45 protein-coding genes and 2 tRNA genes (1 of these 47 running past the window's edge) are annotated in these 57,671 nt (G+C 47.9%); 32 read left to right on the top strand and 15 right to left on the bottom strand.

Annotation, left to right across the window (positions count from 1 at the left end; translation table 11 throughout):
- From C234_RS0107305 to C234_RS16090, 3 genes are all read left to right on the top strand, one after another.
- Positions 1 to 38, top strand: the end of a protein-coding gene (locus C234_RS0107305; RefSeq protein ID WP_027325216.1) for a lamin tail domain-containing protein. The gene continues 1,231 nt to the left of window position 1, outside the view; the window shows 38 of its 1,269 coding nt (coding positions 1,232-1,269); the start codon falls outside the window, past its left edge; the stop codon is at positions 36 to 38.
- A gap of 318 nt (positions 39 to 356) precedes the next feature.
- Positions 357 to 2,837, top strand: coding sequence for a DUF4922 domain-containing protein (locus C234_RS0107300; RefSeq protein WP_027325215.1), 2,481 nt, complete (start codon positions 357 to 359; stop codon positions 2,835 to 2,837).
- A gap of 760 nt (positions 2,838 to 3,597) precedes the next feature.
- A complete protein-coding gene (locus C234_RS16090; protein WP_034537179.1) occupies positions 3,598 to 4,464 on the top strand; it encodes a M48 family metallopeptidase in 867 nt (288 codons plus the stop codon).
- A 170-nt stretch (positions 4,465 to 4,634) separates the two neighbouring features.
- On the opposite strand, the gene bamJ is transcribed toward C234_RS16090, so the two are convergent.
- The 3 genes from bamJ to C234_RS0107280 all read right to left on the bottom strand — a co-directional run bounded on the left by bamJ (position 4,635) and on the right by C234_RS0107280 (position 7,090).
- Positions 4,635 to 5,219, bottom strand: a complete 585-nt coding sequence (gene bamJ / locus C234_RS0107290; protein WP_027325214.1) for a BamJ family beta-barrel-assembly machinery protein — start codon at positions 5,217 to 5,219, stop codon at positions 4,635 to 4,637.
- 12 nt (positions 5,220 to 5,231) lie between these two features.
- Complete coding sequence (locus C234_RS0107285) at positions 5,232 to 6,773, bottom strand: glycine--tRNA ligase (RefSeq protein ID WP_027325213.1); 1,542 nt, start codon at positions 6,771 to 6,773, stop codon at positions 5,232 to 5,234.
- A gap of 98 nt (positions 6,774 to 6,871) precedes the next feature.
- Positions 6,872 to 7,090: a hypothetical protein gene (locus tag C234_RS0107280; protein WP_027325212.1), complete on the bottom strand. Its 219-nt coding sequence runs from the start codon at positions 7,088 to 7,090 to the stop codon at positions 6,872 to 6,874.
- A gap of 65 nt (positions 7,091 to 7,155) precedes the next feature.
- Between C234_RS0107280 and C234_RS0107275 the strand changes: the two genes are divergently transcribed.
- The 10 genes from C234_RS0107275 to C234_RS0107230 all read left to right on the top strand — a co-directional run bounded on the left by C234_RS0107275 (position 7,156) and on the right by C234_RS0107230 (position 22,317).
- Positions 7,156 to 9,801: a DNA gyrase/topoisomerase IV subunit A gene (locus tag C234_RS0107275; protein WP_027325211.1), complete on the top strand. Its 2,646-nt coding sequence runs from the start codon at positions 7,156 to 7,158 to the stop codon at positions 9,799 to 9,801.
- Positions 9,802 to 9,877: 76 nt separating this feature from the next.
- On the top strand, positions 9,878 to 10,768 hold the full coding sequence (locus tag C234_RS0107270) for a DUF3316 domain-containing protein (protein ID WP_027325210.1): 891 nt from the start codon (positions 9,878 to 9,880) through the stop codon (positions 10,766 to 10,768).
- Between the two features lie 47 nt (positions 10,769 to 10,815).
- Positions 10,816 to 12,036, top strand: a complete 1,221-nt coding sequence (locus tag C234_RS0107265) for a S41 family peptidase (protein WP_428829120.1) — start codon at positions 10,816 to 10,818, stop codon at positions 12,034 to 12,036.
- A 416-nt stretch (positions 12,037 to 12,452) separates the two neighbouring features.
- Positions 12,453 to 12,534 (top strand) — tRNA-Leu (locus C234_RS0107260).
- Between the two features lie 132 nt (positions 12,535 to 12,666).
- The gene (locus C234_RS0107255; RefSeq protein ID WP_027325208.1) at positions 12,667 to 13,563 is read left to right on the top strand and encodes a carbohydrate kinase family protein; all 897 of its coding nucleotides are present in this window, start codon (positions 12,667 to 12,669) and stop codon (positions 13,561 to 13,563) included.
- Positions 13,564 to 13,943: 380 nt separating this feature from the next.
- Entirely contained in the window at positions 13,944 to 17,291 is a 3,348-nt protein-coding gene (locus C234_RS0107250; protein ID WP_027325207.1) for a SusC/RagA family TonB-linked outer membrane protein, read from the top strand.
- A gap of 25 nt (positions 17,292 to 17,316) precedes the next feature.
- Positions 17,317 to 18,870 carry a RagB/SusD family nutrient uptake outer membrane protein gene (locus C234_RS0107245; protein WP_027325206.1) on the top strand — a complete coding sequence of 518 codons (1,554 nt, stop codon included), beginning with the start codon at positions 17,317 to 17,319 and terminating at the stop codon, positions 18,868 to 18,870.
- A gap of 36 nt (positions 18,871 to 18,906) precedes the next feature.
- On the top strand, positions 18,907 to 19,962 hold the full coding sequence (locus C234_RS16085) for a zinc-binding metallopeptidase (RefSeq protein WP_051290193.1): 1,056 nt from the start codon (positions 18,907 to 18,909) through the stop codon (positions 19,960 to 19,962).
- 7 nt (positions 19,963 to 19,969) lie between these two features.
- Positions 19,970 to 21,247 carry a DUF4302 domain-containing protein gene (locus C234_RS16780; protein WP_027325205.1) on the top strand — a complete coding sequence of 426 codons (1,278 nt, stop codon included), beginning with the start codon at positions 19,970 to 19,972 and terminating at the stop codon, positions 21,245 to 21,247.
- An 11-nt stretch (positions 21,248 to 21,258) separates the two neighbouring features.
- Positions 21,259 to 22,317: a BACON domain-containing protein gene (locus tag C234_RS0107230; RefSeq protein WP_027325204.1), complete on the top strand. Its 1,059-nt coding sequence runs from the start codon at positions 21,259 to 21,261 to the stop codon at positions 22,315 to 22,317.
- 196 nt (positions 22,318 to 22,513) lie between these two features.
- Here C234_RS0107230 and C234_RS0107225 read toward each other — a convergent pair whose 3' ends face one another.
- The 5 genes from C234_RS0107225 to rpoN all read right to left on the bottom strand — a co-directional run bounded on the left by C234_RS0107225 (position 22,514) and on the right by rpoN (position 27,868).
- Positions 22,514 to 24,349, bottom strand: a complete 1,836-nt coding sequence (locus C234_RS0107225) for a 4-hydroxy-3-methylbut-2-en-1-yl diphosphate synthase (protein ID WP_027325203.1) — start codon at positions 24,347 to 24,349, stop codon at positions 22,514 to 22,516.
- A 208-nt stretch (positions 24,350 to 24,557) separates the two neighbouring features.
- Positions 24,558 to 25,067, bottom strand: coding sequence for a 5-(carboxyamino)imidazole ribonucleotide mutase (gene purE / locus C234_RS0107220; protein ID WP_027325202.1), 510 nt, complete (start codon positions 25,065 to 25,067; stop codon positions 24,558 to 24,560).
- 182 nt (positions 25,068 to 25,249) lie between these two features.
- Complete coding sequence (gene gcvH / locus C234_RS0107215) at positions 25,250 to 25,630, bottom strand: glycine cleavage system protein GcvH (RefSeq protein ID WP_027325201.1); 381 nt, start codon at positions 25,628 to 25,630, stop codon at positions 25,250 to 25,252.
- A gap of 36 nt (positions 25,631 to 25,666) precedes the next feature.
- Positions 25,667 to 26,338: a phosphatase PAP2 family protein gene (locus tag C234_RS0107210; RefSeq protein WP_027325200.1), complete on the bottom strand. Its 672-nt coding sequence runs from the start codon at positions 26,336 to 26,338 to the stop codon at positions 25,667 to 25,669.
- Between the two features lie 48 nt (positions 26,339 to 26,386).
- Positions 26,387 to 27,868: an RNA polymerase factor sigma-54 gene (rpoN, locus tag C234_RS0107205; protein WP_027325199.1), complete on the bottom strand. Its 1,482-nt coding sequence runs from the start codon at positions 27,866 to 27,868 to the stop codon at positions 26,387 to 26,389.
- Between the two features lie 141 nt (positions 27,869 to 28,009).
- Between rpoN and C234_RS0107200 the strand changes: the two genes are divergently transcribed.
- The gene (locus tag C234_RS0107200) at positions 28,010 to 29,383 is read left to right on the top strand and encodes an aminopeptidase P family protein (RefSeq protein ID WP_027325198.1); all 1,374 of its coding nucleotides are present in this window, start codon (positions 28,010 to 28,012) and stop codon (positions 29,381 to 29,383) included.
- A gap of 728 nt (positions 29,384 to 30,111) precedes the next feature.
- On the opposite strand, the gene C234_RS0107195 is transcribed toward C234_RS0107200, so the two are convergent.
- On the bottom strand, positions 30,112 to 31,785 hold the full coding sequence (locus C234_RS0107195) for a nucleoside kinase (RefSeq protein ID WP_027325197.1): 1,674 nt from the start codon (positions 31,783 to 31,785) through the stop codon (positions 30,112 to 30,114).
- 85 nt (positions 31,786 to 31,870) lie between these two features.
- Between C234_RS0107195 and C234_RS0107190 the strand changes: the two genes are divergently transcribed.
- A complete protein-coding gene (locus C234_RS0107190; RefSeq protein WP_027325196.1) occupies positions 31,871 to 33,574 on the top strand; it encodes a Na/Pi cotransporter family protein in 1,704 nt (567 codons plus the stop codon).
- A gap of 272 nt (positions 33,575 to 33,846) precedes the next feature.
- Here C234_RS0107190 and rd read toward each other — a convergent pair whose 3' ends face one another.
- The gene (rd, locus tag C234_RS0107185; protein WP_021645192.1) at positions 33,847 to 34,011 is read right to left on the bottom strand and encodes a rubredoxin; all 165 of its coding nucleotides are present in this window, start codon (positions 34,009 to 34,011) and stop codon (positions 33,847 to 33,849) included.
- Positions 34,012 to 34,386: 375 nt separating this feature from the next.
- On the opposite strand from rd, the gene C234_RS16075 reads away from it, so the two are divergent.
- The 8 genes from C234_RS16075 to C234_RS0107130 all read left to right on the top strand — a co-directional run bounded on the left by C234_RS16075 (position 34,387) and on the right by C234_RS0107130 (position 42,427).
- On the top strand, positions 34,387 to 35,601 hold the full coding sequence (locus C234_RS16075) for a sensor histidine kinase (RefSeq protein ID WP_081688135.1): 1,215 nt from the start codon (positions 34,387 to 34,389) through the stop codon (positions 35,599 to 35,601).
- 60 nt (positions 35,602 to 35,661) lie between these two features.
- Positions 35,662 to 38,373, top strand: a complete 2,712-nt coding sequence (locus C234_RS0107165; RefSeq protein ID WP_027325195.1) for a calcium-translocating P-type ATPase, PMCA-type — start codon at positions 35,662 to 35,664, stop codon at positions 38,371 to 38,373.
- The gene (locus C234_RS0107160; protein ID WP_027325194.1) at positions 38,363 to 38,995 is read left to right on the top strand and encodes an HAD family hydrolase; all 633 of its coding nucleotides are present in this window, start codon (positions 38,363 to 38,365) and stop codon (positions 38,993 to 38,995) included. The genes C234_RS0107165 and C234_RS0107160 overlap by 11 nt, the downstream gene beginning before the upstream one ends.
- A gap of 4 nt (positions 38,996 to 38,999) precedes the next feature.
- A complete protein-coding gene (gene ribF / locus C234_RS0107155) occupies positions 39,000 to 39,962 on the top strand; it encodes a riboflavin biosynthesis protein RibF (RefSeq protein WP_027325193.1) in 963 nt (320 codons plus the stop codon).
- A gap of 556 nt (positions 39,963 to 40,518) precedes the next feature.
- Positions 40,519 to 41,322, top strand: coding sequence for a CPBP family intramembrane glutamic endopeptidase (locus tag C234_RS0107145; protein WP_027325192.1), 804 nt, complete (start codon positions 40,519 to 40,521; stop codon positions 41,320 to 41,322).
- Between the two features lie 12 nt (positions 41,323 to 41,334).
- Positions 41,335 to 41,991 (top strand): DUF2975 domain-containing protein, encoded by a 657-nt coding sequence (locus C234_RS0107140; RefSeq protein WP_027325191.1) that lies wholly within the window; start codon positions 41,335 to 41,337, stop codon positions 41,989 to 41,991.
- A gap of 22 nt (positions 41,992 to 42,013) precedes the next feature.
- Entirely contained in the window at positions 42,014 to 42,160 is a 147-nt protein-coding gene (locus C234_RS17405) for a hypothetical protein (RefSeq protein WP_154656398.1), read from the top strand.
- Positions 42,161 to 42,214: 54 nt separating this feature from the next.
- Positions 42,215 to 42,427, top strand: a complete 213-nt coding sequence (locus C234_RS0107130) for a helix-turn-helix domain-containing protein (protein ID WP_021645203.1) — start codon at positions 42,215 to 42,217, stop codon at positions 42,425 to 42,427.
- 251 nt (positions 42,428 to 42,678) lie between these two features.
- On the opposite strand, the gene C234_RS0107125 is transcribed toward C234_RS0107130, so the two are convergent.
- The 3 genes from C234_RS0107125 to C234_RS16070 all read right to left on the bottom strand — a co-directional run bounded on the left by C234_RS0107125 (position 42,679) and on the right by C234_RS16070 (position 45,568).
- Positions 42,679 to 43,110, bottom strand: coding sequence for a SufE family protein (locus C234_RS0107125; RefSeq protein WP_027325190.1), 432 nt, complete (start codon positions 43,108 to 43,110; stop codon positions 42,679 to 42,681).
- Positions 43,111 to 43,158: 48 nt separating this feature from the next.
- Entirely contained in the window at positions 43,159 to 44,154 is a 996-nt protein-coding gene (locus C234_RS0107120; RefSeq protein ID WP_027325189.1) for a M20 family metallopeptidase, read from the bottom strand.
- Positions 44,155 to 44,617: 463 nt separating this feature from the next.
- Complete coding sequence (locus C234_RS16070; RefSeq protein ID WP_051290191.1) at positions 44,618 to 45,568, bottom strand: S66 peptidase family protein; 951 nt, start codon at positions 45,566 to 45,568, stop codon at positions 44,618 to 44,620.
- A gap of 187 nt (positions 45,569 to 45,755) precedes the next feature.
- Between C234_RS16070 and C234_RS0107105 the strand changes: the two genes are divergently transcribed.
- The 4 genes from C234_RS0107105 (at position 45,756) to C234_RS17400 (ending at position 49,217) form a co-directional block, all read left to right on the top strand.
- A complete protein-coding gene (locus C234_RS0107105; protein WP_027325187.1) occupies positions 45,756 to 46,688 on the top strand; it encodes a phosphate acyltransferase in 933 nt (310 codons plus the stop codon).
- A 36-nt stretch (positions 46,689 to 46,724) separates the two neighbouring features.
- Positions 46,725 to 47,786: a butyrate kinase gene (gene buk / locus C234_RS0107100; protein WP_027325186.1), complete on the top strand. Its 1,062-nt coding sequence runs from the start codon at positions 46,725 to 46,727 to the stop codon at positions 47,784 to 47,786.
- Between the two features lie 15 nt (positions 47,787 to 47,801).
- Positions 47,802 to 48,542, top strand: a complete 741-nt coding sequence (locus tag C234_RS0107095; RefSeq protein ID WP_027325185.1) for a CPBP family intramembrane glutamic endopeptidase — start codon at positions 47,802 to 47,804, stop codon at positions 48,540 to 48,542.
- A 453-nt stretch (positions 48,543 to 48,995) separates the two neighbouring features.
- Positions 48,996 to 49,217, top strand: coding sequence for a hypothetical protein (locus C234_RS17400; protein ID WP_034537157.1), 222 nt, complete (start codon positions 48,996 to 48,998; stop codon positions 49,215 to 49,217).
- Here the strand turns inward: C234_RS17400 and C234_RS0107085 are convergent.
- The gene (locus tag C234_RS0107085) at positions 49,205 to 51,817 is read right to left on the bottom strand and encodes a TonB-dependent receptor (RefSeq protein WP_027325183.1); all 2,613 of its coding nucleotides are present in this window, start codon (positions 51,815 to 51,817) and stop codon (positions 49,205 to 49,207) included. The genes C234_RS17400 and C234_RS0107085 overlap by 13 nt on opposite strands.
- Before the next feature lie 376 nt (positions 51,818 to 52,193).
- Here C234_RS0107085 and C234_RS17880 point away from each other — a divergent pair, with 376 nt between their 5' ends.
- Positions 52,194 to 52,379, top strand: a complete 186-nt coding sequence (locus tag C234_RS17880; protein WP_027325182.1) for a hypothetical protein — start codon at positions 52,194 to 52,196, stop codon at positions 52,377 to 52,379.
- Positions 52,380 to 52,630: 251 nt separating this feature from the next.
- Here the strand turns inward: C234_RS17880 and pnp are convergent, their stop codons facing one another.
- Positions 52,631 to 54,757 carry a polyribonucleotide nucleotidyltransferase gene (pnp, locus tag C234_RS0107075; RefSeq protein ID WP_027325181.1) on the bottom strand — a complete coding sequence of 709 codons (2,127 nt, stop codon included), beginning with the start codon at positions 54,755 to 54,757 and terminating at the stop codon, positions 52,631 to 52,633.
- 195 nt (positions 54,758 to 54,952) lie between these two features.
- Here pnp and C234_RS0107070 point away from each other — a divergent pair, with 195 nt between their 5' ends.
- From C234_RS0107070 to C234_RS0107055, 4 genes are all read left to right on the top strand, one after another.
- A complete protein-coding gene (locus tag C234_RS0107070) occupies positions 54,953 to 56,104 on the top strand; it encodes a DUF4369 domain-containing protein (protein ID WP_027325180.1) in 1,152 nt (383 codons plus the stop codon).
- 288 nt (positions 56,105 to 56,392) lie between these two features.
- Complete coding sequence (gene greA, locus C234_RS0107065) at positions 56,393 to 56,857, top strand: transcription elongation factor GreA (RefSeq protein ID WP_027325179.1); 465 nt, start codon at positions 56,393 to 56,395, stop codon at positions 56,855 to 56,857.
- A gap of 52 nt (positions 56,858 to 56,909) precedes the next feature.
- Entirely contained in the window at positions 56,910 to 57,302 is a 393-nt protein-coding gene (locus C234_RS0107060; RefSeq protein WP_027325178.1) for an HIT family protein, read from the top strand.
- A 131-nt stretch (positions 57,303 to 57,433) separates the two neighbouring features.
- Positions 57,434 to 57,506, top strand: a tRNA-Phe gene (locus C234_RS0107055).
- Positions 57,507 to 57,671: the final 165 nt, after the last annotated feature.

The raw sequence follows: 57,671 nt of genomic DNA, 5'->3' as shown, positions 1-57,671 counted from the left end.
GAGGTACGCCCGGAAGAAGGAACTCGGAGCCCGTGTAGCCGCTAAGTGTTGCCGGAGATCTTGCCGCACATCATACGGTTTTCACAATCAGCAGGCGCTCTGACAAGCTATATGGTTCATCGCATCTGTCGCATATTTAATATACCAAGCATCGAATCAGCGTGATTATATATTATTTTAATGGCTATAATCCTATCAGATTATGGCTATTATTATAGAAAATAACTACATTTGCATCCCAAGAAAAACATGACCGGAGTTTACTCCGCAACCATTGCTCCCGGAATTTGCACAACAACACGCAAGCCACGGGCACAAAACGGCAACGGCAGTTCTCCTAATAACAATCAGCAGACATGAAAAAAAAGATGAATTGTTTTTTGTCTTCGGGAAATGCCGAAGACATCATGCAAACCGTAAAAGAATTGCAGGCTTCAGAGCTGGTAAACAAAATCTATGTGCTCACTCCGAAGCCCGGCGGTTTGAAAATAGCCGGCTGTGAAGAGCTTCAGGCCGAATGCCTCTTCTCCGGACAAACGATGAAAACCATCGCCACGCATTCGGCAGATGCCGAATATGTATTGCTGTCGCTCAAAAGCACTCCGTTGCAGCCGGGGCTGTATGCTCTGGAAAGAATGATGCAGGTGGCGGGAAGCAACAGCAAAACGGGAATGGTATATGCCGACCGCTACCAACTGACGGACGGAGTACGCCGTCAAGTGCCGGTTATCGACTATCAGACGGGGAGCCTTCGCGATGACTTCGACTTCGGGTCGCTGCTGCTCTTCCATGCCGAAGCGTTCCGCCATGCGGCGAAAAAGGTAAAAGCAAGTTACAAAGCTGCGGGTCTGTACGCGCTTCGTCTGGCACTCTCCACCGAATACTCGCTGGTGCATATCAACGAATACCTTTATACCGAAGTGGAAACCGACAGCCGGAAAAGCGGAGAAAAGCAGTTCGACTATGTAGATCCGAAAAACCGCAGCGTACAGTTGGAAATGGAACAGGCATGCACGCAGCACCTGAAAGAGATCGGCGCTTATTTAGATCCTTACTGCCTCGACATCGACCTGAACAGCACGGAATTCGAAAACGAAGCGTCTGTCATTATTCCGGTGCGCAACCGGGTTCGTACCATCGGCGATGCCGTACGTTCGGCTCTTCAACAGCAGACGCGGTTCCGCTACAACGTCATCGTTATCGACAATCACTCCACAGACGGAACCACCGAAGCGTTGGCAGAACTGGCAAAAGACGAACGCCTCATCCACCTGATTCCCGAAAGAGACGACTTGGGCATAGGCGGTTGCTGGAACCTGGGCGTGGCTCATGAGCAATGCGGCAAGTTTGCCGTACAGCTCGACAGCGACGATGTATACGCCGACGAACATGCGCTCCAGAAAATAGTCGATACTTTCTATCGGGAAAACTGCGGCATGGTGATAGGCACTTATCAAATGACAGATTTCGATATGAACGAAATAGCGCCGGGCATCATCGACCATAAGGAGTGGACGCCGGAGAACGGACGGAACAACGCGCTGCGCATCAACGGGCTGGGAGCTCCGCGAGCTTTCTTCACGCCTCTGCTGAGGGAGATCAAACTGCCCAACACCAGCTATGGAGAAGATTATGCGGTAGGGCTGAGAATCTCGCGCGAGTACCGCATCGGACGCATCTATGATGTGCTTTACCGTTGCCGCCGATGGGAAGGGAACTCCGACGCGGCGCTCGAGCCCGAGAAGGTGAACCGCAACAATCTGTATAAAGACCGCATACGTACTTGGGAACTTCAGGCGCGGATGGAAGAATACGGAGTATCTCCCGAGCTTCAGGCGAACGTGAACGAAATGATCAAGCGGCAAAAGAACGCTTGGGAACTGGCTAAAACGAACTTCAAACTGCTGAAGGACAACCGGAAGAAGATGAAGAAGTTGCAAATGGTAGAAGACGATTTCGTAATGCAGGTGAAATACTATCCCAACCCGGCACGCTCGCGCTCCGCTTTGGCGAAGACCGACGCCGCATCCATCGCGCAAAGACCCTGCTTCCTCTGCGAAAAGAACCGCCCTGCGGAGCAGGAAGCTGTCAACTTCAAATATTACCATATATGTCTCAACCCCTACCCCATATTCGAGCGGCATCTTACCATCATCGAAAAGAACCATCGCGCGCAATCGGTTGCCGACCGCTTTGAAGACATGATCGACCTTGCCGAATGTCTGGACGAGTATTTCATCCTGTACAACGGTCCTGCCTGCGGAGCTTCCGCACCCGACCACTGCCACTTCCAGGCAGCCGGTAAAGAGGAAAGCATGGCGGGCGTGTTTTGTGAAGACTACGACTGCACGCCGATTGCCGAAGATTGGGACGGAAACTATGAAATAAATGCCGTGAAAGCTCCTTTTACGGCCATATCCATCACCACCGAAGGCAGAAAACACATGAGCAAGCTGCTGAAAACGGTGTTCAAGGAGATTCGCCGCATCTACGGCAAGGAGGAGCCGATGGTGAACATCATGCTTTGGAACAAGACCGAAGTGCTCGACGAGCTGCTCGAAGGCGAAGACACCGACCCGAAACGCTATTCTTGCGTCATCTTCCTGCGTTCCAAACATCGTCCCGACTGTTACTTCGCCGAAGGAGAAGAGCAGATGCTCATCAGTCCCGCCATTGCGGAGATGAACGGTATCTTCCCCATCGCCCGTCCGGAGGATACGGACAAGGTGACGCCGGAGAAAATAACGGGAATCTACAAAGAAGTCAGCCTGCCGAAGAAAAAGATGGACAGCCTCATCGCGCGTCTATCCGAGCTCTTGGGTGAGGACGAGGAATGACGAGGCCCACTTTTAACCGAAAGTACTCGGACACTCAATCGACTTTACTGAAAGATTGCGATTTGTAGCAAGTAATATTAGAAGAGAGAGGGGTGTCAAAGCTAATATGTATACTCCGGAAGGCATAGCGAAGTAAGAGACAACAAGGAGTATTGGAGTGCAAAGCTAATATGTGCACTCCGGAAAGTTACAGATTGTAACGAATAAATATAAAAGAGCCATATCAAACTCATTTTTGTGAGCAATAATATGGCTCTTTTCATTGCCGGCAGGAAAAGGTTTATTATTTCTTCTATTTGAACACAAGGACAACTTCGCGGTCTTTCACTTTTAAACCGCCAGTAACGGTAAAGAGCTATCCGTTTTTGGGAAGTCCTTTCAATGTTTTATAGAGTTTCTGCCACATGAAATACAGCCGGTTTACCGGAGATATAAACCCGATTCGCTGAAGATATACAGCCGGTCTGCTGAGTATATATGGCTACCGTGGTGGCTATATATACTCAGCATGGTAGCCATATATACTCAAGCTACCTGTGCATATATAGCCACCACGCTGACTATATATGTAAAGTATCCGGCATATCATTGATGAAACGCTCCGCCCCGATGACTTAGATCATTCCGGCGATTTCCTTATGAGAAAGCCGCTTCACATCGGTTATCGAAATACGGCGAATGAAAATAAAAACGCCAAATCATCTTATTTTCAGGTCTTTTTGTTACATTTGCATATCTAACCATTATAATCAACCCAATGATGAAGAAGGTAATATTAGCCATCTCCGTGCTTTTATTGGTTGCAGGATGCAGCCGGGTGGCGCTGACAGGACGCAAACAACTGCTGTTGGTATCCGACTCCGAAGTGATGAGTTTAAGCAACTCGAGCTTTAAGAACTACATGAAAACGGCTAAGCAGTCGACCAACGCCGCCAACAAAGCAATGGTGGTACGGGTGGGACAGCGCATTGCCAATGCCGTAGAAACGTACCTCCGCACAAACGGGATGGAGGATCAGGTCCGGAATTTCGCATGGGAATTCCATCTGGTGCAGGACAATACGCCCAATGCTTTCTGCATGCCCGGCGGAAAAATTGTGGTGAACGAGGGGATACTTCCTTATACCAAAACGGAAGAGGGGCTTGCCATCGTCCTTGGACATGAAGTGGGACATGCTGTGGCGAAGCACTCGGCAGAACGCATCAGCCAGCAGATGCTTGCCTCATACGGAGGACAAGTGTTGAGCGGGGTGCTCGCGGGGAAATCGGCGGAGACCCAGATATTGGCGCAGCAGGTGTACGGATTGGGCGCCCAGTATGGCGTAATGCTCCCTTATTCGCGCAGAAACGAGAGCGAAGCCGACCATCTGGGACTTGTATTCGCGGCTATGGCAGGCTATAATCCCGAAGCGGCCATTGCTTTCTGGCAGCGTATGTCGGCGGGCGGAGGGCAAAAAGTTCCGCAATTCATGAGTACGCACCCTTCCGATGAAGCACGCATCAGAAACATTAAGAAACTGTTGCCGGAGGCGATGAAGTATTACAAACCGGGACAACAGACGGCTCGTCCTGCCACCGGGAAGACGAAGAAAGGACGTTCGTTTACTTTCGAAAGAATATCCAAATAAGAAAGATATACGAATAAGAAGGATATACGGATAATAGTAAAAGCATCCCCCTGTTACAGCCAACCAACCTGTCCGACTTCTACGGCAGGTGCATCTGTAGCAGGGGGATGCTTATGCTCAAGGCGTTCTTTTTTTAACGCCCTCGCTTCTTCAGCCTATATAAACCGGACTTACAAATCCTCTTTCTTACCGGAGAAAGCAAGCAATTTCAAATCGAAGATAAGATTGGAATACGCCGGAATAAGGGTGCTTTTATCCGTGCTTCCGTAAGCATACTTCCAAGGGATGTAGATTTCCCAGCGATCGCCCACCTTCATCCGTTGAACCGCTTCAGTCCACCCCGTGATTACCTCGTTCACCCCGAACACGGTGGGAGAAGTATCGCCCGTTCCCGTATCACCTTCGCCTTCGACAGGATTTTCTCCTATAAAGTTTCCGTCATAAATCTCTCTCAAGATATTGGTACGTTTATAATATACTTTTATATAATCGGTATATTTAGGAGACTCCGTATTTCCGGCAGGCGCGCTCTCTTTCACCTTGTAGTAAATATAAGAACCCGGAGCAGAAGCCAACTCGAAACGCGACAGTCCGCCATGCTCGGGTTTCGTATCATAGACATTCGCCAAAGAATCGAGAAACGCATCGTTCCTTTTCCGCCAATCGGCATACCTGTCTTCTTCCTTGGTTTCGCTGCAAGAAGCGAACGCCAGAGCCATCAACAAGATGGAGAATAAATAGATTTTCTTGCTCATTCGTCAAAGTTTTTATTGGATGGTTTTCAGTAATGAAGTAATGCTCACCCGGTCTGCAATAATATTGTTCAGCTCGGAGATGAGCACACGCTCTTGCTGCATAGTGTCGCGGTTGCGCAACGTCACGCAGTTGTCTTCGAGCGTCTGATGGTCCACAGTCACACAGTAAGGAGTACCGATGGCATCCTGACGGCGGTAACGCTTTCCGATGCTGTCTTTCTCGTCATACTGACAATTGAAGTGGAACTTCAGATCGTTGATAATCTCACGCGCTTTTTCAGGCAGCCCGTCTTTCTTCACCAACGGCATCACAGCCAGTTTCACTGGAGCCAGAGCGGCGGGAAGCCTCAATACGACACGGCTTTCACCGTTCTCCAATTGTTCTTCGCAATAGGCGGCGCTCATGATGCTGAGGAACATGCGGTCTACGCCGATGGAAGTCTCGATGACATACGGCGTGTACGATTCGTTCAGCTCGGGGTCGAAGTACTTGATGCTCTTTCCACAATACTTCTCGTGCTGCGACAGGTCGAAGTCCGTACGCGAGTGAATACCCTCCACTTCCTTAAAGCCGAACGGCATCAGGAACTCGATGTCGGTAGCCGCATTGGCATAGTGGGCAAGCTTGTCGTGGTCGTGATAGCGGTAATGGTCGTCGCCGAAACCAAGCGCTTTATGCCATTTCAGGCGGATCTCTTTCCATTGCTTGAACCAGTCGAGCTCGGTTCCCGGTTTTACGAAGAACTGCATCTCCATCTGTTCGAACTCACGCATGCGGAAGATGAACTGACGGGCAACAATCTCGTTACGGAATGCCTTACCTATCTGGGCAATGCCGAAGGGAACTTTCATGCGTCCGGTCTTCTGCACGTTCAGATAGTTGACGAAGATGCCCTGTGCCGTTTCGGGACGGAGATACACCTTCATGGCTCCCTCAGACGTAGACCCCATCTCGGTAGAGAACATCAGGTTGAACTGACGTACCTCCGTCCAGTTCTTCGTTCCCGAAACAGGACAAACGATTTCTTCGTCGATGATGATCTGGCGGAGCTCTTCAAGATTACCGTCGTTCAACGCCCGGGCAAAGCGTTCGTGCAACGCGTCGCGTTTCGCCTGATTCTCCAGCACGCGTCCGTTGGTAGAGCGGAACTGCGCTTCGTCGAAAGCGTCTCCGAACCTCTTGGCGGCTTTCGCCACTTCCTTGTTTATTTTATCGTCGTATTTCGCCAATTGGTCTTCAATCAACACATCGGCACGATAACGTTTCTTGGAGTCTTTGTTATCTATCAAAGGGTCGTTGAAAGCATCCACGTGGCCGGAAGCCTTCCAGATAGTAGGGTGCATGAAGATGGCGGAGTCGATGCCGACAATGTTTTCGTGCAGCAACACCATGCTGTCCCACCAGTATTTTTTAATGTTGTTTTTCAATTCAACGCCCATCTGACCGTAGTCGTACACAGCGCCTAATCCGTCGTATATATCGCTCGAAGGAAACACGAAACCATACTCCTTGCAATGCGATACCAGTTTCTTAAAAACGTCTTCTTGTGCCATTTTTTATCTGTATCTAATAAATTGATTTTCTTTCATTTCAAAAAAGTGCCACAAAGATAGGTATTTATCCCGTAAATCAGACAGGCGGGGGTATTAATTTATCTTATACCTGTCTTTGAGCCGTACCCATCAGGCATATCCGGTAAAGGTGCCACACGGACGAGGTAAATCGCTTTCCTGGGTTCGCCGCACCGATCAGACATATCCCGCAAAGGCGTAACCGCCAGCTTCTTTACCCTAAGCATAATCGGGGCTACAAACGACTTCAACGGCATAAACAATGTAAAAATCCCGAACAGTTTCCAAGTTTTTTTCATCGTAATCTCTTTTATTTTTGTATTTTTGCCTGAAATACATAAGAAACACACTATAAGCAAGCTTTATGAGTGACGAGATAAACGATATAACCGAAGGACATTCAGACTATAAACCGGCAGATAACCGGAATGAAAGCATCAGACACCAACTGACGGGCATGTACCAGAACTGGTTTTTGGACTATGCGTCATACGTTATTCTGGAGCGCGCCGTTCCCCATATCAACGACGGGCTGAAGCCCGTACAACGCCGCATCCTGCATTCGATGAAGCGGTTGGACGACGGACGTTACAACAAGGTGGCGAACATCGTAGGGCATACGATGCAGTTTCACCCGCACGGCGACGCTTCCATCGGCGATGCACTGGTACAGTTGGGACAGAAAGACATGCTGATAGACTGCCAGGGAAACTGGGGAAATATCCTCACGGGCGACGGGGCAGCCGCTCCGCGTTATATCGAGGCACGCCTTTCGAAGTTCGCGCTCGACGTAGTGTTCAATCCCAAAACCACGGAGTGGAAACTGTCATACGACGGACGAAACAAAGAGCCGGTCACACTCCCGGTAAAATTCCCGCTGCTGTTGGCGCAAGGAGTGGAAGGCATTGCCGTAGGACTATCTTCGAAAATCCTTCCCCATAACTTCAACGAGCTTTGCGACGCTTCCATCAACTATCTCAAGGGAGAATCTTTCAAACTCTATCCCGACTTTCAGACGGGAGGGTCGATAGACGTATCCAAGTACAACGACGGAGAACGGGGAGGTAGCGTGAAAGTACGGGCAAAAATCAATAAGATAGACAATAAAACACTTGCCATTACCGAAATCCCTTACGGAAAAACGACTTCTTCCGTCATAGACTCTATCCTGAAAGCGGTGGACAAAGGGAAAATCAAGATAAAGAAGGTAGACGATAACACGTCCGCCAACGTAGAGATACTGGTGCATCTGGCGCCGGGCACTTCGTCGGACAAAACCATCGACGCGCTGTATGCATTTACCGATTGCGAAGTGAGCATTTCGCCCAACTGCTGCGTAATCGACGAGCGGAAGCCGCACTTCCTTACCGTAAGCTCGGTGCTGAAGAAATCGGCGGACAATACGCTCGACCTTCTGCGTCAGGAACTGGAGATACGCAGAGGAGAAATTCTGGAAGCGCTTCATTTCGCTTCGCTCGAAAAAATCTTTATCGAAGAACGCATTTATAAAGACAGGCAGTTCGAACAAGCGAAGAGCATGGACGCCGCCTGCGAACACATCGATGAGCGCCTGACCCCGTTCTATCCGCAGTTTATCCGCGAAGTGACCAAAGAGGATATTCTCAAGCTGATGGAAATCAAGATGGGACGTATCCTGAAGTTCAATTCGGACAAGGCGGACGAACTCATCGCGCGGATGAAAGAAGAGGTGGCGGAGATCGACAATCATCTGGCGCATATCGTAGACTATACGATCGAGTGGTACGAAATGTTGAAAAACAAGTACGGCAAGGCTTTCCCGCGACGGACGGAGTTGCGCAACTTCGACACAATCGAAGCGACGAAAGTGGTGGAAGCAAACGAGAAGCTGTATATCAATCGTGAGGAAGGATTCATAGGAACTTCGCTCAAAAAAGACGAATTTGTAGCCAACTGCTCGGATATAGACGACGTGATTGTTTTCTTCAGAGACGGGAAGTACATCGTCACTCCGGTGGCCGACAAGAAGTTTGTGGGGAAAAACGTCATCTATATCAACGTATTCAAGAAAAACGACAAGCGAACCATCTATAACGCCACTTATCGCGACGGGAAGGAAGGAACCACCTACATCAAGCGGTTTGCGGTGACGTCGGTGGTACGCGACCGCGAATACGATGTCACGCAAGGAACGCCCGACTCCCGCATTACATATTTCAGCGCCAACCCGAACGGAGAAGCGGAAATCATCAAAGTAACCCTGAAACCGAACCCTCGTGTACGGCGGATTATCTTTGAACGCGACTTCAGCGAAATATCCATCAAGGGCCGTCAGGCACGAGGCGTGATTCTCACCCGTCTGCCGGTGCACAAGATCACTCTCAAGCAACGCGGAGGCTCTACTCTCGGCGGACGAAAAGTGTGGTTCGACAGGGATGTGCTGCGCCTCAACTACGACGGACGGGGAGAATATCTGGGAGAATTCCAGAGCGACGATACCATATTGGTGGTGCTGAACAACGGGGAGTTCTACACAAGCAACTTCGACCTGAGCAACCATTACGAAGACAATGTAAGCATCGTAGAGAAGTTCGACGCCAACAAGGTGTGGACCGCTGCCCTGTATGATGCCGACCAGCAAAACTATCCGTATCTGAAACGCTTCTGCTTCGAAAGCTCCAACCGGAAGCAGAATTATCTGGGCGAAAACAAAAGCAACCGCCTCATCCTGCTGACCGACGAATACTATCCGCGCCTGGAAGTGGTCTTCGGAGGGCACGACAATTTCCGTGAACCTATGGAGGTGGATGCCGACGAGTTTATTGCGGTAAAAGGATTTAAGGCGAAAGGCAAACGACTGACGACCTATACGATAGATACCATCAATGAGCTGGAACCTACTCGCTTCCCGGAACCTCCGAAAGAGGAAGAAAAGCAGGATGATGAGGAGCCGGAAAATCTGGATCCGGATTGCGATAAAAGCGAAGGAGACATCATAGACGAGATTACGGGCCAGATGAAACTGTTTTAAAACAGCCGGCACCGGAGTCATAAACATAGTCACGGTCTTTTTATATAGCAAAAATAAACAAAGACGAACGAAGATGATAAAACTGAAAACTTGTCTTGCGGCAATCATACTGTCAGTGATTCCCCTTTCAGCCTCTTGGGGAGGAAACAACACGCGTGCGGAACGTGTCGACCGCAAGGCATCAGACAGCCTGCGGGCTCGCCGCTACATGATACGCTCCACCATGTACGGCGCGGGATATACCAATGTGTTCGACACTTACCTTTCGCCACAGGAATACAAAGGAGTCGAGTTTCGCATCTCGCGCGAAAGCATGCGGATGACAAGACTGTTCGACGGGAACATCTCTGCCCAGAACTTCTTTCAGGCCAATATCGGATATACCCACAACCGGGCGGACAACAACAATACTTTCTCTGCGCTGGTCAACTGGAACTACGGGCTGCATTACCAGTTCCGCCTCACAGAGAATTTCAAATTATTGGCGGGCGGTCTGTTCGACGCCAACGGAGGATTTGTCTATAATCTGCGGAACACGAACAATCCGGCATCGGCACGGGCATACGCCAACCTCGACGCTTCGGGAATGGCTATCTGGCATCTGAAGATTAAACGCTACCCCATCGTTCTTCGCTATCAAGCCAATTTCCCACTCATCGGACTTATGTTCTCACCGCGTTACGGGCAGTCTTACTACGAGATATTTTCCGTAGAGAACACTTCCGGAGTGGTGCAGTTCACCTCCCTGCACAATCAGCCTTCCCTCAGGCAGATGTTGTCGGCAGACTTTCCCGTAGGCAAAGCCAGAATGCGTGTCAGCTATCTGGCGGACTTACAGCAATCGAACGTCAACCGGATCAAGACACACACCTACTCTCATATATTTATGATAGGCTTTGTGAAAAACATATATCGCGTTTCGAACAAAGAGGAATCGGCTTTGCCGCCATCGGTCAGGGCATATTGAGCCGGAAGAAATAAAAACAACTTAACAAGACAGAAAAGAGGTATATCATGAAACAGGCAATCATACGAAATATCTGCGACAGGCATCCCGAAGCTACCCCGACACAACGCATCACAGAAAATAAAGTCGTTGCTCTCCGATGCCACAAGCAACCGGGCGTTGTTATAGCACGCTTCAGCGCAAAGGACAAAACGCTTCGGCGTCAAACCAATGGCCATCCGGGCATCGAGCCCGGATGGCGGTTCGCGAAGAACAAAATCATTCAGATACTCTGCATTATCTGTTGCTTCATCCTGCCCATCGGTTGCATCGGAGAAGACAAGTATGCGGACGACCCTATGGGCAACTTCGAACAGCTATGGAAGATAATCGACGAGCATTATTGCTTTCTCGACGAGAAAGGAATCGACTGGGATGCCGTGCATACCCAATATAGGAAGATGATTATACCTCAGATGACGCATGAAGACTTATTCACGAAACTCAGCGAAATGCTCGCCGTACTGAAAGACGGGCATGTCAACCTCAGCTCATCGAGCCGCACGTCTTTCTACGATGCTTACTATCAAGACTATCCCTGGAATTTTCGGGAGGACATTCTTTATCAGCACTATCTGGGAAAAGCCAGTAGCGACTACCGGACGGCTGCGGGACTGAAATACAAGATTTTCGACAATAACATCGGCTATATCCGCTACGGGAGCTTCAACTCTGGAGTCGGCAACGGGAATCTGGACGAAGCACTTTCTTATCTATCCGTCTGCAACGGACTCATTATCGATGTTCGCGATAATGGCGGCGGTGAACTTACCAACTCCACACGTATTGCAGCACGGTTCACCAATGAGAAAGTACTGACCGGATATATTCGCCACAAAACCGGACCGGGGCATAGCGACTTCTCCGAACCCAAGCCCATCTATCTGGAACCTTCGAACAGCATACGGTGGCAAAAGAAAGTTGTGTTGTTGACAAACAGAAGATGTTATAGCGCCACCAACGACTTCGTGAATGCAATGCGAAGCATAGAGAGCGGAAAGATCATACAGTTAGGCGACCGGACCGGTGGCGGATCGGGACTCCCTTTCAGTTCCGAACTGCCTAACGGATGGAGCATCCGTTTCTCCGCGTGCCCTCACTACGATAAGAACATGCAGTCGATTGAAGACGGGATTGCTCCGCACATTACCGTCCACATGCTCCCCGAAGATGAACTGAAAAATAAAGACACGCTGATTGAGGAGGCTTTCAAGGTGTTAAGTCAGTAGACTGCCCATCGGCAGGATCGCTGCAAGCCCTGCAAGGTAATAAATGAGATGTAACGGCTTGCGATATCGGTATGCAACGAAACCTGCAAGGTAATAAAATTATTGGTATCCGATAAAACTTTTCGAAAGCATAAAAAGGTTTGTTTAAGCCTGTAAATCGGCTCCTTTGGAGTCTTTTTCGTTTTAGTAAGCCCCCCTTTTTCTTTCACGGAGTCGGCTTGCCGACAACCCTTTTGCATCATCTCATTGTCGGCTAACTTGTTTCTCTCTGGGATTTAGCGTGGCTTGCCGACACCCCTTTTGCATCATCGTGCCCGGCAGCCCTTCATCAAGGGAAATACTCAACTTTATCCCTGTTTTATTTGCCGGATTAGAAATTATATCTATCTTTGCACCGCTAAACGAAAGCGACACATGCGGATGTGGCGTAATTGGTAGCCGCGCCAGACTTAGGATCTGGTGTCGAGAGACGTGTAGGTTCGAGTCCTATCATCCGCACAAACATTTTTGGAATACAAAATTAACGCAGATTCACGCAAAGCTATCATCTTATGTTGCGCGAATCTGCGTTAATCGCATGTTGACGACATCTCAAATTACAATTACTCGACTTTCCAATCAAACCCGCACATGAAACATCAACTCTGCTGCATCGGACACATTACTTTAGACAAAGTAGTCACTCCCGCAAGCACCGTATATATGCCTGGCGGAACAGCATTTTACTGCTCGTACGCCGTCAGTCTCTTCAAAAATATCGACTACACTTTGGTCACATCCATAGGAGATACTGAAATGAAGGTAGTGGACAAACTGCGTGAAGCCGGTATCCCGACCATTGTGCTCCCCAGCAAGAAGTCGGTCTACTTTGAGAATATATACGGAGAAAACCCTGATGACCGCACGCAGCGAGTACTGGCAAAAGCCGACCCTTTCAGCATGGACAAACTGCAAAATATCGACGCTCGGATTTACCACTTAGGGACTTTGCTCGCCGACGACTTCCCGTCGGATGTAATTAAAGAGCTTTCAAGAAAAGGTTTGGTATCCGCAGACTCTCAAGGATATCTTCGAGAGGTGCGCGACACCCATGTATATGCGGTAGACTGGGCAAACAAGCGGGAAGCTTTGCAGCATATCCATTTCTTAAAGGTGAACGAGCATGAAATGGAAGTCCTTACCGGATTCTCCGACCCGAAAAAGGCTGCACGCCAACTCTACAACTGGGGAGTGAAAGAAGTATTGGTGACCTTGGGCAGTTTCGGATCTGTCATCTTCGACGGTAACAATTTCTACCGTATTCCCGCCTATAAGCCGCGAAAGATAGTAGATGCCACCGGATGCGGCGACACTTATACCATCGGATATTTATATCAACGAGTGTCAGGAGCAGGTATTGAGGAAGCAGGACATTTTGCAGCAGCCATGTCGACCCTTAAAATCGAGAAATCCGGTCCTTTCTGCGGAACGGAAGAAGATGTGATTCGTTGCATAAACACGGCGGAAGTCACAAATAAGCTTGCATAAGCTGTAACATATTCCGACAGCTGATTTATAACGGTATTGCATTGGTAGAAAAGTTTATACACACAGAAAGCTCCCCCTAAGTTAACAATTTATTCTGAGCTATATATTTTAGCATAAATTGGCAAATGTAATTGAACAATTATAACAATAAACAGAAAGCCACAAACAATCTCTTCGAAAAAGAAACACCAATTAACTTATTTTTACTATTTATATTCAAAAAAAGGAAAAATAATATATATATTGCCAACCGTTTTATTTTTTGAAGGCAACCGAAGCAAGCATACCTTTAAAAATAAAGGTCGGCAATCAGCAATAAAGCCTATTTAAAAAGTGAGAAAAAATAACAATATTTGTTTCACATCTTTATAAAAAAGTTTATGAGAAAAAAAATCATGCTGTTAACAGCCTGTCTTCTTTGGGGAATAGGCTGGGTTGTAGCCCAAACTCATACAGTTACGGGCAATGTAGTTTCTGAAGAGGATGGACAACCGATTATTGGCGCTTCCATATTGGTAAAAGGAACAAAAATCGGTGGCATCACAGATATTGACGGAAACTTCAAATTAGTCAACGTTCCTCAAACTTCCAAAATCCTTCAAGTATCTTATGTAGGCATGAAAACACAGGAAGTCGCCATCAAGCCCAATTTGAAAATCAGGATGAAAAGTGATAGCGAGTTGCTCGAAGAGGTTGTAGTCACAGGGATGGTAGCTACAGACAAACGTCTTTTTACCGGTGCCACCGACAAACTTTCTGCCGATCAAATAAAAGTAGACGGTATGGCAGATATCAGCCGGGGCTTAGAAGGACGTTCTGCCGGCGTATCCATACAAAATATATCTGGTACGTTCGGTACAGCCCCCAAAATCCGTGTACGCGGAGCAACCTCTATTTTCGGTAACTCCAAACCTTTATGGGTAGTAGACGGTGTCATTCAAGATAATATCGTCGATGTAGGCGCAGACGCCCTCTCATCGGGTGACGCCATTACCCTCATCAGTTCCGCAATTGCCGGATTAAATCCGGACGACATCGAAAGTTTCCAAATATTGAAAGATGGATCGGCTACTTCTATATACGGCGCTAAAGCCATGGCAGGCGTAATCGTAATTACTACTAAAAAAGGAAAGCAAGGAACAAGCAGTTTCTCTTATACCGGTGAATTCACTACCCGCCTCAAGCCAACTTACAATACTTTCAATATCATGAATTCTCAAGATCAAATGAGCATTTATGATGAAATGCAAAAGAAAGGATGGCTCAATTTCGCTACAGTTTATCGCACCGCCAACAGCGGAGTATACGGGAAAATGTACCAATTGACTCACCACTATGATCCTTTGACCGGTCAATTCGGTTTGGAGAATACACAAGAAGCAAGAGATCTTTATTTGCAAAATGCCGAAAAAAGAAACACAGACTGGTTTGACTTGCTTTTCAGCAATAATATCATGATGAATCACTCAGTCAGCATGTCTACCGGTAACGAAAAGTCCTCATCGTATATTTCTCTTAGTGCCATGAACGATCCGGGATGGATGAAACAAAGTAGCGTGCAACGTTATACGGCAAATTTAAACAGTACATACAACATCACTAAAAGACTTGCATTTACTGCCATTGCCAATGCGTCATATCGTAAACAAAAAGCTCCGGGTACAGTTGGACAAAGCAATGACGCCGTTACTGGACATGTCTCCCGTTCATTTGACATTAATCCTTATTCATACGCGCTCAACACTTCACGTACACTTCATCCGTACACTTATTACATGCGCAACTTTGCAGACTTCAATATATTCAACGAACTGGAGAACAACAACATCAACCTGAACATTGCCGATATAAAGTTCCAGGGCGAGTTTAAATGGAAACATCGTAGTGGATTAAAAATCAGCTTCTTAGGAGCACTAAAATACTCTTCGGTAACACAAGACCATCAAATAAAAGATAATTCCAATCAGGCGTTGGCATACAGAGCGATGGGCGATGCGACGATTATCAATAGCAACCACTGGCTCTACAAAGATCCCGACAAACCGAACACACTGCCCAATACGATTTTACCCAAAGGAGGTTTCTACAACAAAAGTGAATATCGCATGTTGAGCTATGACTTCCGATTAGCAGCAACGTTCAACAAAGAGTTTAACGAAACGCACATTATCAACACCTATGCAGGCGCGGAATTGAATTCTCAAGATCGAACCAGCGACTGGTTTGACGGTTGGGGAATGCAATACAACAACGGTGAACTTCCTTTCTTCGATTATCTGGCATTTAAACGCATGCGTGAACAAAACAGTGACTATTTCGGTCTATCTAATACCACAAATCGCCAATTGGCATTTTTCGCCACAGGCACTTACTCTTATAAAGGAAAATATACAGCGACCGGAACTATTCGCTACGAAGGAACAAACCGTTTAGGAAAATCCCGAAGCGCACGCTGGTTGCCCACGTGGAATATAGCCACAGCTTGGAACATACATGAAGAATCATTTTTCAAAGAATGGGAACCTACTATATCGCATCTTACGTTGAAAGCCTCCTACAGTCTAACGGCCGACGCAGGTCCGGCATGGGTCACCAATTCTCGCGTAGTAATTAATAGCTATAATCCATGGCGTCCTTCAGCCAGCGTAGCAGAATCCGGTTTACGAATAGACGATTTGGAAAATTCCGACCTTACCTATGAAAAGAAACACGAACTGAATGTAGGTATAGATATGGGCTTACTTGACAATCGTATCAATATAGCCGCGGATTGGTATCGACGTAATAATTTCGACCTTATCGGATGGGCTACGACACAAGGTGCCGGAGGACAAGTAAATCGCATGGGCAACGTTGCCACAATGCGCTCACATGGTTTTGAGTTCACACTCTCTACCAAAAACATTAAGACACCTGATTTCCAATGGAACACTGATTTCATCTTCGGATATAGTAAAACCAAAGTAACCGATTTGAAAACACAATCGTTCATGTTCTCTCTTATTTCAGGGAACGGATTTACACAAGAAGGGTATCCGCACCGAGCTTTATTCTCTATTCCTTTTGCCGGGCTCGATCACTCGGGGTTTCCGACCTTTTATATTTCAGACAGAAAAGGAGAACAGATTCTCGTAAATCCATCGAATTACGGAAGCATAAACTTTCAAGAGAGAGAAAATCTGAATTTCTTAAAATATGAAGGTCCGACCGATCCTACCATAACCGGAAGCTTAGGTAACCTTTTCAGCTACAAGAACTGGAAACTAAATGTGTTCGTAACTTACTCAGCAGGGAATAAAGTGCGTTTAGACCCGGTATTTAGTTATCGATACAACGACCTTGACGCTACTCCAAAAGAGTTCAAAAACCGCTGGACAGTAAAAGGAGACGAGAAAAAGACAGACATACCGGTTATCGCTTCCACTCGGGATGATCAACAGATTTCTAATCTCAACTTGGCGTACAATGCTTACAATTATTCAAGCGCCCGTATTGCCGATGGCGGATTTGTGCGTATGAAAGAAATCTCTTTAACTTACACACTACCCAATAATATACTAAAAATTAAATCATTAAAATCAGCTTCCATTAAAGTGCAAGGCACTAACTTGTTCCTTATCTATTCGGACAAGAAGCTAAATGGACAAGACCCTGAATTTTTTCGTTCGGGCGGTGTTTCAGCTCCCGTCCCGAAGCAGTTTACTGCAACACTGCGCTTAGGATTTTAAATACGCACATTTAAAATAAACAATTATGAAAAAAATAACAAAACATATACTTATATTTGTCAGTGGCTTAATCAATTTAACCGCTTGCGACTCTTTTTTGGATGTAGTTCCTGATAAAAGAACCGAAATCGATACAAATCAAAAAGTAAGCGAGTTGTTAGTATCCGCATATCCAAATGTAGATCCTATGATGATTTATGAACATCGCACAGATAATGCGATGGACAACGGGATACAATACGGAACGGGTGACAGAATGTTAACCGAAAACTATTTTTGGAGAGATGTTAGTCCCAACGGGTGGGACGATCCCGAGCAACTTTGGATTAGTTGTTATAAAGCAATAGCAACAACCAACCAAGCCTTGGAAGGTATTCGCGAAATAGGAGAAAGCAAAGAGAATGCTCCTTTTAAAGGAGAAGCATTATTATGCAGAGCGTATGCCCACTTCTTGCTTGCCAATACTTTTTGCCAACCATACAACGCCCTTACAGCTTCAAAAGATTTAGGCATACCCTACGTAACAGAACCGGAAAAGAAAATAGGCAAAACCTACGAACGAGGAACCGTACAAACAGTGTACGAAAACATTGCTAATGACATTGAAGAAGGTTACCCGCTTATCAATGATAATGCTTATGCCATCCCGTTGTATCATTTCAACAAACGGGCAGCAGCAGCTTTTGCTACACGATTCTATTTATTCTACGGTAAATATAAAGAGGCTTTGAAATATGCCAGCCAAGCCATTCCTGAAGACCCTTCGGCTTCATTACGCAACATCAAAGAATATACGATGTTAGCACAAGCAAGCGAATGGAGAGACCGCTTTATCAGTAAGGATGAACCCGCCAACTTGCTTCTGATACCTCTGCGCTCTCTATGGGGAAGAACCTATGCAAGCCGCCGATACGGCAATTCCGACATACTGACATCCCTTGCCACTTATCGTTCAAAAGGTCCTTGGGGGGACATACTGGAAGATTTTAATTTGTTATTCGGAGCGTCAGGATACCCTGTGAAGTTCCAACCTAAATACAATGAAATATTCGAAATAACCAATCAAACCAGCCAAACAGGACAGCCTCATACTGTACAAATGGCTTTTACCGTAGACGAAACGCTGCTTTGCCGAGCGGAGATTTATACACTGTTGAAGCAATATGACAAAGCAGCGCAAGACCTCTCATATTGGTACATCAAAAAAGGTGGCAGTGGAACCGACTGGCAGACGATTGTTCAGTTCTATACTGCCAGAGAAGCGGCAGACAATGAAGCGATACAAAAGAAAGAATTACATCCCATGCTCGCATTGGTTAAGCCGTTTAACGCAGCTTTCGAAATAGAAACCGGCACACAGGAGAAAATGTTACAAGGAGTTCTGCATGCCCGTCGTATCGAAACTATGTACAGCGGTTTGCGCTGGCTCGACATTCGCAGGTATGGTATTGAAGTCATACACAATGTAGACGGAGAAGTAGAAAATCAGATAACGCTACCTGCAGGAGATTTAAGACGTGTAATACAAATACCACAGTCTGTAACAACCGCAGGAATGATGCCTAACCCTACAAAATAAAAAATGTAAATAAATAAAAAAAAAAGAAATACTGTTATGAAAACAATAAAATACATTCTTTTAAGCAGTTTCTTAGCTGTAGGTTTCTTGTCGGCTTGCAACGATGATGATATCGACAGTTCAAAAAGTATTTTTAATAGAAGCGCCACACCTAAAAACGTGTTCGACGCATGGCTATACAAGAATTACATAAAGTCTTATAATATCGACTATAAATATCGCATGGAAGATATTGAAATCGACTTTAGCAAGAATCTGGCTCCGGCAGAGCTGGAAAAAAGTATGAAATTGGCCAAAATTATAAAACATGTCTGGTTAGAAGCCTATGTAGAAGCGGCCGGTCCGGACTTCATGAAAAAACATGCGCCTGCCATCCTGCAAATCATCGGCTCGGCATCATGGAATGAAGGAGGTACCATTACGCTCGGCACAGCCGAAGGAGGACTTAAAATCACTCTATACATGACCAACTGGCTAAACCCCAAAGATATAGGTAAGATGAACGAGTATTTCTTCAAAACAATGCACCATGAGTTTACACACATCTTACAGCAAGATATCAACTATCCGCAGGAGTACAACCTCATCAGTGCCGAAGATTACCGTCCGTCGGGATGGCAGAACAGAAGCCTCAAACAAGCAAGCCAATTGGGCTTCATCACTCCTTATGCGGGAAGCATGGCAGTAGAAGATATCACAGAAATAACATGCTGCTACGTGACCTACACACAAGAAGAATGGGATACAGTGCTACAAATGGCCGGGGAGAGCGGTCGCAAAAAGCTGGAACAAAAAACTGCAATTATGAAGAAATACATGCAGGAGGTATGGAAAATAGATATGGACAACTTAAAGAAGATTGTACACCGGCGCATGAATGAAGTAATACAGATGAGCCTCATGGAACCTGAGTGGGAGGCACTGCTTTCACCCGGCATTTCAGATCCAAAAGCCGCGGCAGCTTTACAACTGCTCAAACAGCAATTGAAAGCCGACTATCCGGAAGCATTGGATAAAATGAACAAGCACAAGGATTGTTGCCAAATCCACAATGCCAATTTAATCAATCTATTAGAAGAACCCGAAAAATAAAAAAGCTATGAAGAAAAGTTTATATACAATTACGCTTTTTATATGGGCTGCATGCTTGCTTAGTTCATGTAAAAATGAAGTTGAAGACTATTTCGATAAGACAGCTTCAGAACGTATGGAGCAAGAAATAGTCAAATACAGAGAACTGTTGATAAAACCTCAACACGGATGGGTCATGGAGTACTACCCCGGCGGTATGGATCAGACCTTTGGAGGATACGCACTAACAGTGTCTTTCACAGCCAACGGTTATGCTGTCTTCCGTTCAGTTCTGGAAGATGATGTAAATAATTCGGTGTCAAGCTTCTATGCACTGAACAAAGATATGGGTGCGACTCTTAATTTTGATACTTACAATGAAATTTTCCACTATTTCTCTAATCCTGATATAGGTGATGGAGGTGGAGAAGGAAAAGGACTCCTCGGAGACTATGAATTCATCCTCGATTCGGGAACAGAAAGCGAAATTATAATGACCGGCAAAAAGCACAAATCTACCATCCGCATGCATGCATTGCAAGAACCTGCTACCGAATATCTGAGAAAAGCAAAAGCCCGAATGAATAGTTATTTGATAATTCCTGCCGTAAGCGGACTAAAGGGAACTTTTGCCGGAGAACCGGCAGAAGCCGAATTTATCACCAGCCAATCGTACATTCTGACTCAGGGAGAAGAATCTACTACATTTTCATTCATGTTCACGGATAAAGGAACAAAACTTTATGCTCCCATCGAATTGAACGGGAAAAAAATAGAAAATCTCTCTTGGGATGAACAAAAACGTGCTTTCACCACTCCTGACGGGCAAACAAACTTAGCGTTGGTATATGACCCGAAAGGTCTCAGAGAAGATCAGCTATTGGGCAACTATGTATTCCATTACGGAAATGATAAGCAGATCGATGTTTCTATCAAAAAAACAAACAGCGGAGGCATTATTATGGAAGGCTTACCTTTCACTGTAAAACTCAGCTACAACGCACGTAAAGGAGCCTTGGAACTAAACGCACAACAACTTCGTTCAAATCCTGACGTAAGACTTGCCATCTGGGCATTAAAAGACGGCGGTAGCCTTACTTGGGAAGCAGGATATGGTTTAGTGACGGAATGGAATGAGAAAGAAGGAGACGAATTTACACTGAAATGGGTAGACAATGGTTACACTTGGTTTAGAGATGGAAAAAGAATTTACGCAGACAGTTTCATCTTATGGGAAGTAGGGAAAGGTGTATATAATGGTTATGGAGATTCTCGCTTCTACGATTTATTCTTAACAAAAAAATAGGAGACAGAAATATGAATAAGAAACTCTCTTTATTCTACGTACTATTGGCGCAAGCATTGTTGTTTTGCGCATGTTCTTCCGATAGTGATTTCGAAGAAAAGCAGCCCTCGTTTCACGTAGTTAAAACGACAGCCGATATGAGCCACACCGGAGGAAAGGGAACCATCGAGCTTGATACGGAAGGGGTAAAAGCCACATCCAACGAGTCTTGGCTGAAAACTGTCGTAAACGGCAAAGCTATAGAGTTGACTTTCGAGCCCAACGACAGCTACAACTCACGTACGGCAACTGTAACCTTAAAGCATGCCGACGATGAGCAGACCGTTTCTTTCATACAGATGGGCATTATCTCCGAAGTAGATGTATATGATCATACATATCCTTATACCGGAGGAGAAAAAAGCTTTTTATGGAAAACAGACCAGCCGTTTGAAATTCAAGGGATGCAAGAATGGATATCTTACGAAGTCAAAGGCGACTCGATCGTTTTCAACATTGAGGGAATAAGCGAACTGGACAGCGGAAGAAAGTGTGAAATGCACATCACATCAGGAAAGTATTACAGCAAAACTGTCACTTTTACACAAGACGAAGCACCCTTATCCTATCAAATGTTACTCGGCAATTATACATTAGAGTATAAAAAATGGAAAGGAATAGCAGTAGAAACAATTGACGTGTCTTTCGTAGAAAAAGAGAAAGATAAGTCAATTACGATGAAAGGTCTTGACTTTGACATCACGGTTTTATACAAAGCAGACCTGCCGGGTATAGCTATTAAATCGCAACCCGTATCAAACGATATTTGGTTGGCAGCCTGGCAAGGCGGATATAACGGAGGCGGGCTTTGGCCTAATTCAAAATTCGGATTGGTAAGCCAGTGGAACAAAGACAAACGCAACATTGAACTCACAATGATACCCGATGGCGTTACAGACAGTAGTTGGACAGATAGCGAGGGAAATTTGGTTATTGTACATGCATTTATCTTATGGACTAACAGTGGCGAATACAAAGCGGAAAAAACAAGCCGCTTGGTAGATCTCAAATTTATTAAGAAAGCAGAATAACCCCAACACCTAAAAGCGGGGAATTTTGAGTTCTCGCCTTATGTAACAACAAAGTAAGGACTGTCTCCAACTTCTTGTCAGACAGCCCTTACTTTTTTCGCTATGACAGCTAAAGCTGCAAAATTTACCGGACTTTAAACGGGCATCCAATAATCACACACTTAATCATTTTTCATAGGCAGTTACAGTCCCGTAATCAGCCGCCGGCAGAGTCATTACGGATAAGTTCCAGTAACCTTTCCACCGCATGCTCTTCAGGGATATTCTTCTCCACGCACGTTTTGCCTTTATACAGGCTGATCTTTCCCCGTCCGGCTCCCACATAGCCGTAGTCGGCATCCGCCATTTCGCCGGGACCGTTGACAATGCACCCCATGATGCCGATCTTCACGCCCACCAGATGGGAAGTAGCGGCTTTGACACGCGCAATCGTTTTTTCCAGATCGTACAGCGTCCGTCCGCAACCCGGACAGGAGATATATTCCGTTTTCGAAGTACGTACACGCCCTGCCTGCAAGATTCCGAAAGCCGTAGCGTCAATCACCGCATGGCTCAGCTCTCCCTGATTAAGCAGAAAGATACCGTCGCACAAGCCGTCGAGGATGAGAGCGCCCATATCGGCAGCAGCCTTTATCTGGAGGTCTTCCGCACAGTTCTCGGCATAATGCTGGAAGAAAACCACCGGATTCTCCAGGCCTTCGGTCATGAGTTGATGCACCAGCGCACGATGTTCGCCCAAGCGGTTGGGATGGTTGCTTTGAGAAATCACCACTGCCTCGGGATGTGCCTTCAGGCAGGCTATTACTTCGTCCGTCTGCGCCATATAGGGCATAAACAGGAATTTCAGTTCGGCTTCGCACCCGCCCATCAGCGGCAGTTGCGCATGGTTGAAGGCCGGCCATGTTCCCGCTTCGCCTGTCCAGACATCCGCATCGAGAATATATTCCACTCCTGCCTCCCGGGTTTCGGGCAAAGCTCTTCCGGCATAGATGTAGTCGGGCGTGAATTGCGGATTCGTCTCCATCTTCCCGTCCAAGCGGTCGGCTATGACAACGGGAAGATGGCTTCCTCCGATATTCCGCACCGCACGGGTTTTCCTGCGCGAGGGCTCGAGGTAATTGAAGCCGGGCGCCTCTACTCCCGGAACGAAAGGGTGATTTTGTTTCAGCAGCACATAGTCTACCAACTTACGCGCCACCGGTATCTCGGCCTCGGGCGCCTCGCTCAAAGACACCCGTATCGTATCTCCCAGTCCGTCGTTCAATAACGCGCCTATTCCCAAAGCCGACTTGATACGCCCGTCTTCTCCGTCTCCTGCCTCGGTCACTCCCAGATGCAGGGGGAAAGCCATCCCCTCCTGCTCCATCACCGCAGCGAGCAAACGAACCGTACGTACCATCACCACCGTGTTCGAGGCTTTTATGGAGATAACGACGTTCAGAAACTGCTCTTCCACGCAGACACGCAGGAATTCCATGCAAGAGGCCACCATTCCTTCGGGCGTATCGCCATAGCGGGACATGATGCGATCGGAAAGCGAACCGTGGTTCACCCCGATACGGATGGCAGTATGATTCTCTTTGCATATATTCAGAAAAGGCACAAAGCGGTCGCGTATCTTTTGCACTTCGGCGGCATACTCTTCGTCGGTGTATTCCAGCTTCTTGAAGGTACGCGCCGCATCCACGTAATTACCCGGATTGATCCGCACCTTTTCGGCATATTGCGCCGCCACATCCGCCACCTTAGGATTAAAATGCACATCCGCCACCAACGGAACCATATACCCCCGGCTGCGCAAACCGATGTTGATATTCATCAGGTTCTCGGCTTCTTTCACGCCCTGAGTGGTCAGCCGCACATACTCTCCGCCCGCATCTGCGATACGTTTTGCCTGCTCCACGCAAGCCTCCGTATCTTGCGTGGATGTATTCGTCATCGACTGAATACGGATAGGGTTGGAACCACCCAAAGGCACGGCCCCCACATTCACTTCTAAGCTCTCTCTCCGAAAATAATTAAACAGATCCACTTCGTTTCGATATTTTTTCATTAGTGTGCCCGGAAACAGGGCAAAATCACATCCGCAAACCCACCTGCAAGGCTTCGTTCAAGCATTGGAGTTTTGGCATGAGTAAGAATTTATATATGCTTTATTTTGATCAACTATGTAGTTTAATGTTTTTAGTTGACCACTTTGTAAGAATTCATATATGCTTTATTTTGATCGGCCGCTTGCCTTAATTGGTCTTGTACTGATACTTCACCTCCTTCAGCTCTTCGTTGGCTTTCACTATCTTCTTCTTCAGGCCTTCTTTATAGGCCGTAAAAGCCTCAGCCAAAGAAGAATCGCTCAAGGCCAATATCTGAACGGCCAGAATAGCCGCATTCATAGCTCCGTTGATGGCAACGGTGGCCACCGGAATACCGGGAGGCATCTGGACGATAGAGTGAAGCGCGTCTACTCCGTCAAGCACCGATCCTTTCACTGGCACTCCGATGACGGGCAGCGTCGTGTTGGCGGCAATCACGCCGGGCAAAGCAGCAGCCATTCCGGCGGCGGCAATAATCACCCGGACACCTCGCGAGCGGGCATTCTTGGCAAACTCTTCCACAGCTTCTGGCGTACGGTGCGCCGAAAGAGCGTTCATTTCGAACGGAACACGCATATCGTTCAGCAGTTGCGCCGCCTTCTCCATCACCGGGAGGTCGGACGTGCTGCCCATGATAATACTTACAACAGGGGTCATTTTGGTCAATGTTTAGTTATAAATGTTTAGTTATAAATGTTCAGTTATATTGGTTACAAGCGTTATTCTCAGTCATAAAAGCAATCGTTGACCGGCAACGCTATAAGAAGCGACCGACAGTTAGCGATGACAAAAACAAGCCCATGCCGCCACATCATCGCTAACCACCGGCCGCTACGATACTAACCGTTGATTACCGCCTTGTAACCCTCGGCATCCAGCAAACCTTCCACATCTTTCAAGTCGGCGGGTTTCAGTTTAATCAGCCAGCCTTCGCCGTAAGGATCTTTGTTCACCAGTTCCGGATTTTCTTCCAGCGCTTCGTTCTGCTCGAGCACTTCGCCCGCTACGGGCAGGAAAAGATCGGATACCGTTTTCACCACCTCGATAGAGCCGAACACTTCGTTAGCTTCCAGCGTTTCTCCTACAGTCGGAATATCAACGAATACGATATCGCCCAGTTGCTCCTGCGCATAGTCCGTAATACCTACATAAGCAATGTCTCCTTCTACGCGAATCCACTCGTGTTCGCTCGTGTACTTCAAATTCTGTGGAAAATTCATAATAGTTAGTTTTTTTAGGGTTTATACTGTTAGTAATTAAAATAAGAATATACGAAAAAATACATTGTAGAGCGGATGAAGCACCAATATGGCGGAGAGCAAACCCACTACAAAGCCCGCAAGCACTTCGGCGATGGTATGATGCCCCAGTATGATGCGTGCCGAGCCCAACACTCCGGCAATCAGGATAAACAGGCAGAGCCAGATGACCGGATTGTACCCAAACAACGCGCTGAACGACACCAGCCCGCCGATGATTCCTCCCGCACCCGCCATGTGCTCGCTCAGTTTCCACCTCAGATTCGCGATGACACAGACCACAGAAACCAGCAAAGAGGCGAGAATTACCCCCGTCATATACCAGGGCAGGTTGCTCTTGCGCATAATCAACAGACAGAACACATAAGATATGATTGTCAGCATAATAGGCACATAGCGTTTTTTACGTTCACTCAACTCCTGACGGTCGAAACCGTTGATCTTGCGAAACAAAAAAATTGTAAGCATGGGAGTGAGTATCGTAAAACAATAGACAATGCCAAGCACAATCACTTTGAACTTCATCGGCATGATGCGCAAATACGAAAACAGGAACAACGCCAACAACGACAGGAACGGAATCGAAAAGGGGGTGAACACCATCGAAATCACACGTGCCGCCTTCAACATCGTTCTATCGGCTATAATATGCTCTCTTTCCACATTCATCGGTATCAAACATTACTATGATATATGGTTTTATACATTACATTCTGCTTATTTCCTCAGCCTCGCCACCGGTATATTCATCTGCTGCCTGTATTTGGCTACCGTGCGGCGGGCGATGGGATAGCCTTTTTCTTTCAGCATCTCCGCCAGTTCATCGTCTGTAAGCGGCTTTTTCTTGTCTTCGGCATCGATACACTCTTTCAACGCTTTGCGTATTTCGCGCACCGACATCTCCTCTCCGTCTTCGGTGGTATATCCGTCGCTGAAGAAAAATTTCAGAGGATAAATCCCGAAATTGGTCTGCGCGTATTTGCTGTTGCTTACGCGCGAGATAGTGGATATATCCAGATTGGTACGCTCCGCCACATCTTTCAGGATCATAGGTTTCAGCAGCGACTCGTCGCCATCCATGAAGAAAGGGCGTTGCAAATCGACAATGGCCTGCATGGTAGTCATCAGCGTGTTCTGCCTTTGCTTCACCGCGTCGATAAATCCCTGCGCCGCATCCATTTTCTGCTTCAGGAACATCATGGCCTCTTTCGACTCTTTCGATTGGTTGGCACGGTTTTTCGTATGCTCTTCCACCATTTCGGTAAAATCCCGGCTCATGCGGAGCTCCGGCACGTTGCGGTTGTTGAGGCTGATATTGATGGTTCCGTCGTCATACGCCTCCACCAGAAAGTCGGGCACGATTTGCTGGTAGTTCCGCCCGATGGTTTCGCCCAGCGAAGCTCCCGGACGCGGATTGAGCCTCGTAATTTCTGCAATCGCTTCGTTAAAAACCGCCTCATCCACGTTCAGCTTCCTGATTATCCTGTCCCAATGCTTCTTGGTGAACTCCTCGTAGCATTCGGATATGATGCGCTCTTCCAAATCAAGCAGCAGACCGGCGCTTTCTTCTTCCGCCTGCCTACGGCGGATCTGTATCAGCAGGCACTCCTGAAGCGTACGCGCTCCGAGCCCTGCGGGATCGAAATCCTGCAACACTCCCAACGCCTCCTCCAGTTCCTCTTCGGTACACTCCACACCGACGTAGATGGCCAGTTCGTCGCAGATGCTCTCCAGAGACTTGCGCAGCAACCCGTCGTCATCGAGCGAGCCGATGAGATACTCCACCAATTCGCGCTGATGCTCCGTCAGGTTGCGCTCACGCAGCTGTTCTTTCAGTATTTCGTAGAAAGAGGTGGCTTCGGAAAAAGGTATATCTTCCGCCTGCTCCCCTTTCGAGCGGTTGTTCTCCTGCAATTTATAGTCGGGTATGTCGTCCTCCCTCAGATAGTCGTCCAGAGAGTCGTACTCATTCGCCCCGTCGTCTCCGGTCTCCTCCGATTCGGCAGCGGAATACTCATCGGCAGGAGTTTCCTCCCGCCCCTCCTCAAGCGCAGGATTCTCCAAAAGCTCGGCATGGATACGGTCTTCCAGCTCCAATGCGGGAAGCTCCAGCAACTTCACCACCAGAATCTGCTGGGGCGAAAGCGTCTGTATCTGTTGTTGTGCCTGAGTTTGTATCTGACGTGAACCTTGTGCCATAACGTATTCTTGCTTTTTCTACTGTTTACCGCTACAAAAGTAGCTTTTTAACCAGAGATAAACCAGATTAGAATGAATATTTTTAATCCTATAACACAAAAATCTTTATCTTTGCCCTACGAACTTCTAAATTAAGAAATTATGTTTGCTAAAGAAACGTACGTGCAGCGCAGAGCCTTGCTGAAAAAGAAATTAGGCTCCGGAGTATTGTTATTTCTCGGAAACGACGAGTGCGGGTTGAACTACGAAGACAACACCTTCCGTTACCGTCAGGATTCTACATTCCTGTATTACTTCGGGCTTTCGGGCGCGGGGCTTTCAGCCATCATAGATATTGACGCGGATAGAGAAATCATTTTCGGCGACGAGCTTTCCATCGACGCCATCGTATGGATGGGAGCACAACCCACCCTGCACGAGAAATGCGAACGCGTCGGCATGAAAGAGGTGATGCCTTCTGCGGATATTGTAAGCTACCTGCACCAATGCGTGCAAAAGGGGAAAACGGTTCATTACCTGCCCCCCTACCGTGCGGAGCACAAGCTGAAGCTGATGGATTGGCTCGGCATCCCGCCCGCCCGTCAGGAAGGTTCGGTACCGTTCATACGCGCCATCGTGGCTCAACGGAACTATAAATCGGACGAAGAGATAGCCGAAATAGAAAAAGCCTGCAACGTGACCGCCGACATGCACATCGCCGCCACAAAATTCCTTCGCCCCGGCATGTACGAGTACGAGGTAGTGGCAGAGATGAACCGGGTGGCGCAAGCCAACAACTGCGAGCTTTCGTTCGCCACCATCGCCACCATCAACGGGCAAACGCTGCACAACCACTACCACGGCAACAAAGTGAAACCGGGCGATCTGTTCCTGATCGATGCCGGAGCGGAAGTGGAATCGGGCTATGCCGGCGACATGTCGTCTACCATTCCCGCCGACAAGAAGTTTACTGCCCGCCAACGGGAAGTGTACGAGATACAGAATGCCATGCACCTCGAATCGGTGAAGGCGTTGCGTCCGGGCATCCCCTACATGGAAGTGTACGAACTCGCCGCCCGCATTCTGGTAGACGGCATGAAAGAGCTCGGACTGATGAAAGGCAATACCGACGATGCCGTGCGCGAAGGCGCCCATGCCCTTCTCTTCCCTCACGGGCTGGGGCACATGATGGGGCTCGACGTTCACGACATGGAGAATCTCGGCGAATTGTGGGTAGGCTACAACGGGCAACCCAAGAGCACGCAGTTCGGCAGGAAGTCGCAGCGCCTTGCCATCCCGCTGGAGGATAGGTTCGTAATCACCGTAGAGCCGGGCATCTACTTCATCCCCGAGCTGATAGACCGTTGGAAAGCGGAAAAGAAATTCACCGATTTCATCAACTACGAGAAAGTAGAAGCGTACAAGGACTTCGGAGGCATACGCAACGAGGAGGACTACCTGATTACCGCTACCGGTTCGCGGCGGTTGGGCAAGAAAATTCCTCTGACTCCCGATGAAGTGGAAGCGTTGAGATAAAGCGCGCCATGCGCAGCAGGGCATCGGTGCAGACGGGCGGCGTCCATCGGGCATCCGCCCTTGCCCGCAAGCCTGCACAGGGAAAAAGCAGCTGCATTGCAGAGTGGTGTTTTCGTTTGTGTTGGTATTCGTGTTTCTGTTTTGCATATCCATATCCGGCTCATTACGCTGATTGACGATGCAAATATAACCGATACTTTGCACTTTATCCCCCGTTTTCTCCCTGTTGTTCTTAATCAAATTATTAATCTCCTCCTTCTCTCTCCTCCTCACCCTTCTTTTTCCGGAGGAGGAAAAAGGAGGAGGTTTTTTGTGCTATGCTATGCTGTGCTATGCTATGCTATGTGTACCTGATGTAACATTTTCGGGCTTAATTGTTACATTAATTCCCCTACAAGTGAAAATGCGGCGACGGAGAAGCTAGTTAAAAATACGGACAATTTGGGCTCTGGGAAAAGTATATGCCACGCGCTGTATATAATAGGGCTACCCCGATAAGCATATATAGCCACCGTGATAGGCATATATGGCTACCGTGATAAGCATATATGGCCACCACGGTGAGTATATATAGCTACCGCAGTGAGTATATATAGCTACCGCGGTGAGTATATATAGACAGCACACCGGGCATATATGAACGATACACCCAAGCAATCTTGCGTATAGAACCACGCATTCGCTACCTGCCACAACGAGAGATATCGAGATGCAAGAAAAGAAAAATTTTAATATTTAAAGCTGCTTCCTCCCAAAAATTCACGCAGCAATGAGGTCGGCGGAATTTCCTTATCTTTCACGGGAGTAAAATACGAGATAAATTTCAACAACCGGTAGGCCTCGCTGTATTCCGGACAGTTGCGCGGAACTCCCATCAAAATGGGTTCGGCATGGAGACGCAACACGGCAAATTCGAAAAGCAAAGCGGAATTGAACATCACATCGGCATTCTCCTGATAAGGGAATATCCATTTATCCTCTCCGGCACGCACGCTCGGCCAGCGCGAAATGGTTTCACGGGCGGAATAGCCCCGGTAATTGAAATCCCGGATAATGCGCCGTAGCAATCGGTTGTCCGTGGTAGGAATCCAGTTGTGATCGTCGAGCGAAATGGTAGTCAACGCCGAAACATATATTTTAAATTTCTTCTTTTCGTCGATATGCGCCGTCAACTCAGGATTCAAGGCATGAATGCCCTCCAGAATCAGAATCGTGTTTTCTCCGATTTTCAACTTATCGCCCGTATACTCTTTCTTTCCCAATGCAAAGTTAAAACGGGGCAGTTCCACTTCTTCTCCGCTGAGCAAAGCTTCCAACTGACGATTGAACAAATCAAGATCGAGCGCATAAAGCGACTCGTAATCATAATTGCCGTTTTCATCCAATGGAGTCTGTTCGCGATCAACAAAATAATCGTCGAGTGAAATGGAGTAAGGCTTCAGGCCGTTCGTCATCAACTGAATCGAAAGGCGCTTGCTGAACGTTGTTTTTCCCGATGAAGACGGACCGGAAATCAGAACCAGCTTCACCCGTCCGCCGTTTTCCCCCCGGTTGAAAATGGTATCCGCAATCTGAGCGATTTTCTTTTCCTGCAAGGCTTCCGTTACGTTAATAAGATCGGTAGCATAACCTTTTTTACAAGCCAGATTCACATCGCCCGCATTATTCAATCCCATGATATAACTCCAGTTCAAATACTCCTTAAAAACATCCAGCATTTTTTCCTGCTTCACCACCTCTTCGAGCATTTCCGGATTTTGCTTGTTAGGAATTCTCAACAATAATCCATCGTAATATTTCACAAGGTCGAACACTTTCAGATACCCGGTGCTTGGAACCAGATTACCATAATAATAATCGATCGTATCGCCCAACGTATAATAGTAGGTATAAAGCGAACCGGAAGTTTCGAGCACCCTCACCTTATCCTTCATCCCGCGTTCGCCGAAAACACGCACCGCCTCCGCTGTCTGGCATTCGATGCGATGGTACGGGATATCTTCCTCTACGATTTCGCGCATGCGCTTCTTGATTTTGTTCACATCTTCCAGGGTTATGGGACGACCAATCCGGAGATTGCAAAAATACCCTTTCGACACCGGATGCTCCACGTACAGCTTTCCTTGCGGAAAAATCTCGGTGATGGCTTTGAACAACACAAAGCAAAGTGAGCGAACGTAGGTACGCATACCTGACGAATCTCTGACATCAAGAAACTCCACATCCTTATTGTTATAAACTCTGAATTTAAGTCCTTCGGAGCGATTGTTTACCTTGGCACTTACTACCTGATAAGGAAAATTAAGATTAAAACCGCGATAAATATCCAAAAGTGAGCTCCCGATAGGGAAATCTTTATAATTATTATTATTTTTGCAACAAATTCGTACCATCTGTGTCATAGACATCCTTTTTAAGTGTGAATGATGATGGGACTAATATACTTATAATCGGTCAGAGAACAAACAACCATTAAAAATTTTATAGATGGAGTATTCTTTTTATGATTTTTTAAAGCTCATTGGCTCATTAGGGCTGTTTTTGTATGGAATGAAAATAATGAGCGAGGGCTTGCAAAAAGTCGCAGGCGACAGACTACGAGGTATTCTGACAGCAATGACCACCAACCGGGTAACGGGGGTTCTAACAGGAGTGTTGATTACCGCCCTCATCCAGTCCTCGTCGGCAACCACAGTAATGGTTGTGAGTTTTGTGAATGCGGGATTGCTCACTTTAGCCGAGTCCATCAGTGTCATCATGGGTGCAAATATCGGTACCACAGTCACCGCATGGATTATTTCGGTTTTCGGATTCAAGGTAGACATGGGAGCTTTTGCCCTTCCGCTGTTGGCCATCGCCCTCCCGCTTATTTTTTCCGGAAAAAGCAACCGCAAGTCTATCGGCGAATTTGTCTTCGGCTTCTCATTCCTTTTCATGGGTCTTTCGTTTCTGAAGACAAACGCGCCCGACCTGAACGCTAATCCGGATATGCTCGCCTTTGTGCAAAACTACACCGATATGGGGTTCATGTCCGTACTGCTGTTTTTGTTCATAGGAACCATCCTTACCATGATTGTGCAAGCGTCTGCCGCCACTATGGCCATCACCCTGATTATGTGCGCCAACGGATGGATCAGCCTGGAATTGGGAGCAGCCCTCGTATTGGGCGAAAATATCGGTACCACCATCACGGCCAATCTTGCCGCGCTGACAGCCAACTCACAGGCAAAGCGGGCAGCATTGGCCCATTTTGTATTCAACGTATTCGGAGTAATCTGGGTATTGGCAATCTTCCATCCTTTCATGCAACTTGTCAACTGGGTAGTAGACAGTTTTTTCTCAACGACCGACCCTCAAGTAAGCATCTCGTATAAGCTTTCCGCATTCCATTCCATCTTCAACATCTGCAACGTATTCCTGCTGATATGGGGTGTAAAGCTTATCGAGCGTACGGTATGCGCCATTATCCGCCCCAAAGAGGAAGACGAAGAGCCGCGTCTGCGGTTTATCACCGGTGGTATGCTCTCCACGGCAGAGTTGTCGATTCTTCAGGCACGTAAGGAGATCCATCTCTTTTCCGAACGCATACATCGTATGTTCGGGATGGTACAAGACTTGCTGCACACGGAAAAAGACGATGACTTCAACAAGCTGTTCAGCCGGATAGAAAAGTACGAAAGCATCAGCGACAATATGGAACTGGAGATAGCCAACTATTTGAATCAGGTATCGGAAGGCCGCTTAAGCTCCGAGAGTAAATTGCAAATACGCGCCATGCTGCGCGAAGTGACCGAGATTGAAAGCATCGGCGACAGTTGCTATAATCTGGCTCGTACCATCAACCGCAAACGGCAGACCAATCAAGACTTCACCGAAAAGCAATACGAGCATATCCATTTCATGATGAAACTCACCAACGACGCTCTGACGCAAATGATTGCCGTGGTGGAGAAGACAGAGCACCAAAGCATCGACATCAACAAATCGTTCAATATAGAAAACGAAATAAACAATTATCGCAACCAACTGAAGAATCAAAATATCTTGGATGTAAACAACAAGGAATACGACTATCAAATGGGCGTATACTATATGGATATCATCGCGGAATGCGAAAAGTTGGGCGACTACGTAGTGAATGTAGTAGAAGCGAGCAGCGATGTGAAAGAAAAGAAGGTGACCATGCTCTAAAGAGCGAAATGCTTTGAACGGCTTATCATTCTATCTCCCAAACGGAATCTTCCGACAGGGGAAAGGGTATCCAAACAGATGAAGCAAATAATAAACGCAGATTTACAAGGTTTCCGTACAAACCTGTAAATCTGCGTTATTTCATTTTAAACGGATGTCGTCGGCACTGTTCACAATCATCTCGGGCTGTAAAATCTGCATTATTTCGTTTTAAACCCGGTTGCCGGTCTATTTTGCCGACCAGCCGACAAGACCTTTCCTTGCAGAGCCTTTTATTCCTCGTAAGGTTCAAAGTCTTCTTTCCCTACTCCGCATAAAGGGCATACCCAATCTTCCGGAATATCTTCAAAAGCAGTTCCCGGTTCGATGCCGCTTTCAGGATCTCCCAATTCCGGGTCGTAGATGTATTCACAAACCACACAAATGTACTTCTTCATAATGTTATGTTTTTATTAGTTTCATTCATATAACGTAGGCAAAAGATTTTTGTTCAAAGCCATACTTTTCTTCATACATATATAATATTATATTGCCCCAAAAGGCCATGCAAGCGATAAAAGCCGGCATTAGGCAACAAATATTCGTCCGGTGGCAGGCGAAGAAGCTAAAAATGATTCAAAAAAAGAAGAAAACCCTCAGATTTACAAGAAAGAGCTTCTCCATATTTAGATAAAACGTTATCTTTGCGCCCGTTATCATCATAGAAAAAACCGGCAACTAACATAAACCTTATGGCATTACAAATTATAGCTGTCACTTTGTCTGTTATTCTATTAACAGGCATGTTGTTCGAAATAAAACGAAAACGACAAATACAGCAAGCGTTAGCCTTGGAATCAAACAAACTGAAAAGCGCCAATCACATCAACAACGCTATCTTTAAAAACATACACGCTTTTATCTTGCTGGTAAACAAAGAGCTTACAGTTCTCCATACCAACTATTACGAGCGAACAGGCACGCTAAAGACACAAGAAGTGAAAAAAGTAGGCGATCTGCTGCAATGCCGGAACGCCCTATCATCCAAAAGCGGCTGCGGAACACACCCTTTCTGCGCCTCCTGCCCCATACGCCAGACTACCCTCAAAGCGTTCGAAGAGAAAAAGAGCTTTTCCGATCTCGAAGCTACCGTAGAGATAAAGCTAAACGGCAATCAAGAAACAACATGCAACACCGTCATATCGGGCACATACCTGTTGCTCGACGGAGAAGAAAACATGGTAATCACTGTTCATGACGTAACCAAGCAAAAAAGAACTGAGGAAGAACTCAAAATAGCGAAAGAAAAAGCAGAAAAAGCCAATTTGTCGAAATCCGCCTTTCTTGCCAATATGAGTCATGAAATCCGTACACCGATCAATGCCATTACAGGATTCTCCGAGATATTGAGCTACACAAATGTCGAAGAAGAAAAAACACAGTATAAAGAAATCATCAAAATGAATGCCGACCTCTTGCTGCAACTGGTCAACGACATTCTCGACCTTTCAAAGATAGAAGCCGGAACCATCGATTTCACTTATACGAATATAGACATCAACCAATTGCTTTCCGACTTGCGCCAACTCTTTCAAATGAGAATAGCCCACACTGAAAAAAACAATAAAATAGAAATCATTACCGAACTCGGGCTATCGGCGTGCCTGATAAAGACCGATCAGAACCGGCTTATTCAAGTGTTGTCCAACTTTATAGCGAATGCCATAAAATTCACCGAGTCGGGAAATATCCGCATAGGCTATCAAGCGAAAGAGAATGAGCTTTACTTCTACGTGAGCGACACCGGTTCGGGAATTCCCCAAGACAGACTTCAAGATATATTCGAACGGTTTGTAAAACTGAACAAAGAGGAGAAAAACGGTACGGGACTGGGGCTGGCCATATCCAAAGGCATCATCAACAAACTGGGAGGCAGGATTGGAGTCGAATCGGAAATAGGGAAAGGGTCGACATTCTGGTTCACCTTGCCTCTCTGTCCGGATTGCGATTTAACAGAAAGGAGTAACTTCCTAAAAAGTTTTAATTAAAAAGCTATATCACAATTTAATATTGTACTTTTGCATTCCTAACTAAACGCATGTATCTGCATGAGTGCAAAAAAAGAGGATTATTATCATTTAGGTCTTACAGAGAATGAAGTCCTGCGAAGCAGGAGAGAAAATGGTATAAACCTGCTGACACCCCCCAAGCGTCCTTCTCTTTGGAAGCTTTATCTTGAAAAGTTCGAAGACCCGATTGTGCGCGTCTTGCTGATAGCAGCCGTACTGTCGTTGATCATCTCCTTGATAGAAAATGAATACGCCGAAACCATCGGAATCATAGCTGCCATCCTGCTGGCTACGGGCATCGGTTTCTTCTTCGAATACGACGCCAATAAAAAGTTCGACCTGCTGAATGCGGTCAACGAAGAGACTCCCGTGAAAGTGATACGCAGCGGACGGATACAGGAAGTGCCGCGCAAAGACATTGTGACGGGCGATATCGTCATTTTGGAAACGGGCGAGGAGATTCCCGCCGACGGAGAGTTGCTGGAGGCCATCTCCATGCAAGTGAACGAGTCGAACCTCACCGGCGAACCGGTTACCTCGAAAACCATCATCGAAGAAAACTTCGATAAAGAAGCGACTTACGCCTCCAATTTAGTGATGCGCGGCACTACCGTAGTAGACGGACACGGAACGATGCGCGTGACCCACGTGGGGGACGCCACCGAGATAGGCAAAGTGGCCCGCCAGAGTACGGAACAGCCGCTGGAACAGACTCCGTTGAACATACAGCTCACAAGGCTGGCGAATCTGATCGGGAAGATCGGTTTCACCGTCGCCTTACTGTCTTTCCTCACCTTCTTCATCAAAGACGTATTGCTTCACTACGACTTCGCCGCACTGAACGGTTGGCACGACTGGTTGCCGGTTTTGGAACGAACCCTCAACTACTTCATGATGGCGGTTACGCTGATTGTAGTGGCTGTGCCCGAAGGCTTGCCGATGAGCGTCACCCTCAGTCTGGCTCTGAACATGCGCCGCATGCTGTCTACCAACAATCTGGTGAGAAAGATGCACGCTTGCGAAACGATGGGAGCCATCACGGTGATCTGTACCGACAAGACAGGCACGCTGACTCAAAACCAGATGCAGGTGTACGAACCGGGGTTCTATGCGCTGGGGGCTACCGGGAAACTGGTCGATAACGATGAGGTGAGCAACCTCATCGCCGAAGGAATCAGCGCGAACTCCACCGCCTTTTTGGAAGAAACCGAAGGACAATGGAAGCCTAAAGGCGTGGGAAACCCGACGGAGGTGGCTTTGCTGCTCTGGCTCCACCGGCAGGGACGCAATTACCTCGAACTTCGCGAAGAATCCCGCATCATCGACCAATTGACTTTCTCCACCGAACGGAAATTCATGGCGACACTGGCCGACTCGCCGCTGCTGGGGGAAAAAGTGTTCTATATGAAAGGAGCTCCCGAAATCGTGCTCGACAAATGCAAAGATGTGGTATTGAACGGGAAGCGGGTAGAGGTGTCGGAATACCGTTCGACGATAGAAAAGCAATTGCAAGAGTATCAGAATATGGCGATGCGGACACTTGGATTCGCGTTCAAAATAGTAGACGAGAACGAACCCGACGACTGCGCTGCCCTTTCATCGGGAGGCGACCTAAGTTTCTTAGGGATAGTGGCCATCTCCGACCCTATCCGTCCGGATGTTTCGGCAGCGGTACACAAATGCCGGTCAGCGGGTATCGGAATCAAGATCGTAACCGGCGACACTCCCGGCACGGCAAGGGAAATTGCCCGGCAAATAGGGCTTTGGGATCCGGAGACGGACAACGAAAACAACTCGATTACCGGCATCCGGTTTGCGGAGCTGAGCGACAAAGAGGCGCTGGAACGGGTGAAAGACATCAAAATCATGTCGCGCGCACGGCCTACGGACAAACAGCGGTTGGTGCAGCTGCTCCAGCAAAACGGGGCGGTGGTAGCCGTAACAGGCGACGGAACGAACGACGCGCCCGCTTTGAACCATGCCCAGGTGGGGCTCTCTATGGGTACGGGAACTTCGGTAGCGAAAGAAGCGAGCGACATCACCCTGCTCGACGATTCGTTCAACAGCATCGGAACGGCAGTAATGTGGGGACGTTCGCTCTATAAGAACATCCAGCGGTTCATCGTTTTCCAGCTGACCATCAACTTTGTCGCCCTGCTGATTGTCTTGCTCGGATCCGTCATCGGTACGGAACTTCCGCTCACCGTTACGCAAATGCTGTGGGTGAACCTGATCATGGACACCTTCGCCGCTCTGGCACTGGCTTCGATTCCTCCCAGCGAGAAGGTAATGCGCGAAAAGCCCCGCCGGAGCAGCGACTTCATCATCACACGCCCCATGCGCAACTATATCATAGGAGTGGGAACTCTTTTCCTCATCGTGCTGCTGGGCATGATTTACCATTTCACTTACAGCGACCAGGGAATGACCATCTACCGGCTCACGGTTTTCTTCACTTTCTTCGTGATGCTTCAATTCTGGAACCTCTTCAACGTATGCGTGTTCGGTACTTCCGACTCAGCATTCAAGGGGCTTTCCAAGTCGTACGGCATGGAGTTGGTCGTACTCATTATCCTGATCGGACAATTCTTAATCGTGCAGTTCGGCGGAGCTGTATTCCGCACCGTACCGCTCAGTTGGCAAACATGGCTCTGGGTGGCGGGCGTTTCTTCCATGGTGTTATGGGTAGGAGAACTCATCCGCCTCATTCAACGTATATCATTTAGACAAACAAATAAAAATGAAAAGTAAAGGAATTAAAAACCTTCTTATCGATTTCGGCGGCGTACTGATTGATCTTGACCGCCAACGATGCATTGACAACTTTAAAAAACTGGGGTTCGAGCACGTAGAAGACATGCTCAACATTTATCACCAGCAGGGACTCTTCCTGCAATACGAAAAAGGATTGATCACTCCCGCCGAATTTCGGGAAGGCGTTCGCGAAATGACAGGCAAAAAACTGACGGACGAGCAGATAGACGAAGCATGGAACAGCTTCCTGGTAGACATACCTACTTATAAGCTCGACTTGCTGCTGAAGCTCCGCGAGAAATATGTAGTCTACCTGCTCAGCAATACGAACGAGATACATTGGGAATGGGCGTGTCAGCACGCTTTCCCCTATCGCGCCTTTCAGGCGAAAGACTATTTCGAAAAAATATATCTCTCATTCGAGATGAAAATGGCAAAGCCCGAAGCCGGTATTTTCAAAGCGGTTATCGAGGATGCGGGCATCGACCCGAAGGAAACGCTCTTCATCGACGATTCGAAAGAGAACTGCCGGATGGCTCAGGAGCTGGGCATATCGACCTATACTCCGCAAGCCGGAGAAAACTGGAGCCACCTGTTCCCCGAACAAAAAAGAATATAAGAACATGCAAGTCATAAACGACATATCGGCTTTTCCTCCCGAACCTTGTGTGGCGACCATCGGTTTCTTCGACGGAGTACACACAGGACACCGTTACCTTATCAGGCAGGTGAGAGAGATAGCGGCAAGCAGAGGATTGCGCTCCGCACTGATCACCTTTCCGATTCATCCCCGCAAGGTGATGCAGAGCGATTACCGCCCGGAGCTGTTGAACACTCCCGAAGAAAGGACAAGCCTGTTGAGCGAAACCGGAGTGGATTATTGCCTGATGCTCGACTTCACGCCCGAAGTGGCAAGCCTCACCGCCGAAGAGTTTATGACGCACATACTGAAAGAACGCTTCCGGGTGGAATGCCTCGTCATAGGATACGACCACCGCTTCGGACGCGACCGCAGAGACGGGTTCGACGACTATGTACGTTACGGAAAAGCCATCGGTATGGATGTGATACAAGCCTCTGCCTGCACCGCGGATATCGGTTCGGACAGTTGCAGACAAGCGTCGCCCGGCGGTGAGACGCCGGTAAGTTCCTCGCTCATCCGGAATCTTTTGCGGCAAGGCGAAGTAGATACGGCAGCACGCAGTCTGGGATACCAATATTTCATGAACGGAATAGTGGTAGGCGGCTACCGGATAGGAAGAAAAATCGGCTTTCCCACCGCCAACCTGAGCGTAGACAACCCCGACAAGCTGGTTCCTGCCGACGGAGTGTATGCCGTATGGGTAGATTTCGACGGGAAAAGGTACAAAGGAATGCTGAACATAGGCGTACGTCCCACCATCGGCAACGGGCCTCATCGCACCATCGAGGTGAATATTCTTCATTTTTATTCCGATATTTACGACAAGTCCATCCGGCTGACGTTCGTCAAGCGTACGCGTCCCGAACTGAAGTTCGACACCATCGACGAGCTTATCGCCCGGCTCCATAAGGACGCCGAAGAGGTGGAAGCCATATTGGGATAACTTTCTACGCTGCCGGTTTTTTATTCAGACGTACGCCTACAACGTAGAGACCGTATTGGGATAACTTTCTACCTGATCGTACTGCCGGTCTCTCCGGTCGACACAGAAGAGTGAAAGCTATATCGACACAACTTTCCACATATCCATTTTCAAATGATAACCACTCTTTTAACCGGACCGGAACAATTGCTTTCGGCTTTTTGCCTGTCTTATTTTCAAACGATAACCACTCTTTCAATCGGCGGAGAAGCCGAACCTGTATGCGCATTTATCGATAAACAATAAAAAAATATCGTTTATCGCTTGGATCTTAAAACATAAACGCTACCTTTGCATATCGATAAACGATAAATAACCACCGATAAACAATAATAATTCCTTTAAGTAACAACAATTATAAAAGCAACGCATTATGAAAAAAGCATTGATGAGCGTATCGATATTGGTCATATTGATTTCCATGGTTGCCATGTTTATATGCAGTCATGTCACAAGCGCGTGACATGAGCAAGACCGGGAGCGAACAAACCTAAATGTAGAAAATCAGCAAAAAAGTATGAAAACAGCCATTAAAATCGTTTTGATAAACTTTCTTCTGGCGCAAATCGTGGCGCCTCTCGTAATCGTTATTCCATATATATTCTACCTGCTGAGCACTTCACAGCCGGTAAGTCAGGCGGCCATCATGCAAACGATTCTGATTCCGGCGCAACTGGCAGGGCAGTTCTTGATGGCGCTTTATCTATGGAAAGCGGGTTACATCAGCAAAGAGAGAAGCACATGGTCGCCTGTGTCGGTTTCTTACCTCGGGCTCAGCGTACTGGCTATTCTGTCGTGCGGAGTGGTTGTAACGGCTATTACCGAATTGATGAAAGGCATTCCCAACATCATGGAGCAAGCTTTCGACATTCTTTCATCCGGATGGGGAGGCATTCTTGCCATCGCCATCATAGGCCCCACGGTAGAAGAGCTGGTGTTCAGAGGAGCCGTACTGAAAGCCCTGCTTAAACAATACAGCCCCACGAAAGCCATCCTCATCTCCTCACTGCTGTTCGCCGTGTTCCACCTCAACCCCGCGCAGATGCTTCCCGCATTTCTATTGGGCGCTTTGCTGGCGTGGACGTATTACAAGACAGCCAGCCTGATTCCCTGCATACTGATGCACATCGTCAACAACTCCTTGTCGGTTTACCTCATGGCCCGATACCCCGAAGCGGAAAGTCTGGGCGACATTGCCGGCACTTCCACATACTTCATCATTGTTTCGGCAGCGGCCGTCATACTGGCAGGCACGCTCTTACGCATGCGCCGGACAAGCGTGGCATACCCGTGGAGGCAAGAAACGGAACCAACCAACTAAAACTTGATAACGATGAAAAAGAGACTCAACATTCTTTGCATACTGATATTTATCACTTTGGGAGCTTCGTTGTACACCAAAGGATACATATTCGGGATGGGCATACATGCCGGAATAAGCATCGCAAAAGAAAGACGGGACATTCCGGAGCAAAGCAAAGAAGCAGTATTCGCGGGAGATTTACGCATCGTAGACCTGATTCCCTCCACTGCCGTATGGAAACCGGACAGCATCATCAACGCCAAAAGCGGGGAGAGTTTGCCAGTCCTTCACACCCAGATGGCGGTTCGCGTGGGGAAAGGCATAAGCTACCCCTACGTGATAGTAAACGCCTGTTGTTCGTTAATCGGCATCGCATCGGGCATTGCCGCGTTAATATTCTTCATCCTGCTCATTCTGGACATCAACCGCTCGCAGATTTTCGAATGGAAGAACGTGCGCCGGTTGCGGTGGCTGGGAGGGCTGCTCATTGTCTCTTTCGCGTGCTACCTCATTCCGCAGATTGCCAACTACCGGGATCTGAAAGAGATTCTCGCACTCGACAAATACATAATCACTCCTTATGCCATCGAGCTGACCGACTTGCTGTTGGGACTCGCCTGCCTCGTAGTGGCGGAGAGTTTTTCGATCGGACTGAAGATAAAGGAAGAGCAGGAGCTTACCATTTGACGCACACCGGAGAAGGAACTCCGTGTCGGTAGCGATACGTCTCTGTCCGGCAAACTGCACCGACGAACCGAACAAAAGCGCGGACGCAGCAAACGAACGATGTCATGCCGGCAGGAAAGATACAGAAGACAAGGATGTCGTACGCGACGGAGCAGTAGACGAACGATGACATGCCGGCAGGAAGTGCCCGGACGCAGTAAGTAAAAAAGTAAAAAAAGAGTTTATGGCTATAATAGTAAACCTTGACATAATGATGGCGCGGCGAAAGATTTCGCTGGGCGAATTGGCGGAGAGAATCGATATTACTCCCGCCAATCTATCCATACTAAAAACGGGGAAAGCCAAAGCCATCCGTTTCTCCACCCTCGAAGCCATCTGCAAAGAGCTGGATTGCCAGCCCGGAGACATTCTGGAATACCGTGAGGAGAAACCTTGAGAACGCCGGACGAAGCGACCGCAAACAAAGGATGAGTGAAAGAAAGGGGTGGCTACAAGGTTGTTTATAGAGCGCAAAATCACCGCTAAAAACCTTATCGGGAACTGTGCGCAAATCACTACGCTTCCCGAAAGAATATTCGGAAAAAAGTAATCTCGCCATTGGCGGGATTTCTTTTAAAGCATAACAGCCTCTTGTTTCAGCCTCATTCATAAGCGATGCAAAGGGGATAAAGGCAGTGCGGCCGGTATCTATTTGGCTGCGCCCCCTTTTGCCTTGAACGCCAACGCATACATGCGTATCTGCTTCACCATCGAGAGCAGACCGTTGCTACGGGTGGGCGAAAGATGTTCTTTCAGTCCGATTTTATCGATAAAGTAAAGATCGGCGTTCAGGATTTCATCGGGCGTATGGCCCGAAAGCACTTTAATGAGCAACGCTATGATACCCTTAACGATCAGGGCATCGCTTTCTGCCTTGAACACTATCTTACCGTCCACCTCATCGGCCTGAAGCCATACCCGGCTCTGGCAACCCTCAATCAGGTTTTGCCCGGTCTTATACTTATCTTCCAGCGGTTCTTGCTCGTTTCCCAAATCGATAAGCAACTGGTAGCGGTCCATCCAATCGTCGAAGTCGCTGAACTCCGCAATCACTTCATCCTGTAATTCATTAATCGTCATTGCTAATCTAACGTTTTCATATATTAATGTATGGCATTCCGCCACTCCTTATTTCTCGTTGTAAATAACCTCAAGCACAGTCTGCCCCACTGCCTTCAGCGTGTTCTTATCGATATGCTCCATCGTGTCGTTCACGGTATGCCATGTGGGGGTGAAACTTCCTTCGGGATGGTAGGGAACAATATCGACGGTTTTGATGCGCGCCAAGCGGTTGACGAACAAATGGTCGTCGGTGACGGAGCCTCCCTGCTCGTTGACAAACGTTTTGCCGTAGCCCAGCCTTTTGGCAGCTTTCCACACCTTCTTGTTTATATCGGCGGCGAAATGCTCGGAGTAGCCCTCTTTCAGGAAAACACTTCCTTCACCGCCCACCATGTCGAGCAGGATTCCGAAACGGGCGTTATATCCCTGTACGTGCGGATTGCGTGCCCAATATTGCGCTCCGAGGCACCAAGCATCCTCGCGGTGCTCTCCTTCGTAGAATTGCGGAGCTCCATAGTCTTCGGCATCCAGAAAGATAATGTCGATCCCCAGCTCCGGTTGGTTCTGATTGATGAGACGGGCAATTTCGAGTAAAACCCCCACCCCGCTCGCGCCGTCGTTCGCTCCCAGAATAGGAGTGCGGTGATGCTTCTCGTCGGGATCGTTATCCGCCCAAGGGCGTGTATCCCAATGGGCAAAGAGCGCGATTCGCTTTTTAGTCTCGGGCTTGTAAGAACCGATGATGTTGCGCGCCTTCAGCAGAGTGCCGTCGTAAGCAATCAGGTCGGCGTATTGGTTGGTTACTTGCGCGCCAAACTTCTCCAGCCGGCCGGCCAGATAGTTGCCGCAAGCCACATGCCCTTTGGTATTGGGCACACGCGGACCGAAATCCACCTGACTCTTTATATACAAATAGGCGCTATCCGCATCGAACAGGGGGACGCTGACCGCCGTCTCTCCGTTTGCCTTATCCGCAGCGCCCGTCTTCGTTCCTCCTCCGCACGAGAATGCTGACAGGAACAAGAAAGAACTCAGCAAGGACATGATAAACATCTTATTCATTTTCATATTTTTGTGTTAATACTTTGGAATTATTCAGAGGCTCTGTTTCAGCTGTTCAGAGCTTCTGTTTCGTTTATTCAGAGGCTCTGTTTCATCTGTTTGAAGGCTCTGTTTCACTCGTTCGGAGGCTCCACTGCATCCGTTAGGAAACTCACTACATCTGTTCGGAGCCTCTGTTTTTTCTGTTAAGACTTCAAATTTAGCGATTTTCGTCAAAGCATCGCTCGAACGGAGTGTTTTATTAACAATAAACAGCAACTGCGCCTCAACAAACAAGGAACCATCGACCTTTTCCTCACAGCTTTACCCGGAAATAAAACGCTACAATGTTTCAACGGGAAGACTGCACTACGCCATGAAAGAAAACGCTCCGCAGGCCATGGGAACACACAGTATTTCAACGGGCAGACTGCATTACGCCATGAAAGGGAACGCTCCGCAGGCTGTGAAACCCTGTAATGTTTCAACGAGCAATGGCGCCAATCACTTCCTCATTACGGCTTTCATCGCCGACAAACTTCAACTCCACTCCTTGCCTGCCGACCGTAAATTCCACATCGGCGCCGTTGACAAGCGGGAAGTTACGGGTGACGTGCCCCACCGGAAAGCCGAAGCAGACGGGATAATCGTATTCTTTCACCAAATCCGCCAACGCTGCATACAGCTCTTTACCCAGCGAACGGTCTTCTTCGTACTCGGTAAACTGACCGATAATCAGCCCCGAGAGTTTCTCGAGCACTCCCCCCAGTTTCAGGTTATACATCATCCGCTCCACGGCATGGGGACGTTCGCCGATGTCTTCGAGAAACAGCACCGTTCCTTCGGCGGGAATGTCGTACGGAGTGCCGCGAAGCCCGTAAGCCACCGCCATGTTTCCTCCGCGCAGCACTCCTCTTGCCGTGCCCTTCCTGTTCAGGCGATGCTTCTCGCAAGTATATAAGGGAAGTTCGCCGAACAAAATATGCTTCAAATGCAGGGCGCAGGGGTCATCCTCCGGCTCAACGGCAAGGTGACGCGCCATGAGCGCATGCAGCGAAGCGTATCCGTTGGCTTGAAACAGATTGTGCAACGCAGTGATGTCGCTGAATCCGATCAGCCATTTCGGAGATTGACGGAAAGCCGTGAAGTCGATCTTGTCGATCAGATGCACGGCTCCGTAACCTCCCCTGCTGCAAAACACCGCCTTCACCTTCGGATCGTCCATAGCCCGCTGAAAGTCCCTCAGGCGTTGACGGACATTTCCGGCATACCTCCCGGAGTCTCCTCCGGCATGCTTCCCCATCAGCACCTTCAGTCCCCACGACTCCAGCCGCTTCTTGGCTCCTTTCAAAAACCGGTTGTCTATTTTGCTCGACGGCGAAACAATCATCACCTTGTCTCCTTTCTCTAAAAAAGGAGGAAACAGCATATCCATACTCAATCTTGTTTTTTTAGAAGGGAAAATACTTCTTGCAAAAATACACGAAAAAACGGTTCTCCCTGCATATTCACGAGGCAAAACGACGAACTCTAACAAAAAGTTATCAAACACACGCATTTTTTCGAGTTTTCATCGTGATTATCTCAATCATTTTTTAGATATTTGCTAAAAATCTAACGTTATGGAACCCATTCGAAATTTTGCCCAGCTAACGGAACACTTAAAAAAGCAAAATCGCAGGCAGCGCATCGTTGTGGTTTGCGCCAACGACTCCCATACCGAATACGCCGTATCGCGCGCCTTGGAAGAAGGATTTGCTGAGTTGATCATGGTAGGCGACTCATCGGTAACCGACAGGTTTGCCACGCTCAAGAAATATCCCCAATACGTAAAAACCATTCATATAGAAGACCCCGACGAAGCCGCGCGAGAAGCCGTGCGCATCGTTCGCGAAGGCGGGGCGGACATCCTGATGAAGGGCCTCATCAATACAGACAACCTGCTGCATGCCATACTCGACAAGGAGAAAGGGATTCTTCCCAAAGGCAAGATACTGACTCATCTGGCGGTGATGGAAATTCCCTCTTACCACAAACTGCTTTTCTTCTCCGACGCGGCGGTGATTCCGCGCCCCACGCTGCAACAGCGCATCGAGATGATATGGTATGCCATCTGCACCTGCCGGCATTTCGGAATCGAGCAGCCGCGCGTTTCGCTTATCCACTTCACCGAAAAGGTAAGCGCCAAATTCCCCAACTCGCTGGACTATGTGAACATTGTCGAACTGGCGGAAGCGGGCGAGTTCGGAAACGTTATCATCGACGGGCCTCTCGACGTGCGCACTTCGTGCGAACAAGCCAGCGGAGACATCAAAGGCATCGCGTCGCCCATCAACGGACAAGCGGACGTGCTGATCTTCCCGAACATCGAATCGGGCAATACGTTCTACAAATCCGTATCGCTGTTTGCCAAAGCCGAGATGGCGGGGATACTGCAAGGCCCTGTCTGCCCGGTAGTAGTCACTTCGCGCAGCGATTCAGGACTGTCGAAGTACAACAGCATCGCCATGGCGTGCCTGCAAGCGGCAAGTTGCGAATGCGAGAAAAAGAAATAACCCCAACCGTTCATACTAACCCGTCATTTACGCATTATGAAGATTCTGGCCATCAACCCCGGCTCCACCTCGACGAAAATAGCCGTATACGAAGATCAAAATCCGGTTTTAGTGAGCAACATCCGTCACACGATAGAGGAACTTTCGCGCTTCCCCGAAGTGATCGACCAGTTTGAATTCCGCAAGTCGCTCGTTTTGCAGGAACTCGAAAAGAACGGCATCCCTTTCGAGTTCGATGCCGTCATCGGACGCGGCGGCTTGGTGAAGCCGATACCCGGCGGAGTGTACCGGGTAAACGATGTGTTGAAAGAAGATACGAAGCATGCCATGCGGACGCACGCCTGCAATCTGGGAGGACTGATTGCCGACGAGCTCGCCGCTTCGCTTCCCGGTTGTCCCGCCTTCATCGCCGATCCGGGAGTGGTGGACGAACTGGACGAACGTGCCCGGCTGACGGGTTCGCCGCTATTGCCCCGCATCACCATCTGGCACGCGTTGAACCAAAAGGCCATTGCCCGCCGCTACGCCAAAGAGCAGGGCACCACGTACGAAAAGCTTAATCTCGTCATCTGTCATTTGGGCGGAGGCATTTCCGTAGCGGCTCATCGCCACGGGAAGGCCATCGATGCCAACAACGCCCTCGACGGCGAAGGACCTTTCTCGCCCGAACGGGCAGGAACGCTTCCGGCAGGGCAGCTCATCGACCTTTGCTTCAGCGGGAAGTTCACGAAAGACGAACTGAAAAAGCGCATTGCCGGACACGCGGGGTTGGCCGCTCACTTAGGCACGACCGACGTGGCCGCCATTGTGAAAGCCATCGAAGCGGGCGACAAGAAAGCGGAGCTGGTGATAGACGCCATGATTTACAACATTGCCAAAACCATCGGAGGCGCGGCTACCGCGCTTTACGGCAAAGTCGACGCCATTCTGCTCACAGGCGGCATCGCCTATTCGGAGTATGTCATCAGCCGCTTGAAAGAGCGCATCTCGTTCCTGGCTCCGGTGGCGGTCTATCCCGGCGAAGACGAGATGGAAGCGCTGGCGATGAATGCCATCGGCGCATTGAAAGGAGAGCTTCCCATACAGACCTATAAATAAACGGAACGTGGCGGGATGAACGGGATTCTAAGAAAAGGGTGGAGACCTTTCTTCCGATACGATTGGAAGTTCGGTCTGTTTCTGATTCTATTGTTCGGAATCCCCCGTTTTTTCATCGTTCTGCAATCTTACGTCACAAAGAGCTATGCCGCCGTTGCCTTCCTTTTTCTGATCATGTGGTTCACCCCACTCATATTTCTGACCAAAGAAGGAAGGCGATACATCGGCATGAAGCGTCCCGATCATTCCGTACGCCTCGTTTCCGCTTTCATTGCAGGATGCTGTTGCTGTGCCGTGCTATTCGGTTTGTTCCTGTTATTGTTCGGAAAAACAACCGATAACGCATTCGTATACATCGGAAGCGGCAATTACGGAACCTCTATTCCGGGGCAAGACAGGATATTATACTTTTGGTTGGCCGCCATTCCCGGCATGATTTTCAGCCCCATCGGGGAAGAGCTGTTGTATAGAGGAATTATTCACGGCAGCTTTGTGAAACGGTTTGGAGAGAAGAAAGCCGCCGTATTCGACTCTCTGGCTTTTGCAATAACCCACATCGCCCATTTCGGAATAGTGTATATCGGCGGTATCCGGATGTTCCTGCCGCTTCCGGCATTCGTTTGGACAACATCCATGTTCTGCTCCTGCATCGTGTTCTCTTGCTGCAAATGGTATTCCTGTTCGATATGGGGTGCTGTGCTTGCCCATTCGGGCTTCAATTTCGCAATGATGTATTTCATATTCTTTGCATTATAGATGCGGGATTGACGATGTATATATCCTTATGCCGGTAACTATAAATAAAATGGTTATTTTCCCACTGGGGAAACAAAAGTTTCCCGCTTGGGAAAATAAAGTTTCCCCAGTGGGAAACTTTTGTTTCTCTTCGATGAAACTCTTGGAAAACAATAAGGGAAGTTTGCGGTCGAACCTATTTTAAAACAAGACAACCATAATCTGACGTTTCCACCAGACGAAAGACCACAAGGAAAAGCATGCGCCGGAATGCCATCCGAAAACGAACCTGACGCAACGGCACGCGGGGCGCGCAGGAGGAACAGGCTGTGCAACCGCCCCCGCATTCCTTTCACGTAGCAGGCAGTAATGCCTTTCTGCGGAAACTTTTCGGGCAAAAACATCTTTTCATTCATTTTTTCTCATATATTTGCAGGGTGTTTGTTAAGTTAATAAATTGATTAAGGTCGATTATTGACTATTTCGAATCGGGAAGTATGGGGGTACTTCCCGATTCTCTTTTCATGGGCGGACCACGCTTGCCGGCATCGGCAAACACTCCCGCCGAACGAAACGAAGCAGGGCATGGCGAATCTGTCGATTGTTCGCTATGCCCTGCCTTGTTTGGTCTTCTTCTCACACTCCGGCGGGAAAGCGTTGCGCCCGCCGGACGGCTCCGTTCATCAGAAACTGTAACGGCAACCTACGTAGAATGAGCGCGGTTGAGTGGGACCGTAGATGTATCCGCTGTCGCGGCTGGCTCCACGGTCGAAATCCTTCTGGAAGGAATTGAAGATATTGCTCATTCCGACATACAACTGAAGCGCTGTGGCTTGTGTGACACGGAAATCGTAAGATACTTTCGCGCCCAGATCGAAGAATGAAGGCGTGGTGACCAGTTCGTCCCAACGGGGAGCGGCGGCATCGTCGCCCGTTCCGTCGTTGAATCCGGCTGTACGCTTGCCCGCTTTGATGGCTGCGATATCGGTTTCGGCAGCGCCTACTCCCCATTCGATGGCATGAGGGGTTTTCATCTTTCCGGTGAATGTTCCGGTAAGGGCGATGTTCAGGGGACGTACCGGGTTCCACCCGAACGTAAAGTATCCGTACGTATCCGGCGTGCGCGTGATGGCTCTGTCTGCCTGAGCCTCGTTTTCGAACTTGCCTCTGTCTTCTCCGTCGGCAATCTTCTTGAAGTTCGATCCGTCGGCCTTAGGCTCTGTGCCGTCGGTAAGCGCTGTACGTTCTCCCCATTCCTGCGCATCGTCGTATTTGTTGGAGGTCAGCGTAATTCCCGCTTGCAACTGAACGCGGCGGAATGCCAGTTTCCCTTCGATGTTGGCGCCGAATATCTTGGCCCCGCTTCCGTTGACACGAGTGTAGCGTTTGATTCCGTCACCCTTTGCGCCTTGTTCCTGCAAAGTGAACACGTCTTTCAAGCGGGTATAGAAACCTTCTACCAGAAGGTTTGCCTGCACCTCTCCGAAGCGGTGGTACATATCCGCGCTCAAGCTGAAGGCGTGGCTTATCTCCGGATTCAAACCTTTCCGGTTCTCTACCTTCTGGGCCTCTCCGCCCACTACGCCCACGTGCAAATCTTCATCGAACACTTGCGGGGCACGGAAGCCTTTCGCATAAGTGGCGCGGAGATTGATGTCTTCTATCGGGTTGAAACGCAACGTGGCGCGGGGGCTTACGATGGCATCGTCCACTTCGGAGTGTTCGTCCACGCGCACACCTAGCAACACGCTCCAGCGGTTGTTCTTCCACTCGAGCTGTGCAAACTGGCTCCAGTTGTTGATGCGTTGATCCAGCTCCGGATACAGCGGAATAAGTTTATTGCCGTCTTTGATGGGTTTGCCGTCGGCATCCACTGCCGGATACCAGCTGCGGATAGGCATATTGTCGCTCAGTTTGTCGCGGGTGTATTCGGCTCCCACCAGCAGTTGGGCGGGCATGAAGAGAAGCTTGTCGAAGTTGTACGAATATTGCGCGCCGCCCATATACGTACGCCCTTTGGTAAATCCGTAATTATCGCCGTACATATCGTGGGGCACAGGGCTTCCCAATATGCCCAACCGTTTGCCGTCGGCTTCCAGCTCGCCGATTCCGCCGTAATAGCTCTTACGGTTTATCAGCTGTGCCGAGGCGTAAGCTTGGAAATGATGTTTCGAATCGGCAGAACGCAGATCGTATTTCAGGTTGCCGCTATAGATGCTATGGTCTATCTGTTCGGCCACAGCCGCCACATGTGCGGGCCATTCGTCTTTCACATGGTCGCCGCCGCGGCGAAACTCCTGTATGCTGTGCACCTCTGCCGTCAGCCTGCTGTAATCGGACGTACGCAAGAAAGCATGCGCCCCTACCGAACGCGAGTCTATTTTACCGATTTCGGAGAACCCGTCATCGTTCTTGTCCCAAGGGTTGCGGTAACGCATCTGCCCGAAGAACATGGCTCCGGCTCTCTGGTCGTCGCTTATGATAGACCCGTTGAAAGACAAATTGTTATCAATGGCTTTCATGCCTGTAAACCCGAGAGACTCGTTCACGGTGAAAGAGTTCTTTGCCGGTTCTTTGGTGATGATATTCAGCACCCCCGCAATGGCCGACGAACCGAACAGCGCAGAACCGCCTCCGCGCACCACCTCCACGCGTTCGATCATATTGGTGGGAATCTGTTCCAATCCGTACACGCCGGCAAGGGCGCTCATGATGGGGCGAGAGTCGATAAGAATCTGTGTATAGCGTCCGTCCATACCGTTGATGCGCACTTGGTTGAAGCCGCAGTTCTGGCAGTTGTTCTCCACACGCACGCCCGGTTGGAAGACGATTCCCTGCGCAAGATTGTTGGCATTGGCGCAGGTGAACATCTTCGTATCGATTACGTTCACCAATGTAGGAGCCAGACGGCGGGTGGTTTCGTTGCGGTTGGCGGAAACAACTACCGCATCGAGCGCAGCCACATCCTCCTCAATATTGAAATTCAACTCGATCGTAACCCCTTTTTTGAGAACGACTTCCTGCTCTTGTGTCTTGTAGCCGACAGCTTTCATCACAACCGTTTTCTTGCCCAACGGCAGATCCATCAGGCGGAAATGTCCCGTATTGTCGGAAACGGTACCGATGGTTGTCCCTTTCAGGAAAATACTCACTCCGGGGACATGATCGCCCGTAGAAACCTCAATGACATGTCCGATGATATTGGCATCGGTCTTTACTTTCTTATCAGCATCTTCCGCACGCAAGAAAGACATGGCCAGAAAAGCCATCAGTGTTGCTAAAACAAATCGTTTCATCTTTCGTTATAATAAGTTGTTTTTCTATAAGAATGGTTCTCGTTCAAAACATCTTTTCAGTTTGCGGGTGCAAAAATAATTTTTTTAACGAAGGGATAAATAGTATCATATCACCTATTTAAAGGAAGAAAGGCAAAATAGCAATAGATAGGTAGGATGCCTTCAGGGGACATACCTATAAATAGGTAAAGGAGAAAAGGTTTTATCTCAGCAACTTAAAAGCAACGAAGAATATCTCGCTGCACAGATGGAAAGAAGCCGGAGATAGAGAGAGTATCGGTTCAGCGGCAGCGTTGCCGGAAAACTCTTTGGGCGAAGTAACCGCATCTCAGAAAGAGAGTTTTTAGAATGACGCACTAAAGTTCATTCAGAACCGGTGAAACAACAACATCTCAGGAAGAGAGCGGAGAATGTAGAAGAGAAAACGGACAAGGCCCTCAGCGGAAGAAACCGGTGGATATTCGCCCGAATACGGTGTGGCGGACTTCCAATCGCAGCCAAAGGAATCGGACATTCTTATTGCATCCGGCCTGAACGGAGCGGAACGGCGAGAAGCATTTGAGGATGAAGCGACAAAAGGCAGGTCGTTACAACAAAAACAAATGTAAATGTGTCAAAACTAAATTAAACCAAAGAAGAACTTTTAATCTGAAACTTGAGCATCCTAAAAAGCAAGAGAAAGAGCCGTATCATTACTCGAAACAGAGTTCAATACGGCTCTTTTAAGTTTGGTAGTTACAATCTATAACTTTTCGGGATGATCATTTTTGTTTTGACACACCCTCATTGGTTATTTGAAAATGTTGGTTACGCTTACTTCTTTTCCGGTCTGGGGAGCAACACCTTTCTGGAAAGTTTAAACTTACCGGTCTTCGGGTCGATATCGATAAGCTTCACTTCAATATCGTCTCCTTCTTTAATTCCGGCTTCTTCCACTGTTTCCAGACGTTTCCAGTCGATTTCGGAAATGTGCAGCAACCCGTCCTTGCCCGGCAAGAACTCGATGAACGCACCGTAAGGCATAATGGAACGAACCTTGCCTTGGTATACTTCGCCCACCTCGGGAACTGCGACAATGGCCTTGATCATGCGCATCGCACTGTCAATACTTTGCTTGTTGGTCCCTGAGATTTCGATACGTCCCACACCGGCAATTTCTTCGATGGTGATAACCGCTCCGGTATCTTCTTGCATGCCTTGGATGATTTTTCCGCCGGGACCGATCACAGCACCGATAAATTCTTTCGGAATAATCATGGTCTCGATGCGCGGCGCATGCGGTTTCAGTTCGGCACGCGGCTCGGCAATCGTCTCGGTAATCTTGTCAAGGATGTGCATACGCCCTTCTCTTGCCTGATTCAAGGCGCGTTCCAGAATTTCGTACGACAATCCGTCGACCTTGATGTCCATTTGAGTGGCGGTGATACCGTCTCTTGTTCCGGTAACCTTGAAGTCCATATCGCCCAAGTGGTCTTCATCGCCCAAAATGTCGGACAATACGGCATACTTCTCTTCGCCCGCATTCTTGATCAATCCCATCGCAATGCCCGATACGGGTTTCTTAATCTGCACACCGGCGTCCATCAGTGCCAGCGTGCCGGCACAAACCGTAGCCATGGAAGACGACCCGTTAGATTCGAGAATGTCGGAAACCACACGTACCACGTACGGGTATTCGGCAGGAATTTGTCCCTTCAACGCACGCCAAGCCAAATGACCGTGACCGATTTCACGACGGCCTACTCCGCGTTGCGGTCTTGCCTCGCCGGTAGAGTAAGGAGGGAAGTTATAGTGCAGCAGGAAGCGTTCTTTGCCGTGCACCAATACATCGTCGATGATTTTCTCGTCCAACTTCGTACCCAAAGTAACGGAAGTCAGCGACTGTGTTTCGCCGCGAGTAAAGATAGCCGAACCGTGAGGACCGGGCAAAGAGCCTACTTCGCACCAGATGGGACGGATTTCGGTAGTTTTGCGTCCATCCAGACGCTTGCCTTCGTCGAGGATGCTGCGGCGCATGGCATCTTTTTCCACATCATGATAATAACGGTCGATCAGAGGAGCCTTTTCTTCCAACTCCTCTTCGCTGAACTGTACTTTGAATTCTTCGCATACGGCTTCAAAAGCTTCCTGGCGTTCATGCTTGTTCTTGTTTCCCGAAGCGGCGATGGCGTATGCCTTATCGTAGCAAGCCTCGCGTACAGCTTTGCGAAGGTCTTCGCCGTTCACTTCGTGGCAATATTCGCGTTTCACCGTCTTGCCGACAGCTTCCGTCAATTCCATCTGTACTTTACAGTGAACCTTAATCGCTTCATGAGCCACTTTCATAGCCTCCAGCAGATCTGCCTCCGAAACTTCGTTCATCTCGCCTTCCACCATCATGATGTTCTCATAGGTAGCGGCAACCATCAAGTCCATATCGGCCTGTTCCAATTGAGCGAAAGTCGGGTTAATGACAAACTGACCGTCGATACGCGCCACACGCACCTCCGAAATCGGGCCGTTGAACGGAATATCGGATACGGAAAGGGCCGCAGAAGCCGCCAGTCCGGCCAAAGCGTCCGGCATGTCCACGCCGTCTGCCGAGAAGAGAACGATATTTACATATACTTCTGCATGATAATTGTCGGGGAATAAAGGACGGAGAGCGCGGTCTACAAGACGGCAAGTCAGAATCTCATAATCGGAAGCTCTGCCCTCTCTTTTGGTGAAACCACCGGGGAAACGGCCGAAAGCCGCAAATTTTTCTTTATACTCTACCTGCAAAGGCATGAAATCGGTTCCGGGAACTGCATCTTTGGCGGCACAAACAGTAGCCAACAACATGGTATTTCCCATGCGTAGCATCACAGAACCGTCTGCCTGTTTTGCCAACTTTCCCGTCTCGAGCGTGATGGTTCTTCCATCTGCCAGCTCGATCGTCTTAACAATTGGGTTAATCATAAAAATTGTTTTATCAATACTTTTCTTTCAAAATTCTTGCAAAGATATATATTTATTCATTGTAATGGTGTGGAAATGAGCCAAAAAGTTAATAAGCATGTGTTTTTTTTCAAAATAAGGCCGAAGAACGGGCTAAAAAGCTTTGAGTAATCTCGAAAAGAAGTATATTTGCAGCTTGTAAATAAGACATACGATATGAAAAAATTTACTTCTGCGGTAATTGCCGCAATGACCATCACAGCCTGTAGTTCAGGTCCTGCATTCCAAGTGAATGGAGAGGTAACAGGGGCTGACGGAAAAATGATTTATCTCGAAAGCTCGGGATTGGAAGGAGTTGTTCCCCTCGACTCGACAAAGCTGAAAGGAAACGGATCTTTCAGTTTCAAACAGCCACGTCCCGAATCGCCGGAGTTCTACCGGTTGCGAGTGGAAGACAAAATTATCCATTTTTCTATCGACTCTACCGAAACAATCCGCATAAACGCACCTTACGTAGACTTCTCCACAGCCTATACGGTAGAAGGATCGGAAAACAACCGGAAAATCAAAGAGCTTACGTTGAAGCAGATTCGTCTGCAAAAAGATGTAGACCAACTTTTACAAGCGTTGCAGAACAATAAGATCAGGCACGACGCTTTCGAAGACAGTCTCACCGCTTTGCTCGACAATTACAAACAAGACGTGAAAGTGAATTATATCTTTGCCGCACCCAACACATCGGCGGCTTATTTCGCGCTGTTCCAAAAGCTCAACGACTACTTGATATTCGACCCTCTGAACAACAAAGAAGACGTAAAATGCTTCGGTGCGGTAGCTACCAGCCTGAACAATTCTTTCCCTCATGCCACACGCTCCAAGAATCTTTATAACATTGTGATTAAGGGAATGAAGAATACCCGCCGGCCGCAAGTCAAACCGTTGGAGATTCCGAAAGACAAGATTGTGGAAACCGGGATTATAGATATTGCGTTGCGCGATGTTAAAGGCAATATACGCAAATTGAGCGAACTCAAAGGGAAGGTAGTTCTTCTCGATTTTTCGGTCTTCCAATCGCCGGCAGGAGCTCCTCACAACCTCATGTTACGCGAACTATATAATAAGTACGCTTCGGAAGGACTGGAGATTTATCAGATTTCTTTGGACGCCGACGAACATTTCTGGAAAACTTCGGCAGATAACCTCCCCTGGATTTGCGTACGCGACGGAAACGGAGTTTATTCTACCAATGTTTCTATTTACAATATCCGCCAAGTACCTGCCGTATTCCTTATCAACCGGAACAACGAATTGAAGCTCCGCGGTGAAAATATTAAAGATTTGGAAGCAGCTGTCAAATCATTGCTTTAGGAGAAAGCATTTCTAAGCTAATGTTCAAAGCCGAAGTTGCTCCACACTCGAAAAAATAACAGCATTGGAAAAGCCCGAAAACAGGCCTCCCAAGTTGCTAATCGGATAGGTATCTTTTAGAAATATGTTACACAGCATCGTTTTTATGCTTGACACGTATTCGTAAAAGAGCTATCTTTGCAAACAGATAAATTAGAAAAGAGGGTTCCAGCATGATGAATGTTGGAATTCTTTTTTGTTTATATGTGCTTTTTTAAAATTATAACTATTAAATAGGAGGAAAATATCATGGCTTATATGTCAGAAGAAGGGTACAAAAATCTGTTGGCGGAACTGAAAGAACTGGAAACAGTGGAACGCCCGAAGATTTCCGCAGCGATAGCTGAAGCGAGAGACAAAGGAGATTTGTCTGAAAATGCAGAATACGATGCAGCAAAAGAAGCGCAAGGCATGCTTGAAATGCGTATCAACAATCTGAAGGCGACCATTGCCGATGCAAAAATCATCGATGAGTCAAAAATAAACACGGATTCTGTGCAGATTTTGAACAAAGTAGAGATGAGAAATGTAAAAAATGGCATGAAGATGGTCTATACCATTGTTTCCGAAAGCGAAGCCAACCTGAAAGAAGGAAAGATTTCCGTGAACACTCCGATCGCTCAAGGTCTGCTTGGCAAGAAAGTGGGTGAGATTGCCGAAATCACAGTTCCGCAAGGAAAAATCTCATTGGAAGTAGTAAACATCTCATTTTAACACAAAGGCAGGTCTCTGTTCGAGGCTTGCCTTATTTTATCCGTGAAAAGTTATGGCAACAATATTCAGTAGAATCATCGCAGGTGAAATTCCTTGCTACAAAGTAGCTGAAAACGAGAAGTTCTTTGCTTTTCTCGATATCAACCCCTTAGTCAAAGGACATACTTTGGTAATTCCCAAACAAGAGGTCGACTATATATTCGATTTAACCGATGAAGACTTGGCTGAAATGCATGTATTCGCAAAACGAATAGCAACAGCCATTAAGAAAGCGTTTCCCTGCAAGAAAGTAGGAGAAGCGGTTATCGGACTGGAAGTACCTCATGCACATATCCACCTGATCCCTATCCGGCAAGAATCGGATATGCTGTTTTCAAACCCGAAACTAAAACTGTCTGATGAAGAATTCAGATCGATAGCACAAGCTATCAACTCCTCCCTATAAACCATGATAATAAATAAGCAGAATGTATATCCAAAGTCTTATTAAATTTTCCATATACATTCTGCTACTTTTTTTAGAATATTCATTGCATTATTAGAAAATATCCCTATCTTTGCACCCGCAAACAAAAAGGTGCCATAGCTCAGTTGGTAGAGCAAAGGACTGAAAATCCTTGTGTCCCCGGTTCGATTCCTGGTGGCACCACTTTGAAGAAGGCAAAACGATGTAAATCCTTGAATTTCGAAGAAATTCGGGGATTTTTCTTTTTCAAGAATAGGCAAAATAAGTAGGATTAGGGGCTCAGTTTCTATTTTTGGGGATTTAACATATTAAGATTCCATGGATTTTTTATCTTTGCCCCATGAAAAA

The organism is Bacteroides pyogenes DSM 20611 = JCM 6294, assembly GCF_000428105.1.
GTDB classification, from domain to species: Bacteria; Bacteroidota; Bacteroidia; order Bacteroidales; family Bacteroidaceae; genus Bacteroides; species Bacteroides pyogenes.
Note: the sequence above shows the minus strand (reverse complement) of the source record. Positions and strands in the feature narration are given on the sequence as shown.

Coding starts and splice junctions, on each gene's coding strand:
- C234_RS0107300 (WP_027325215.1), top strand. CDS start 357: ATGAAAAAAAAGATGAATTGTTTTTTGTCTTCGGGAAATGCCGAAGAC.
- C234_RS16090 (WP_034537179.1), top strand. CDS start 3,598: ATGAAGAAGGTAATATTAGCCATCTCCGTGCTTTTATTGGTTGCAGGA.
- bamJ (WP_027325214.1), bottom strand. CDS start 5,219: ATGAGCAAGAAAATCTATTTATTCTCCATCTTGTTGATGGCTCTGGCG.
- C234_RS0107285 (WP_027325213.1), bottom strand. CDS start 6,773: ATGGCACAAGAAGACGTTTTTAAGAAACTGGTATCGCATTGCAAGGAG.
- C234_RS0107280 (WP_027325212.1), bottom strand. CDS start 7,090: ATGAAAAAAACTTGGAAACTGTTCGGGATTTTTACATTGTTTATGCCG.
- C234_RS0107275 (WP_027325211.1), top strand. CDS start 7,156: ATGAGTGACGAGATAAACGATATAACCGAAGGACATTCAGACTATAAA.
- C234_RS0107265 (WP_428829120.1), top strand. CDS start 10,816: ATGAAACAGGCAATCATACGAAATATCTGCGACAGGCATCCCGAAGCT.
- C234_RS0107255 (WP_027325208.1), top strand. CDS start 12,667: ATGAAACATCAACTCTGCTGCATCGGACACATTACTTTAGACAAAGTA.
- C234_RS0107250 (WP_027325207.1), top strand. CDS start 13,944: ATGAGAAAAAAAATCATGCTGTTAACAGCCTGTCTTCTTTGGGGAATA.
- C234_RS0107245 (WP_027325206.1), top strand. CDS start 17,317: ATGAAAAAAATAACAAAACATATACTTATATTTGTCAGTGGCTTAATC.
- C234_RS16085 (WP_051290193.1), top strand. CDS start 18,907: ATGAAAACAATAAAATACATTCTTTTAAGCAGTTTCTTAGCTGTAGGT.
- C234_RS16780 (WP_027325205.1), top strand. CDS start 19,970: ATGAAGAAAAGTTTATATACAATTACGCTTTTTATATGGGCTGCATGC.
- C234_RS0107230 (WP_027325204.1), top strand. CDS start 21,259: ATGAATAAGAAACTCTCTTTATTCTACGTACTATTGGCGCAAGCATTG.
- purE (WP_027325202.1), bottom strand. CDS start 25,067: ATGACCCCTGTTGTAAGTATTATCATGGGCAGCACGTCCGACCTCCCG.
- gcvH (WP_027325201.1), bottom strand. CDS start 25,630: ATGAATTTTCCACAGAATTTGAAGTACACGAGCGAACACGAGTGGATT.
- C234_RS0107210 (WP_027325200.1), bottom strand. CDS start 26,338: ATGAATGTGGAAAGAGAGCATATTATAGCCGATAGAACGATGTTGAAG.
- rpoN (WP_027325199.1), bottom strand. CDS start 27,868: ATGGCACAAGGTTCACGTCAGATACAAACTCAGGCACAACAACAGATA.
- C234_RS0107200 (WP_027325198.1), top strand. CDS start 28,010: ATGTTTGCTAAAGAAACGTACGTGCAGCGCAGAGCCTTGCTGAAAAAG.
- C234_RS0107195 (WP_027325197.1), bottom strand. CDS start 31,785: ATGACACAGATGGTACGAATTTGTTGCAAAAATAATAATAATTATAAA.
- C234_RS0107190 (WP_027325196.1), top strand. CDS start 31,871: ATGGAGTATTCTTTTTATGATTTTTTAAAGCTCATTGGCTCATTAGGG.
- rd (WP_021645192.1), bottom strand. CDS start 34,011: ATGAAGAAGTACATTTGTGTGGTTTGTGAATACATCTACGACCCGGAA.
- C234_RS0107165 (WP_027325195.1), top strand. CDS start 35,662: ATGAGTGCAAAAAAAGAGGATTATTATCATTTAGGTCTTACAGAGAAT.
- C234_RS0107160 (WP_027325194.1), top strand. CDS start 38,363: ATGAAAAGTAAAGGAATTAAAAACCTTCTTATCGATTTCGGCGGCGTA.
- ribF (WP_027325193.1), top strand. CDS start 39,000: ATGCAAGTCATAAACGACATATCGGCTTTTCCTCCCGAACCTTGTGTG.
- C234_RS0107145 (WP_027325192.1), top strand. CDS start 40,519: ATGAAAACAGCCATTAAAATCGTTTTGATAAACTTTCTTCTGGCGCAA.
- C234_RS0107140 (WP_027325191.1), top strand. CDS start 41,335: ATGAAAAAGAGACTCAACATTCTTTGCATACTGATATTTATCACTTTG.
- C234_RS0107130 (WP_021645203.1), top strand. CDS start 42,215: ATGGCTATAATAGTAAACCTTGACATAATGATGGCGCGGCGAAAGATT.
- C234_RS0107125 (WP_027325190.1), bottom strand. CDS start 43,110: ATGACGATTAATGAATTACAGGATGAAGTGATTGCGGAGTTCAGCGAC.
- C234_RS0107120 (WP_027325189.1), bottom strand. CDS start 44,154: ATGAATAAGATGTTTATCATGTCCTTGCTGAGTTCTTTCTTGTTCCTG.
- C234_RS16070 (WP_051290191.1), bottom strand. CDS start 45,568: ATGGATATGCTGTTTCCTCCTTTTTTAGAGAAAGGAGACAAGGTGATG.
- C234_RS0107105 (WP_027325187.1), top strand. CDS start 45,756: ATGGAACCCATTCGAAATTTTGCCCAGCTAACGGAACACTTAAAAAAG.
- buk (WP_027325186.1), top strand. CDS start 46,725: ATGAAGATTCTGGCCATCAACCCCGGCTCCACCTCGACGAAAATAGCC.
- C234_RS0107095 (WP_027325185.1), top strand. CDS start 47,802: ATGAACGGGATTCTAAGAAAAGGGTGGAGACCTTTCTTCCGATACGAT.
- C234_RS0107085 (WP_027325183.1), bottom strand. CDS start 51,817: ATGAAACGATTTGTTTTAGCAACACTGATGGCTTTTCTGGCCATGTCT.
- pnp (WP_027325181.1), bottom strand. CDS start 54,757: ATGATTAACCCAATTGTTAAGACGATCGAGCTGGCAGATGGAAGAACC.
- C234_RS0107070 (WP_027325180.1), top strand. CDS start 54,953: ATGAAAAAATTTACTTCTGCGGTAATTGCCGCAATGACCATCACAGCC.
- greA (WP_027325179.1), top strand. CDS start 56,393: ATGGCTTATATGTCAGAAGAAGGGTACAAAAATCTGTTGGCGGAACTG.
- C234_RS0107060 (WP_027325178.1), top strand. CDS start 56,910: ATGGCAACAATATTCAGTAGAATCATCGCAGGTGAAATTCCTTGCTAC.